At 73.8% G+C, this 56,426-nt stretch carries 53 protein-coding genes and 2 tRNA genes (2 of these 55 only partly in view); 18 read left to right on the plus strand and 37 right to left on the minus strand.

The genetic code is table 11. The features are described from left to right. The 4 genes from FXF50_RS16325 to serS form a co-directional block, all read left to right on the plus strand. Positions 1-654: the 3' portion of an alcohol dehydrogenase catalytic domain-containing protein gene (locus tag FXF50_RS16325; protein WP_148428686.1), read on the plus strand. Its footprint begins 498 nt before the window's first position; only the last 654 of its 1,152 coding nucleotides appear in the window; its start codon lies off the left edge, out of view; its stop codon occupies positions 652-654. A 31-nt stretch (positions 655-685) separates the two neighbouring features. After that, the gene (locus tag FXF50_RS16330; RefSeq protein WP_148428688.1) at positions 686-1,861 is read left to right on the plus strand and encodes a trans-acting enoyl reductase family protein; all 1,176 of its coding nucleotides are present in this window, start codon (positions 686-688) and stop codon (positions 1,859-1,861) included. Between the two features lie 47 nt (positions 1,862-1,908). Beyond that, positions 1,909-2,982: a MerR family transcriptional regulator gene (locus FXF50_RS16335; RefSeq protein WP_148428865.1), complete on the plus strand. Its 1,074-nt coding sequence runs from the start codon at positions 1,909-1,911 to the stop codon at positions 2,980-2,982. 465 nt (positions 2,983-3,447) lie between these two features. Beyond that, positions 3,448-4,734, plus strand: coding sequence for a serine--tRNA ligase (gene serS, locus FXF50_RS16340; RefSeq protein ID WP_148428690.1), 1,287 nt, complete (start codon positions 3,448-3,450; stop codon positions 4,732-4,734). Here the strand turns inward: serS and FXF50_RS16345 are convergent. From FXF50_RS16345 to FXF50_RS16360, 4 genes are read right to left on the minus strand one after another with little or no spacing between them, the layout of a single operon-like run. Beyond that, on the minus strand, positions 4,718-5,596 hold the full coding sequence (locus FXF50_RS16345; protein ID WP_148428692.1) for a cytochrome c biogenesis CcdA family protein: 879 nt from the start codon (positions 5,594-5,596) through the stop codon (positions 4,718-4,720). The genes serS and FXF50_RS16345 overlap by 17 nt on opposite strands. After that, positions 5,593-6,180, minus strand: coding sequence for a redoxin domain-containing protein (locus FXF50_RS16350; RefSeq protein WP_148428694.1), 588 nt, complete (start codon positions 6,178-6,180; stop codon positions 5,593-5,595). Before FXF50_RS16350 ends, FXF50_RS16345 begins: the two co-directional genes overlap by 4 nt. A gap of 21 nt (positions 6,181-6,201) precedes the next feature. Next, positions 6,202-7,668 carry an NADH-quinone oxidoreductase subunit NuoF family protein gene (locus FXF50_RS16355; RefSeq protein ID WP_148428696.1) on the minus strand — a complete coding sequence of 489 codons (1,467 nt, stop codon included), beginning with the start codon at positions 7,666-7,668 and terminating at the stop codon, positions 6,202-6,204. Then, the gene (locus FXF50_RS16360; protein WP_255510058.1) at positions 7,665-9,308 is read right to left on the minus strand and encodes a ferric reductase-like transmembrane domain-containing protein; all 1,644 of its coding nucleotides are present in this window, start codon (positions 9,306-9,308) and stop codon (positions 7,665-7,667) included. Before FXF50_RS16360 ends, FXF50_RS16355 begins: the two co-directional genes overlap by 4 nt. A 247-nt stretch (positions 9,309-9,555) precedes the next feature. Between FXF50_RS16360 and FXF50_RS16365 the strand changes: the two genes are divergently transcribed. Both FXF50_RS16365 and FXF50_RS30130 read left to right on the plus strand, forming a co-directional pair. Beyond that, positions 9,556-11,001, plus strand: coding sequence for an alpha-amylase family protein (locus FXF50_RS16365; protein WP_148428698.1), 1,446 nt, complete (start codon positions 9,556-9,558; stop codon positions 10,999-11,001). A 72-nt stretch (positions 11,002-11,073) separates the two neighbouring features. Then, entirely contained in the window at positions 11,074-11,988 is a 915-nt protein-coding gene (locus FXF50_RS30130) for a L,D-transpeptidase (protein ID WP_148428700.1), read from the plus strand. Positions 11,989-11,994: 6 nt separating this feature from the next. Here the strand turns inward: FXF50_RS30130 and FXF50_RS16375 are convergent, their stop codons facing one another. Genes FXF50_RS16375 through FXF50_RS16390 form a run of 4 tightly spaced genes read right to left on the minus strand, consistent with a single transcriptional unit; the run spans position 11,995 to position 15,518 of the window. Continuing rightward, entirely contained in the window at positions 11,995-12,618 is a 624-nt protein-coding gene (locus tag FXF50_RS16375) for a response regulator transcription factor (protein ID WP_148428702.1), read from the minus strand. After that, entirely contained in the window at positions 12,615-13,760 is a 1,146-nt protein-coding gene (locus FXF50_RS16380; RefSeq protein ID WP_148428704.1) for a sensor histidine kinase, read from the minus strand. Before FXF50_RS16380 ends, FXF50_RS16375 begins: the two co-directional genes overlap by 4 nt. 30 nt (positions 13,761-13,790) lie before the next feature. Beyond that, positions 13,791-14,597, minus strand: a complete 807-nt coding sequence (locus FXF50_RS16385; protein ID WP_148428706.1) for an ABC transporter permease — start codon at positions 14,595-14,597, stop codon at positions 13,791-13,793. Between the two features lie 30 nt (positions 14,598-14,627). Then, complete coding sequence (locus FXF50_RS16390; protein ID WP_148428708.1) at positions 14,628-15,518, minus strand: ABC transporter ATP-binding protein; 891 nt, start codon at positions 15,516-15,518, stop codon at positions 14,628-14,630. Between the two features lie 163 nt (positions 15,519-15,681). On the opposite strand from FXF50_RS16390, the gene FXF50_RS16395 reads away from it, so the two are divergent. Continuing rightward, complete coding sequence (locus FXF50_RS16395; RefSeq protein ID WP_148428710.1) at positions 15,682-16,530, plus strand: alpha/beta hydrolase; 849 nt, start codon at positions 15,682-15,684, stop codon at positions 16,528-16,530. A gap of 88 nt (positions 16,531-16,618) precedes the next feature. Then, a complete protein-coding gene (locus FXF50_RS16400) occupies positions 16,619-17,761 on the plus strand; it encodes a site-2 protease family protein (protein WP_148428712.1) in 1,143 nt (380 codons plus the stop codon). On the opposite strand, the gene FXF50_RS16405 is transcribed toward FXF50_RS16400, so the two are convergent. From FXF50_RS16405 to FXF50_RS16420, 4 genes are all read right to left on the minus strand, one after another. Then, entirely contained in the window at positions 17,758-18,459 is a 702-nt protein-coding gene (locus FXF50_RS16405) for an NUDIX hydrolase (RefSeq protein WP_148428714.1), read from the minus strand. The genes FXF50_RS16400 and FXF50_RS16405 overlap by 4 nt on opposite strands. Further along, positions 18,456-19,973 (minus strand): hypothetical protein, encoded by a 1,518-nt coding sequence (locus FXF50_RS16410; protein WP_148428716.1) that lies wholly within the window; start codon positions 19,971-19,973, stop codon positions 18,456-18,458. Before FXF50_RS16410 ends, FXF50_RS16405 begins: the two co-directional genes overlap by 4 nt. 66 nt (positions 19,974-20,039) lie before the next feature. Next, entirely contained in the window at positions 20,040-21,266 is a 1,227-nt protein-coding gene (locus FXF50_RS16415) for an FAD-binding protein (RefSeq protein WP_148428718.1), read from the minus strand. After that, positions 21,263-21,766 carry a PH domain-containing protein gene (locus tag FXF50_RS16420; RefSeq protein WP_148428720.1) on the minus strand — a complete coding sequence of 168 codons (504 nt, stop codon included), beginning with the start codon at positions 21,764-21,766 and terminating at the stop codon, positions 21,263-21,265. Before FXF50_RS16420 ends, FXF50_RS16415 begins: the two co-directional genes overlap by 4 nt. Before the next feature lie 97 nt (positions 21,767-21,863). Here FXF50_RS16420 and FXF50_RS16425 point away from each other — a divergent pair, with 97 nt between their 5' ends. Continuing rightward, complete coding sequence (locus tag FXF50_RS16425; protein ID WP_255510059.1) at positions 21,864-22,061, plus strand: hypothetical protein; 198 nt, start codon at positions 21,864-21,866, stop codon at positions 22,059-22,061. Between the two features lie 12 nt (positions 22,062-22,073). On the opposite strand, the gene FXF50_RS16430 is transcribed toward FXF50_RS16425, so the two are convergent. Continuing rightward, positions 22,074-23,003 (minus strand): LLM class F420-dependent oxidoreductase, encoded by a 930-nt coding sequence (locus FXF50_RS16430; RefSeq protein WP_148428722.1) that lies wholly within the window; start codon positions 23,001-23,003, stop codon positions 22,074-22,076. Positions 23,004-23,090: 87 nt separating this feature from the next. Between FXF50_RS16430 and FXF50_RS16435 the strand changes: the two genes are divergently transcribed. Further along, positions 23,091-23,399 (plus strand): helix-turn-helix transcriptional regulator, encoded by a 309-nt coding sequence (locus FXF50_RS16435; protein ID WP_148428724.1) that lies wholly within the window; start codon positions 23,091-23,093, stop codon positions 23,397-23,399. A gap of 2 nt (positions 23,400-23,401) precedes the next feature. After that, positions 23,402-23,929: an SRPBCC family protein gene (locus tag FXF50_RS16440; RefSeq protein ID WP_148428726.1), complete on the plus strand. Its 528-nt coding sequence runs from the start codon at positions 23,402-23,404 to the stop codon at positions 23,927-23,929. A 3-nt stretch (positions 23,930-23,932) separates the two neighbouring features. On the opposite strand, the gene FXF50_RS16445 is transcribed toward FXF50_RS16440, so the two are convergent. Next, positions 23,933-25,138, minus strand: coding sequence for an FAD-dependent monooxygenase (locus tag FXF50_RS16445; protein ID WP_148428728.1), 1,206 nt, complete (start codon positions 25,136-25,138; stop codon positions 23,933-23,935). Between the two features lie 71 nt (positions 25,139-25,209). Here FXF50_RS16445 and FXF50_RS16450 point away from each other — a divergent pair, with 71 nt between their 5' ends. After that, positions 25,210-25,791 carry a TetR/AcrR family transcriptional regulator gene (locus FXF50_RS16450; RefSeq protein WP_148428730.1) on the plus strand — a complete coding sequence of 194 codons (582 nt, stop codon included), beginning with the start codon at positions 25,210-25,212 and terminating at the stop codon, positions 25,789-25,791. Here FXF50_RS16450 and FXF50_RS16455 read toward each other — a convergent pair. The 4 genes from FXF50_RS16455 to FXF50_RS16470 form a co-directional block, all read right to left on the minus strand. Further along, entirely contained in the window at positions 25,782-25,895 is a 114-nt protein-coding gene (locus tag FXF50_RS16455) for a LuxR C-terminal-related transcriptional regulator (protein ID WP_222866065.1), read from the minus strand. The two genes, FXF50_RS16450 and FXF50_RS16455, sit on opposite strands and share 10 nt — an antisense overlap. A gap of 126 nt (positions 25,896-26,021) precedes the next feature. Then, positions 26,022-26,639: a biliverdin-producing heme oxygenase gene (locus FXF50_RS16460; protein ID WP_148428732.1), complete on the minus strand. Its 618-nt coding sequence runs from the start codon at positions 26,637-26,639 to the stop codon at positions 26,022-26,024. 32 nt (positions 26,640-26,671) lie between these two features. Beyond that, positions 26,672-27,070 carry a hypothetical protein gene (locus FXF50_RS16465; RefSeq protein WP_148428734.1) on the minus strand — a complete coding sequence of 133 codons (399 nt, stop codon included), beginning with the start codon at positions 27,068-27,070 and terminating at the stop codon, positions 26,672-26,674. Positions 27,071-27,195: 125 nt separating this feature from the next. Further along, entirely contained in the window at positions 27,196-27,639 is a 444-nt protein-coding gene (locus FXF50_RS16470) for a DUF5990 family protein (RefSeq protein WP_148428736.1), read from the minus strand. Between the two features lie 83 nt (positions 27,640-27,722). Between FXF50_RS16470 and FXF50_RS16475 the strand changes: the two genes are divergently transcribed. Beyond that, positions 27,723-28,112, plus strand: coding sequence for a pyridoxamine 5'-phosphate oxidase family protein (locus FXF50_RS16475; protein WP_255510060.1), 390 nt, complete (start codon positions 27,723-27,725; stop codon positions 28,110-28,112). Positions 28,113-28,145: 33 nt separating this feature from the next. Here the strand turns inward: FXF50_RS16475 and FXF50_RS16480 are convergent, their stop codons facing one another. Further along, positions 28,146-29,075, minus strand: a complete 930-nt coding sequence (locus FXF50_RS16480; protein ID WP_255510061.1) for an inositol-3-phosphate synthase — start codon at positions 29,073-29,075, stop codon at positions 28,146-28,148. A gap of 93 nt (positions 29,076-29,168) precedes the next feature. Here FXF50_RS16480 and FXF50_RS16485 point away from each other — a divergent pair, with 93 nt between their 5' ends. Further along, positions 29,169-30,137, plus strand: coding sequence for a Clp protease N-terminal domain-containing protein (locus tag FXF50_RS16485; RefSeq protein ID WP_148428743.1), 969 nt, complete (start codon positions 29,169-29,171; stop codon positions 30,135-30,137). A 16-nt stretch (positions 30,138-30,153) separates the two neighbouring features. Here the strand turns inward: FXF50_RS16485 and FXF50_RS16490 are convergent, their stop codons facing one another. From FXF50_RS16490 to FXF50_RS16530, 7 genes are all read right to left on the minus strand, one after another. Continuing rightward, on the minus strand, positions 30,154-30,834 hold the full coding sequence (locus FXF50_RS16490; RefSeq protein WP_148428745.1) for a uridylate kinase: 681 nt from the start codon (positions 30,832-30,834) through the stop codon (positions 30,154-30,156). 27 nt (positions 30,835-30,861) lie between these two features. Next, a complete protein-coding gene (locus FXF50_RS16495; RefSeq protein ID WP_148428747.1) occupies positions 30,862-31,353 on the minus strand; it encodes a hypothetical protein in 492 nt (163 codons plus the stop codon). 545 nt (positions 31,354-31,898) lie between these two features. Continuing rightward, the gene (locus tag FXF50_RS16505; protein WP_148428749.1) at positions 31,899-32,375 is read right to left on the minus strand and encodes a hypothetical protein; all 477 of its coding nucleotides are present in this window, start codon (positions 32,373-32,375) and stop codon (positions 31,899-31,901) included. 247 nt (positions 32,376-32,622) lie between these two features. After that, positions 32,623-32,699 (minus strand) — tRNA-Ile (locus tag FXF50_RS16515). Positions 32,700-32,831: 132 nt separating this feature from the next. Continuing rightward, the gene (locus tag FXF50_RS16520) at positions 32,832-34,079 is read right to left on the minus strand and encodes an NAD(P)/FAD-dependent oxidoreductase (RefSeq protein ID WP_148428753.1); all 1,248 of its coding nucleotides are present in this window, start codon (positions 34,077-34,079) and stop codon (positions 32,832-32,834) included. Then, complete coding sequence (locus FXF50_RS16525) at positions 34,069-36,189, minus strand: MMPL family transporter (protein WP_148428755.1); 2,121 nt, start codon at positions 36,187-36,189, stop codon at positions 34,069-34,071. The genes FXF50_RS16520 and FXF50_RS16525 overlap by 11 nt, the downstream gene beginning before the upstream one ends. A gap of 177 nt (positions 36,190-36,366) precedes the next feature. Then, positions 36,367-36,439: transfer RNA gene (locus FXF50_RS16530), tRNA-Asn, on the minus strand. Positions 36,440-36,714: 275 nt separating this feature from the next. Between FXF50_RS16530 and FXF50_RS16535 the strand changes: the two genes are divergently transcribed. The 4 genes from FXF50_RS16535 to FXF50_RS16550 all read left to right on the plus strand — a co-directional run bounded on the left by FXF50_RS16535 (position 36,715) and on the right by FXF50_RS16550 (position 43,156). After that, positions 36,715-37,104, plus strand: a complete 390-nt coding sequence (locus FXF50_RS16535) for a hypothetical protein (protein WP_148428757.1) — start codon at positions 36,715-36,717, stop codon at positions 37,102-37,104. Positions 37,105-37,368: 264 nt separating this feature from the next. Then, positions 37,369-40,707 carry a ThuA domain-containing protein gene (locus FXF50_RS16540; protein ID WP_148428759.1) on the plus strand — a complete coding sequence of 1,113 codons (3,339 nt, stop codon included), beginning with the start codon at positions 37,369-37,371 and terminating at the stop codon, positions 40,705-40,707. Between the two features lie 86 nt (positions 40,708-40,793). Beyond that, positions 40,794-41,864 (plus strand): sugar phosphate isomerase/epimerase, encoded by a 1,071-nt coding sequence (locus FXF50_RS16545; protein WP_255510062.1) that lies wholly within the window; start codon positions 40,794-40,796, stop codon positions 41,862-41,864. 107 nt (positions 41,865-41,971) lie between these two features. Then, positions 41,972-43,156: an ROK family transcriptional regulator gene (locus tag FXF50_RS16550; protein WP_148428761.1), complete on the plus strand. Its 1,185-nt coding sequence runs from the start codon at positions 41,972-41,974 to the stop codon at positions 43,154-43,156. A 149-nt stretch (positions 43,157-43,305) separates the two neighbouring features. Here the strand turns inward: FXF50_RS16550 and FXF50_RS16555 are convergent, their stop codons facing one another. The 11 genes from FXF50_RS16555 to FXF50_RS16605 form a co-directional block, all read right to left on the minus strand. Beyond that, positions 43,306-44,316, minus strand: coding sequence for a sugar phosphate isomerase/epimerase (locus tag FXF50_RS16555; RefSeq protein ID WP_148428763.1), 1,011 nt, complete (start codon positions 44,314-44,316; stop codon positions 43,306-43,308). 190 nt (positions 44,317-44,506) lie between these two features. After that, positions 44,507-44,992: a sensor histidine kinase gene (locus tag FXF50_RS16560; protein ID WP_148428765.1), complete on the minus strand. Its 486-nt coding sequence runs from the start codon at positions 44,990-44,992 to the stop codon at positions 44,507-44,509. A 78-nt stretch (positions 44,993-45,070) separates the two neighbouring features. Beyond that, the gene (locus tag FXF50_RS16565) at positions 45,071-47,176 is read right to left on the minus strand and encodes a ThuA domain-containing protein (RefSeq protein ID WP_148428767.1); all 2,106 of its coding nucleotides are present in this window, start codon (positions 47,174-47,176) and stop codon (positions 45,071-45,073) included. A 17-nt stretch (positions 47,177-47,193) separates the two neighbouring features. Next, on the minus strand, positions 47,194-50,028 hold the full coding sequence (locus tag FXF50_RS16570) for an RICIN domain-containing protein (RefSeq protein WP_148428769.1): 2,835 nt from the start codon (positions 50,026-50,028) through the stop codon (positions 47,194-47,196). Positions 50,029-50,313: 285 nt separating this feature from the next. After that, complete coding sequence (locus tag FXF50_RS16575; RefSeq protein WP_148428770.1) at positions 50,314-51,381, minus strand: polyprenyl synthetase family protein; 1,068 nt, start codon at positions 51,379-51,381, stop codon at positions 50,314-50,316. Further along, entirely contained in the window at positions 51,378-52,772 is a 1,395-nt protein-coding gene (locus tag FXF50_RS16580; protein WP_148428772.1) for an alkaline phosphatase family protein, read from the minus strand. Before FXF50_RS16580 ends, FXF50_RS16575 begins: the two co-directional genes overlap by 4 nt. Beyond that, on the minus strand, positions 52,769-53,956 hold the full coding sequence (gene eboE, locus FXF50_RS16585) for a metabolite traffic protein EboE (protein WP_148428774.1): 1,188 nt from the start codon (positions 53,954-53,956) through the stop codon (positions 52,769-52,771). The genes FXF50_RS16580 and eboE overlap by 4 nt, the downstream gene beginning before the upstream one ends. Further along, positions 53,956-54,807: a TatD family hydrolase gene (locus FXF50_RS16590; protein WP_148428776.1), complete on the minus strand. Its 852-nt coding sequence runs from the start codon at positions 54,805-54,807 to the stop codon at positions 53,956-53,958. The genes eboE and FXF50_RS16590 overlap by 1 nt, the downstream gene beginning before the upstream one ends. Further along, on the minus strand, positions 54,807-55,427 hold the full coding sequence (locus tag FXF50_RS16595; RefSeq protein WP_148428778.1) for an EboA domain-containing protein: 621 nt from the start codon (positions 55,425-55,427) through the stop codon (positions 54,807-54,809). Before FXF50_RS16595 ends, FXF50_RS16590 begins: the two co-directional genes overlap by 1 nt. Positions 55,428-55,460: 33 nt before the next feature. Next, positions 55,461-56,336, minus strand: coding sequence for a sugar phosphate isomerase/epimerase (locus tag FXF50_RS16600; protein WP_148428780.1), 876 nt, complete (start codon positions 56,334-56,336; stop codon positions 55,461-55,463). Continuing rightward, positions 56,333-56,426: the final stretch of an SCO3242 family prenyltransferase gene (locus FXF50_RS16605; RefSeq protein ID WP_148428782.1), read on the minus strand. 794 nt of this gene lie beyond the right edge of the window; only the last 94 of its 888 coding nucleotides appear in the window; its start codon lies off the right edge, out of view; the stop codon is at positions 56,333-56,335. The genes FXF50_RS16600 and FXF50_RS16605 overlap by 4 nt, the downstream gene beginning before the upstream one ends.

The following is a 56,426-nucleotide window of genomic DNA, read 5'->3' on the forward strand; positions in this document are numbered from 1 at the left end:
GCCTCGGACGCCGCTCCGACCGGTTGGATGGGCGCCGAGCTGGGCGAGGTGGCCCCCGGCGACGTGGTGGCGATCTGGGGCGCGGGGGCGGTCGGCCAGCTCACCGCGGCGGCGGCCCGGCTGCGCGGGGCGGACCGGGTGATCGTGGTCGACGACCACGACGAGCGGCTGCGCATGGTCGAGCGGCACGTCGGTGCGGAGCCGCTCAACTTCCGTTACCTGGACGTCCCCGCCGAGCTGCGGGAGCGCAGCGGCGGGCGGGGCCCGGACGTGTGCGTGGAGGCGGTCGGCCCGGCGGCGCGGTCGCCGGGGCTGTTCACGGGCCGGCCCGGCCGGCGCGCGGACGGGTCGCCGGCGCTGCGCGAGGCCGTGCACTCCTGCCGCAAGGGCGGCACCGTGGTGCTGCTCGGCACCGGGGCCGGATTCGTGGACACCTTCCCGCTCGGCGCCGTGCTGGACAAGGGGCTGACCGTGCGCGGCGGCCGGCAGCACGGGCAGCGCTGGATCCCGATGCTGCTGGAACGGATGGCCCGGGACGAGCTGCGTACCGAGCACCTGGCCACCCACCGGCTGCCGCTGGAGCGGGGCGCGGACGGTTACGCGCTGTTCCGGGACCGGGCCGACGGCTGCGTCCGGGCGGTGTTCTCCCCGTGATCGCGGCGGCCCGGGGTGGCACACTCGGCGGATGCGTGACGACCGTTCGTACGACCTCGTCCTCTTCGGCGCCACCGGGTTCACCGGCGGCCTGACCGCCGAGTACCTGGCCCGGCACGCCCCGGACGGGCTGCGCTGGGCGCTGGCCGGCCGCAACCCGGGCAAGCTGGCGGGGGTGCGGGACCGGCTGGCCGCCGTCGACCCGGACCTGGCCGGGCTGCCGCTGCTCACCGCCGACGTCACCGACCCGGCGTCGCTGCGCGCCGTGGCGGAGAGCGCGCGGGTGGTCGCCAGCACCGTCGGCCCGTACATCCATCACGGCGAGCCGCTGGTCGCGGCCTGCGCCGCCGCCGGCACGGACTACCTCGACATCACGGGCGAGCCGGAGTTCGTCGACCTCATGTACGTGCGGCACCACGCCGAGGCCGTGCGCACCGGGGCGCGGCTGGTGCACGCCTGCGGCTTCGACTCGATCCCGCACGACCTGGGCGCCTGGTTCACCGTCAAGCAGCTGCCCACCGACGGGCCGGTCACCGTGGACGGTTACGTCCGGGCCGGTGGGCGCTTCTCCGCGGGGACGTACCACTCGGCGCTCACCGCCTTCTCCCGGACGGGCGAGATGAGCCGGGCGGCGAAGGCGCGCAGGGCGGTCGAGCCGCGGCCGGAGGGCCGCCGGGTCCGGGCGGTGCCCGGCCGGGTCGGCCGGGTCAAGGAGTTCGGGCTGTGGGCGGTGCCGCTGCCCACCATCGACCCGCAGGTGGTCCGCCGGTCGGCGGCGGCCCGCCCGGAGTACGGCCCGGACTTCCGCTACCGCCACTTCGCCGCGATGAAGCGGCTGCCCACCGTGCTGGTCGCCGGGGTGGGCCTGGCCGGCGTGGTGGGGCTGGTGAAGCTGCCGCCCACCCGGCGCTGGCTGCTCGGCCGGCTCTCCTCCGGCCAGGGGCCGAGCGCCGCCCAGCGGGCGAAGTCGTGGTTCCGGGTCCGCTTCGTCGGCACGGGCGGCGGCCGGACCGTACGCACCGAGGTGGCCGGCGGCGACCCCGGCTACGACGAGACCGCCAAGATGCTCGCCGAGTCCGCGCTCTGCCTGGCCTTCGACGACCTGCCGGCGACCGCCGGGCAGGTGACCCCGGTGACCGCGATGGGCGACGCCCTGCTGGACCGGCTGGTCCGGGCCGGGATCACGTTCCGGGTGCTGGACGCTTGACCCTCGACCGGGTTGAGGGCCCAGGATCCGGCGTCGTGGAGAGCGAACTGCGCAGCATCGGCGAGCTGGCCCGGGCCAGCGGGCTGACGGTGAGCGCCCTGCGGTTCTACGACCGCTCGGGCGTGCTGGTGCCGGCGCTGGTGGATCCGGCGACCGGCTACCGCTGGTACACCGACGACCAGGTGGCGCCGGCCCGGCTCGTCGCCGGGCTGCGGCGGGTCGGCATGCCGCTGGCCGGGATCGCCGAGGCGCTGCGGTACCGGCACCGGCCGGCGGCGGTGCACCGGCTGCTGGACGCGCACCTGCGCCGCCTGGAGGACGGCCTCGCCGACGCCCGCCGTGAGCTCTCCCGGATCCGCGCCCTCATCGATCCGGAGGAGACCATGATGACCACCACCCGACTCGTGCTGCACCGCGCCGACCTGGCCGCCGCCGTGGACGCCGTCCGGTTCGCCGTCGGCACCGACCCGGAGCTGCCGGTGCTCTCCGCCGTGCTGCTGGAGGTCGAGCCGGACGGCGTCCGGCTGGTCGCCACCGACCGGCACCGGCTGGCCGTGGCCCGGGTCGGTGGGAAGGTCGACGGCCCGCCCGTGCGCGCGCTGCTCCCGGCGGACGCCGTGGACGCGTTGCGCGCCCTGCTCGACACCGGCGCCGGGATCACCCCGGAGGCGCACCTCACCGTGACCCCGGACCGGGTCGAGGTGTCGGTGGCCGGCCGGCCGGTGACCGCCGCCGTGCTGCCGTACGACTTCCCGGACTACCGCCGCCTGCTGCACGGGCAGGTGGGCGACGCGCCCGCTCACCGGATCCCCGTCGACGTGGGGGCGCTGCGGCGCGCGCTCACCGCCGAGGGCGCTCCGGTGCTGCTCCGGGAGCACGCGGGGGTCGACCACGAGGTGGTCGTGCTGGGCCTGGACGACCGGGGCGAGCTGCGTGTGGTCGGGCCCGACGCCCCGGACGGGCTCCGGGTGGGGGTGAACCGGGCGTACCTGCTGGAGGCCCTGGACGCGGGCGGCCGGGGCCAGCTCGTGCTGGAGCTGGACGGGCCGATCGCCCCGCTGGCCGTGCGCCGGCCCGACGACGAGGACGTCTTCTCCATCCTCATGCCGGTCCGCCTCTGACCCGGACCGACCGTGGCGGCCGCCGGACGCGTCTCGCCCGCGGCCGCACGCCCGCTGTCACCCTGCGTCATCCCGGCGCCCACCCCCACCCCACCCGCACCGTGCCTTTGCTCTGCAGCCATCGGCGCAGCAGGCACGCACCGCAACCGATGCGTCCGTGGCTGCAGAGCAAAGGCGGTCGTGGGTGGGGGCGGGGTTGGCGAGGGGTTCGAGCGAACAGGCAGCTCAGCGGCCCGGGGCCGGGCGGGACCACGGCGCCGGCCGCCACTACGCGTCGTCGTCCGTCACCGACCGTCACATCTGGTCGCCGGCGGGGGTGCTGTCACCCACGGTGACCGTCGAGGGCGAGTCGGCGCCGACGCCCGATCGGACGGCGGCCTGCGCGGGCCGGGGCGGGCGGAACGGGACGCGACGGTAGCATCTGGGGGTCCCACCTGACTGCCTGGACGGAGGCGTACGAGCAGCATGCTCGACATGGAGTTGATCCGGAAGGATCGCGAGGCGGTGGCGACCGCGCTGGCGAAGCGTCTGGATCCCGCCGAGGTCAACCGGGCGCTGGACGACATCCAGCGGCTCGACCAGGAACGCCGTGCCCTGATCATGGAGATCGACGCCGAGCGGCAGCGCCGCAAGGCCGAGGCGCGGGCGTACGCGGAGGCGAAGCGGTCCGGCACCACGCCGGAGCCGGTCGCGCCGGAGGCCGAGCGCAAGCAGCTCGCCGAGCTGGAGTCCCAGCTGGACGAGGTGCAGTCCCGGCTGCGCGGCACCATGAGCGAGCTGCCCAACCTCCCCGCCGACGACGTGGTCGCCGGTGGCAAGGAGGCCAACCGGGTGCTGCGCACCTTCGGCGAGCCGCCGGCGGTCGAGAAGGTCCGGGACCACGTGGAGCTGAGCAAGGCGCTCGGCCTGGTCGACCACGAGCGCGGGGTGAAGCTCGGCGGCTCCGGCTTCTGGATGTACACGGGCCTCGGCGCCCGGCTGGAGTGGGCGCTGGTCAACTGGCTGATCGAGCAGAACATCCAGGCCGGCTACGAGTTCCTGCTCCCGCCGCACCTGCTGCTCGACAGCGCCGGCTTCGCGGCCGGCCAGTTCCCGAAGTTCTACGACGACGTCTACCACCTGGACAAGCAGTCCGCCCCGCGCGGCCAGTTCCTGCTGCCCACCGCGGAGACGGCGATCCTCGGCGCGTTCCAGGACGAGATCCTGGAGACCGCCAAGCTGCCGCTGAAGGCGTTCGCCTACACCCCGTGCTACCGGCGCGAGGCGGCCGGCTCGCACTCGGACGAGCGCGGCACGGTGCGCGGCCACCAGTTCAACAAGGTGGAGATCTTCCAGTTCACGCTGCCGGAGCAGGCGGGCGCCGCGCTGGAGGCCATGGTCGCCCACGTGGAGGGCCTGGTCGAGAAGCTGGGCCTGCACTTCCAGACCAGCCTGCTGGCGGCGGGCGACTCCAGCGCCGCCATGAAGAAGACCCTCGACGTCGAGGTCTGGATGCCGAGCACCGGCAAGTACAAGGAGGTGTCGTCGGTCTCCTGGGGCGGCGACTACCAGGCCCGCCGGGCGGCCATCCGCTACCGGGAGCCGGGCGGCAAGCAGACCCGCTTCGTGCACACCCTCAACGGCTCCGCGCTGGCCACCAGCCGGCTCTTCCCGGCCATCCTGGAGCAGTTCCAGCAGCCCGACGGCTCGGTCGTGGTGCCCGAGGTGCTCCGCGACAAGCTCGGCGCCGACCGGCTCACCCCGGTCCGCTGACCGCCTGGCGCGCGGCGGGGGTCGGCTCGTCCGGCCCCCGCCGCCGTCTGCGGAGCAGGCCGGCCGCCACGAGCAGCACCAGGGCGGCCGCGAGCAGCGCCGGGCCGGCCGTGTCGAGCGCGCGGACCAGGGTCTGCTGCACCTGGGCCGCGGCTCGCACGACCGGGTCACCGAAGGCGTCGTGGCGGCCCAGGGCGAGGCGCACCTCGTACCAGCCGTACCAGGCGACGTAGCCGCCCGCCACCAGCAGCACGAGGGCGCTCAGTCGGGGCACCCACGCGCCGGCGCCGCGCAGCCGGGCCACCAGCCGGCCGCGCAGCAGCGCCACGCCGAGCGCGGCCACCCCGACCACCAGGGCCATGCCCATCGCGTACGCGCCGAAGAGCGCCAGCCCGCGCAGCGTCGAGCCGGCCCGCAGGCTGGTCACCACGATCGCCAGGAACGGGGCGATGGCGCAGGTCAGCGAGGTCAGCGCGTACGCCGCCCCGAACAGGACCATCGACGGCCAGGTGCGGGTGAGCCGGGGCGCCCGGGCGAACGGGCGCGCGGTGGGCAGCCGCCGGCCGGCGAGCAGCCAGCAGCCGGCCAGCGCCAGCAGCACGCCGAGGGTCACGGTCAGCCAGGGCAACCGGGGGCGCAGCCAGTCGGCCAGTGGCGCGACGGCCACGCCGAAGGCGCCGAAGACCAGCGCGTACCCCAGGGTCAGCCCGGCCGTGGCGGTGAGCGCGCGCCCGACCGCGCCGCGACCGTCGGCGGGGCCGGCGACCAGCAGCGACAGGTACGCGGGCAGCATGGCGAAGCCGCACGGGTTGACCGCGGCCAGCATGCCCGCGGTCAGCGCGAGCAGCAGCCCGCCGGTCATCCCCGGGCCAGCGCGTCGACCTGGCGGGTCAGCGACTCCCCGTCCAGGAAGCCCTGGTGGACCACCCGACCGTCCCGGTCCACGATGACGAAGGTGCTCTGCTCGACCACCTCGAACCGGCGCCACAGCGCGCCGGACCGGTCGTCGAGCTGCGGGGTGCCGGCCAGGTCGAACTCGGTGACGAACTCCTTCATGGCCTTCTGCTCGCCCAGCCCCGCGACGCCGACGATCGGCACCGTGTCCCGGTACTTCGGGGCGATCTCGGCGACCGTCCACGCCTGGCTGGCGCAGGTGGCGCACCAGGGCGCCCAGAACCACAGCACCACCGGCTTCCCGGCCAGGGCTGCGGCGGTGAACGCCGTACCGTCGAGGGTCTTCGCGGTGAACGACAGCGTCTCCGGCACGCGGGCCGGGACCACCGGAGCGGCCGGCGACGCGGACCCGGCCGGGGCGGCGGGCGACGCGGCGGCCACCACGCCGACCGGGGTGGCCCGCTCGGGGCCGACCGCGCAGGACGCCGCGCCGGGCAGCGTGGCGGCCAGCACGGCGGCGGTGACCAGGCGGCGGGCGGTACGTGGGGGCATCCGCGTCTCCTCGGGGTTCGGCTACTCGGCCTTGACCAGCCGGAGCGCGAGTTCGGGACAGACCTTGACCGCCTTGAGCGCGCCCTGCCGCAGCCAGGTCGGCACCGGCGTGGCGGGGAAGGCGGGGTAACCGTTGCCGTCGAGCCGGATGAAGTCGGGTACCACGTGGGCGCAGAGCCCGTGCCCGTCGCAGCGGGACCAGTCGAGGGTGAGCTTCTGCGGGTTGCCGTCGGGCGCCCCGGGCAGGCCCATGAGGCCCTTGACCCGCTTGCCGCAGCCCTCGCCGGTGGCGTGCAGCCGCAGGTCCTCGGCGAACACCTCCATGGCGGAGAGCGCGAACCGGGCGGTGCCGTCGGGGTGGCTGCACGCGCCGCGCCCCTTCACGTCGCCGGCCGCGGCGCGGACCACCTCGATGGGCGCGCTGCCGGAGACCGCGAGGTCGACGGCGCGGGCCAGGTCGGGCAGGCCCATCTTGCAGGGACCGCACTGCCCGGCGGACTCGCCGGCCAGGTAGCGGACCACCTGGGCGGCCTCGCCGAGCGGGCAGGTGTCCCCGCTCAGCGGCAGGATGATGCCCGCGCCGAGCGTGCCGCCGACCGCGACGAGCCCCTTGCGGGACACCTCGGCCCGGGCCGCCGCCTCCGGGGTGATCCACTTTCCGTGGTAGCCGCCCATCAGGATGCCCGGCCCGTCGGGCACCTCGCAGAGCTCCAGGATCTCGCGCAGCGGGGTGCCGGCCGCGCACTCCACCACCGCCGGCCGCTTGGCCGCCCCGGTGACGGTGAGCAGCACGGTGCCCGGCTCGTCGTCGGTGCCGAGCGCCGCGTACTCGTACGGGCCGATCCGGGCGGCGACCGCGAGCTGGGCGTACGTCTCGGCGTTGGAGAGCAGGGTGGGCAGCCCGTTCACCCCGGAGTCGCTGGACCGCTTCTTGGTGCCCGGCGGGATGTGCGGCAGCCCGTTGATCCCGTTGACCAGGGCGCCGCCCTCGCCGGAGATGAACCGGTGCGGCACCGTGACGATGGTGGTGGGCACGGGCATCCGCCGCTCCTGCAACGCCTCGCTGAGCGAGGGCCGGCCCACGTCGTCGTCGGCCACCCCGATCACGATCTCGTCGGCGTCCAGCGCGTACGCGGCCAGCGCGGCGCCGTCGAGGACGAGGTGCGGGGCCCGGGTGAGCAGCACCTTGTCCTTCCAGCTCGCCGGCTCGCCCTCGGTGGCGTTGACCACCACCACGGCGGACAGGTCCTGCCGCTCGCAGGACTCCAGCACCGCGCGCAGCTTGCGGGCGAACGGGAAGCCGGCCCCGCCCTTGCCCTTGAGGTCGATCGCCTCGGCGAGCCGGAGCAGGGCGGCCGGCTCCACCGGCCCGATGGGGCCGTGCACCTCCTCGTGTGCCAGCAGGTCGAGTCTGCCGAACTCCGCGAAGCCGGCGGTGAGCCGGGGCTCGCCGACGCAGGCCACCGGTGGCACGGTCGTGCGCATCACCTGGCCTCACCCCGCAGCCCGGCCCAGTACGCCCCGTCCACCGCGTCCGCGTTGGCCCGCTTGCGCCGGCTCGACCGGCTCTCGCCGGAGGCCCGCAGGGCCCGCCGGGAGGCGAGGTCGACAAGGGTCGGGGTGTCGTCGACGAAGGCGTCGTCGGCGGCGTAGCGGGCCGGCGGGCGCCAGTAGTCCGGCTCCTCCGGCACGTCCTCCTCGGCGCTGTGCCGGCCGCTGCCGCTGCGCGGCGCCGACGAGATCGGGCCCGCCGAGATGGGGCTGCCCGAGATCGGGCCGGCCGAGATCGGCTCGCCGGACACCGGCCGGCTCTCCCAGCGGCGCGGGCTGTCCCACGGCTCCTCCGGCTCGTCCGTCCGGCGGGGCGGGGCCGAGTAGCGGGCGACCTCCGCCGGGGTGGAGTAGCGGGTGCCGGTGTCCGGCGGGGCCGAGTGGCGGCCGCCGCTCTCCGGCGGGGCCGAGTAGCGGGCGGCCTCCTCGTCGCGGGACCGGCGGGTGCGGCGTTCCTCCTCGTCCCGGCGGCGACGGGCGGGCCGCTCGTCGTCGCGGCGCCGGGCCGTGGCCACGCGCTCCTCGCCGCGGGCGACCCGCTCGCGCTCGGCGCGCCCGGCCACCCGCTCGTCGCGCCGCCGGGCGGCCGCCGCGCGGACCGGCTCGCGCAGCGTCCCGGGTTCCGGCACCACGGGTACGGCGAACCGCTCGGGGTCGCGGCGCCGCGCGGTGCCGGCCGGCGCGGTCCAGGTGGCGGTGGCCTCGGCCCAGCCGCCCTCGCGGCCCCGGCCGGAGCGGCTCTCCTCCTTGGCGGTGGCCTTACGGCGGGTCAGCCCGGCGAGCAGGCCGGTGCGCTCCTCCCCCTTGCCGGCCATCGCCTTGTTCAGGGCGGCGGCCTGGTGCTGCTCCCGGCTGCGCTTGCCGAGGTGGACGGAGAGCCGGACCAGCAGCGCCACCACCACCAGCAGCACGCAGGCCAGGTAGCTCAGCACCACCCAGGTCTTCGCCGTCCGGCCGGCGTTGAGGCCGTGCAGCAGCGCGAACGGCCAGGAGACGTACGCCATGGAGTGCAGCGCCCGCCACATCCACCTCGGACCGACGCCGGCGAACCGGACCCGGACGATGCCGGTCCAGAGCACGCCCACCATCAGCAGCGCGGCCACGGTGCCCAGCCCGACGTAGAGGCCCCGGCCGCCGAGGAACGGCACCACCGCGTCGGTCGGGCCGGCGCGGCCGGTCGAGATCTTGGTGATCACGTGGAAGACCAGCCCGGCCACGCCGAGGACGCCGGTGGCCCGGTGCGCCGACTGGAGCAGCACCCGGTGCCGGATGAGCAGCACCAGCCGGTCGGTGGCGAGCAGCCCCAGCATCACGGTGAGGCTCAGCGAGACGAGGGCGACCACCCCGGCGAAGAACTCGGTGAAGAAGAATCCGTACGAGTACATGACGGTGCCGGCGCCGGCCAGTTCCAGGCCGGCCCAGGCGACGGCGAGCGCGGACGCGGCGAGCGCCACCATCGCGGACCTCGACATCGTCCGGGCACCTCGGCTGGTGCTGGTGGTCCGGACGGTCGTCGCCTTCTCGTTCTGCTCTGCCCGGGCCATCTGCTCCTCGATCGTCTCGCGGCGGCGCCCCACCGGCCGACCCTGCTCCCTCCTCCAGTACGGACGGACGGCACGGGCGGATCACCTCCGGTGGGGAATTTCTCGGCCGGTCCGTCGAACCGTCCGGCCCCGGGGCGCGTGTAGCGCGTTTCGCAACGACGTATGTCCATGCGTTGACAGGTCTTGCAACACGCTTGTAACCTTGCCGAAAATTTCAGGCCGACCTGCAAGAAGTCGGCACTGATCCTTTCCCCCGCGCCGCACCCCCTCAGGAGTCCCGATGCATCGACGTCGATGCCGCTCGGCGGCCCTCGCCCTGGGCCTGCTCGCCAGCCTGCTCGTCCCGACCACCGTGGCGGCTCCCCCGGCCGCCGCCTCCACCCCCGGCAGCAAGAAGGTCATCGTCCAGCTCTTCGAGTGGAACTGGACCTCGGTGGCCAACGAGTGCACCACCGTGCTCGGCCCGAAGGGCTACGGCTACGTCCAGGTGAGCCCGCCGCAGGAGCACGTCAAGGGCAACCAGTGGTGGGTGGCCTACCAGCCGGTCAGCTACCGGATCGAGTCCCGCAAGGGCACCCGCGCCCAGTTCCAGTCGATGGTGAACACGTGCCACAACGCCGGCGTGAAGGTGATCGTCGACGCCGTGGTCAACCACATGTCCGGACAGGACAACGGGGGCACCGGCTGGGCCGGCAGCACCTACGGCCACTACGACTACCCGGGCACCTACGGCTCGCAGGACTTCCACTACTGCGGTCGCAACGGCAACAACGACATCGTCAACTACGGCGACCGGTACGAGGTGCAGAACTGCGAGCTGGTCAACCTCGCCGACCTGAAGACCGAGTCGGACAACGTGCGCACCCGGCTCGCCACATACCTCAACGACCTGCTCTCGCTCGGCGTCGACGGCTTCCGGCTGGACGCCAGCAAGCACATGCCGGCCGCCGACATCGCCGCCGTCAAGGGCAAGCTGTCCCGCTCGGCGTACCTCGTGCAGGAGGTCATCTACGGCGCCGGCGAGCCGATCCAGCCGACCGAGTACACCGGCAACGGCGACGTGCACGAGTTCCGGTACGGCAAGGACCTGGCCCGGATGTTCAACAGCGAGCGGCTGGCGTACCTGCGGAACTTCGGCGAGTCCTGGGGCTACCTGCCGGGCGGCTCGGCGGTGGTCTTCACCGACAACCACGACACCCAGCGCGACGGCGGTGTGCTGACCTACCGCGACCGCGGCGAGTACGCCCTCGCGAACGCCTTCATGCTCGCCTGGCCGTACGGCACCCCGGCGGTGATGTCGAGCTACACGTTCAGCAACAAGGACCAGGGCCCGCCCTCGGACGCCAGCAACAAGACCTCGAACACCACCTGCTACTCCGGCTGGGAGTGCGAGCACCGCTGGCGGGTGATCGCCAACATGGTCGGCTTCGCCAACGCCACCCAGGGTGCCGGCGTCGCCAACTGGTACGACAACGGCTGGCAGCACATCGCGTTCAGCCGGGCCGGCAAGGGCTACCTCACCCTCAACGACGAGGACTTCGCCATCACGGGCCGGTCCTTTTACACCGGACTGCCCGCCGGCCGCTACTGCGACGTCATCCACGGCGACTTCAGCAACGGCTCGTGCAGCGGGCCGGTGATCACCGTGGACGCGAACGGCTGGTTCGCCGCGACCGTCAACGCGCACGACGCGATCGCCATCCACGTCGGCGCGAAGGTGTCCTGACCAGGGACGACACCGGCCCCCGCGCCGCCGATTCGCGGCCCGGGGGCCGCGCGCCCGATTACAGTACCGATCGTGCTGTCTGACCGATTGTTCTCGCGCTGGACGTTCGGCTGGCTGCTCGCCGCCGTCGGCGTACCGGTGCTGCTGGCGGCCGCGCTGCTGGTCGGCCGGGCCCTCACCGCCGGTCCGGCCCCGGCGCCGGTCGGCGCCGCGCCCACCGCGGCGATCCCGCCCGCACCCGACGAGCCGAGCCCGTCCCCCGAGGAGTCCGTGCCGGCCGCCGCGCCCGCCCCGGACGACCTGCCGGTGGTCACCTACGACCCGGCGCCCGGCGGGTTCCCCGCCGACCCGGACCCGGCCGACACCCGGCCGCTGGCCGAGGGGCTCACACCGACCCGGACCGTGGCCGCCTACGACGCGCCCGGCGGCCGGCCGCTGGCCTTCCTCGCCCCCACCATCAGCGGCGTCGACCTGACCGTGCCGATCGTCGACCGGCGGGTCGGCTGGACCGCGGTCCTGCTCCCCTCGGCCAACCGCCGGATCGCCTGGCTGCCGGCCGGCGGCTGGAGCACCGTCGCGCTGCCCGACCAGATCGTGGTGGAACGCCGCCCGCACCGGCTCACCTGGTTCCGGGACGGCCGCGCCGTGCGCTCCTGGGAGGTCAGCCTCGGCATGCCCGGCCAGTCCACCCCGCTGGGCCGCACCTTCGTCCTCGGCCGCACCCCGCCTCCGCAGGACGTCTACGGCGGGGTGGACATCTTCGCCCTCGGCGCGATCCCCGACGACCCGGACGCGGTGCCGACCGGGCTGCGCGGCGCCCACATCGGACTGCACAGCTGGTACACCGACGACACGCTGGGCAGGAACGTCACCAACGGCTGCATCCGGCTCACCCGCAGCGGCCAGCGGCAACTCCTCGCCGAGCTGCGCCCCGGCACCGCCGTCGTGGTGGTGGACCAGCTTCCCGCCCCGCCGGCCACCGCCTGAGCCGGCTCAGTCGCCGAGCAGCCAGCCGTTCTCCTCGGCCACCCGGACCGCGTCGGCCCGGTTGCGGGCGCCGGTCTTGCCGATCGCCGCGGAGAGGTGGTTGCGCACCGTCCCCTCGGAGAGGTGCAGCGTCGCCGCCAGCTCGGCGACCGTGCCGCCACCCCGGGCCGTACGCAGCACCTCGGTCTCCCGTTCGGTGAGCGGGCTCGGCCCGGTGGCCAGGGTCTCCGCGGCGAGCGTCGGGTCGACCACCCGCAGCCCCGCGTGCACCCGGCGGACCGCGTCGGCGAGCTGCCGGGCCGGGGTGTCCTTGACCACGAAGCCGTTCGCGCCCGCCTCCATGGCCCGGCGCAGGTAGCCGGGGCGGCCGAAGGTGGTCACCACGAGCACCCGGCAGCCGGGCAGCGCGGCCCGCAGCGCCGCGGCCGCCGCGACCCCGTCGAGGCCGGGCATCTCCACGTCGAGCAGGGCCACGTCGGGCGTGGTCCGCAGCGCCGCCGGCACCACCTCGTCGCCCCGTCCCACCTCGGCCACCACGGTCAGGTCCGGCTCCATGGACAGCAGCGCGGCGAGCGCGCCCCGGACGAGAGCCTGGTCGTCGGCGAGCAGCAACCTGATCGGCTCGGTCATCCGGTCGCCCCCCGTCCGGTCTCGGGCACGGTCACCCGGAGCAGGAAGCCGCGCCCGCCGCGGGGGCGACCGACGGTGACCGTGGCGTCCAGCCCCTGGGCCCGCTCACGGAGCCCCACGAGCCCGTGGCCGGCCGCCTCCGGCTCGCCGGCCGGTCCCCGGCCGTCGTCGCGGATCTCCACGGCCGTCGGGTCGACCCGGATCTCGCAGCGCCGGGCGCCGCTGTGTCGGACCACGTTGGTCACCCCCTCGCGGACCGTCCAGCCGAACAGCTCGTCCCGCTCCGCCGGCAGCGCCGGCGCCGTCTCCGGCAGGTCGGCGACGATGCCCGCGGCGGCCAGTGCCGAGCGGGCGCCGGCCAGCTCCGTCGCCAGGCTCACCCCGCGGTACGCCCCGACGGTGCCCCGCACGTCGGCGAGGGCCTGCCGGGCCAACCGCTCGATGTCGGCGATCTCGGTGGCCGCCCTGGCCGGATCCAGCTCCAGCAGCCGACCGGCCAGCTCCGCCTTCACGGCCACCACGGTCAGCGAGTGCCCGAGGATGTCGTGCAGGTCGCGTGCGGTGCGGGCCCGCTCCTCGGCCACCGCCAGCCGGCCGATCTCCTGCTGAGCGGCCTGGAGCTCGGCGTTGCGCTGGGCCAGCCGGCTGACCCCGAACATGGCGAACGAGGCGAGCACGACGGCGAAGACCACCGTCCCCTCCGCTTCCCAGCCGGGGACCAGCGCCGCCGTCACCGGCGGGGTGAGCGCGGCCAGCACGACCACCAGCAGCGCCTCCCGCGACGGCAGCAGGAACACCGCCGCCGCCGCGACGAAGACCAGTGTGGTCAGCCAGTCCCCTTCGGTGCCGGGGATGCCGGCGAGGCCGAGACCGAGCAGCGCCGCCAAAGCCGCCCAGGCCCGAGCGTGGGGAATGTTGCGGTGCGCCTGCCGCATGCCGCGCGCCCACTCGAACACCCAGACGTAGAGCAGGCCGAAGGCGACAAGGGTGACCGCGCCCAGCACCCGGCGCCACACCTCGGGCTGGTGCAGGGCGGTGAGCAGCGGGATGTTGAGGAAGAAGAGCCAGACCGCGGCCAGGAGCCAGCCGGTGATCCGCCAGCGGCGGCTCGCCGGCCGGCTCTGATCGCGTGGCAGGCCCACGGTGAACACGCTAACGTCCGCGGTCACGCGTCAGACGCGGCTGGTGTCGCGGCGGAACAGCCGGGCCGCGCCCAGGCCGAAGAAGGCGGTCCAGGCGGCCACGTTGCCGACCGCGACCCAGTCCAGCCCGGCTCCGGTCAGCGGCGCCCGGGCGAGCTGGCCGACGCCGTACACCGGGGTGAACTTGGCGATCTGCTGGAGCGCGTGGGGCAGCACGTCGAGCGGGACGAACAGTCCGCCGAGCATGGCCAGCACGGCCAGGATCGGTCCCATGAACTGCATGACGTTCTCGGCCGGGGCGAGGTAGCCGACGAAGAGGCCGAGGGCGGCGAACACGAGGGAGCCGATCCAGGCGGTCAGGCCGGACTCCACCCAGACGTGCGCCGGCAACCGGACCCCGGAGGCCGCCCCGACGGCGAACTCGACCAGCACGCCGAGCAGGCCGAGCACCATGGCGGTGGCCACCTTCGTGGCCACGTACGCGGCCGGGCGCAGCGGGGTGAGCCGCAGCTGGCGGCTCCAGCCCAGCGCCCGTTCGGTGGCGACGGCCGCGCCGGCGCTGGTGGTGGCGACCATGGCCGCGTAGACGGCCAGGCTGATCATGATCCAGCCGGTGACCGGCAGGCCGTTGTCCAGGTTCTGCCCGCGCTGCGGCAGGCCGAACAGGAGGAAGAACACCGCCGGCATGATCAGGATGAAGACGAGCGTGCGGCGGTTGCGCAGCACCCGGCGGATCTCGATGCCGAGAACGGCGGCCGAGAAGCCGCCCAGGGCGGGGGGCCGGCGGTTCCCGGCCCGGTCGGACGAGGTGGTGGCGGACGGGGCGGTGACGGTCATCGCAGGGCTCCGGTTCGGCGCGGTCGGCGGTCAGGCGGCGGTGGTCAGGGCGAGGAAGGCGTCCTCGAGGTTGCGCGAGGTGATCTCCAGGTCCCGGGCCCGGGTCCGGGTCAGCAGGTGCCGGGCGACGGCGTCGGAGTCCTCGGTGTGGACCAGCACGGCGTCGCCGCGCACCTCGACCGACTGCACGCCGGGCAGCGCCGCCAGGGCGGCCTGGTCGGCGCCGGGCAGGGTGGCCCGGACCACCCGGCCCGCCGCCAGGTTCTTGATCTCGGCGGTGGTGCCGTCTGCGACCACCCGGCCCTGGCGGACCAGCACGATCCGGTCCGCGTACGCGTCGGCCTCGTCGAGGTAGTGGGTGGCGAACAGGACGGTGCGGCCGGAGCGGGCGTCGGCCCGGATGGCCTGCCAGAAGTCCCGGCGCCCCTCGACGTCCATCCCGGTGGTCGGCTCGTCGAGCACCATGAGGTCGGGGTCGGGCAGCAGCGCCAGGGCGAAGCGCAGCCGCTGCTGCTGGCCGCCGGAGCACCTGCCCACCGGCCGGTCGGCGATGTCGGCGATGCCGGCCCGCTCCAGCACCTCGGCGGCCGGCCGGGTGTGGCCGTAGAAGTGCGCGGTCATCCGTACCGTCTCGGCGACCGTGAGGTCCTTGAGCAGGCCGCCGGTCTGCATCACGGCGGCGACCCGGCCGAGCCGGACGGCGTCGGCGGGCGTCCCGCCGAAGAGCCGGACGGTGCCGGCGTCCGGGCGGGCCAGCCCGAGCAGCATGTCCACGGTGGTGGTCTTGCCGGCGCCGTTGGGGCCGAGGAAGGCCACCACCTCGCCCGGGGCGATGCGGAGGTCGAGCCCGTCGACGGCGGTCACCGGGCCGAAGGTCTTGGTGAGTCCGGCGAGCTCGACGGCAGGGTGGGTGTCGGTCATGACAACGATGCTCCGGGGACCGGCGGTCCGGTCCCCGGAGTGGCCGTCATCTTCCGGCCGTGACATTTGTCAGGGGTCGACGAGGAGGGTGACCGGCGTGAGGGCGACCGGGCCGGGTAACCACGGCGCGGCCCATTCGTCACGGCACCAGGGAGGTCAGGGCATGGGCGTACCAACGGGACGGGTCGACACGGTCGTGCTGATCCACGGTCTCTGGATGACCTCACGCAGCTGGGAGCACTGGGTCGACCGGTACGCCGCGCGCGGTTTCAAGGTGCTCACCCCGGCCTGGCCGGGGATGGACGTCGACGTCGAGCGGTTGCGGGAGGACCCGACGCCGATCGCCGCGCAGCGGATCGCCGGGATCGTCGACCACTACACGGCGATCATCCGCGGGCTGCCCCGGCCGCCGATCATCATGGGGCACTCGTTCGGCGGCCTCATCGCGCAACTGCTGCGGGACCGGGGCCTCGGCGCCGCCGTCGTCGGCCTGCACCCCGCCCCGGTGAAGGGCGTGCTGAAGCTACCGCTCAGCACGCTGCGCTCCGGGTTCGCCGTCCTGCGCAACCCGGCGAACCGGCACCGCGCGGTGCCGTTCACCCGCGAGGACTTCCGCTACGCCTTCGGCAACACCATCAGCCCGGAGTACTCGGACGCCTCCTGGGAGCGGTACGCGGTGCCCGCCGCGGGCCACGTCTTCTTCGAGGGTGCGTTCGCCAACCTGGACCCGAACTCGGCGACGGCCGTGGACACCAAGCGGTCCGACCGGGCGCCGCTGCTGGTGACGGCGGGCGGTGAAGACCACGTGGTGCCGCCGTCCCTGGCCTCCTCCGTGGCCAACCTCTACCGCGGCTCGACGGCGGTCATCAGCTACCGGGAGTTCCCGGGGCGGTCGCACTTCGTCGGCGGCGAGCCGGGCTGGGAGGAGGAGGCGGACTTCGCGCTGGAGTGGGCCGTGGAGGCGGCGAACGAGTACTCGCCCACCGTCGTCAGCACGGCCCCCCGCCGGTGAACCGGGCCGGATCGGAGCTCCGGGATACACGAAGCTCCGGGACTTTGCGCCCTGGTGTGGCACCGACCGGGACGGGTATGACGGGGACATGAGGGCGAGCTTCCGGCTTGGCCGGATCGCGGGCGTACCCGTCGGGGTCAACTGGAGCGTCCTGGTCATCTTCCTGCTGATCGCGTGGGCGCTGTCCGCGAGCCAGTTCCCCCGCGCGTACCCGGGCCACTCGGCCGTGGCGTACGTGGCCGCCGGGCTGGCCGCCGCGGTGGTCTTCTTCCTCGGCCTGCTCGCCCACGAGGTGGCTCACGCGGTGGTCGCCAAGCGCAACGGCATCGACGTCGAGGGGATCACGCTCTGGCTCTTCGGCGGCGTCTCCGAGTTGAAGGGCGAGGCCCGCGACCCGGGCGCCGAGCTGCGCATCGCCGGGGTGGGGCCGCTGGTCAGCCTGATCATCGGGCTGTTCTTCGGCGCGATCGCGGTGCTGCTCGCCCTGGCCGGCGTGCACGGCCTGCTGCTCGGCTCGCTGTCCTGGCTGGCCGGCATCAACGTGCTCCTGGCGATCTTCAACGTGCTGCCGGCCGCCCCGCTCGACGGCGGCCGGCTGCTGCGCGCGGCCGTGTGGAAGGCCACCGGCGACCGCACGAAGGCGTCGGTGGTGGCCGCCCGGGCCGGCTGGGTCCTCGGCGCGCTGCTGATCGGGCTGGGGCTCTGGCAGTTCCTGGCCGGCAGCGGAGTCGGCGGGCTCTGGCTGGCGCTCATCGGCTGGTTCCTGATCGGCGCCGCCGGCATGGAGGAACGCCAGGCCCGGATGGGCAGCGCGCTGCGCGGCATCCGGGTCGCCGAGGTGATGACGCCGCAGCCGCAGACCGCCTCCGGGGAGATGACCGTGGCCGACTTCGTCGACCGCTACCTCTTCGCGTACCGGCACTCGGCGTTGCCGCTGACCGAGGAGGGCCGGCCGGTCGGGCTGGTCACCCTCGACCGGGTCCGCGGCATCCCGGCCGACCGGCGCGCCTCGACCACCCTGGCCGAGGTCTCCTGCCGGGCCGACGACCTGGTGCTCGCCAACCCGGACGAGCAGCTCACCGACCTGCTCCCCCGGCTCGGCCAGTGCGCCGACGGCCGGGCGCTCGTGGTGACCGACCAGCGGCTGGTCGGGATCGTCTCGCCCAGCGACATCAGCCGGGCGGTGCAGCGCGGCAGCATGCGCGAACAGATGACCGCCGGCCGCTCCTAGCCCTCGCCCAGCAGGCCGCGCAGGTGCGCCCGGGTCCAGGCAGCGATGGTGAACGAGTCGGTCACCACCCCGTCCCGGATGAGCCGGCCGACCTCGTCCGGCGGGCAGCGCCGTACGGCCCGGATGCCCTCCCGCGCGTCGGGCTCCCCGACCGCCGCCACCTCGGCCAGGAAGAGCCGGACCTCGTCGGTGGAGGTGCCGGTGTCCGGGTGCAGCAGGCCCAGGTCGACCAGGCGGACGGCCTCCACGCCGATCTCCTCGCGCAACTCCCGGGCCGCCTGCTCCTCGGCCGGGACATCCGGTTCGCCGAACCCGCGGGGCGCCTCCAGGTGCCACCGCCGGGTGGCGTGCCGGAAGTGCTCGATGAGCACCACGGCGCCGTCGAGCACCGGCAGGAGCACCACCCCGTACGCGCCGCCCATCGAGACCGCGCGGATGTACGTGCCGAGCCCGCCGCCGGGGAACCGGACCGGGTCCCGCAGCAGCGTCAGCCACTCGTCCTGGTACGCGACCCCGGTCCGGCCCCACGCCTCGGGCAGCCCACGGGCGCGCAGCGCGGCGGCCTTGGCCCGTTCCGCGGCGGCCACCTCGGCGGGGTCGTCGAGGATCTCCACGGCGGCACCCGGCGGGTTGACGAACAGCTCCGGCAGCCGGTCGCGCAGCTCCTGGTAGCGGGGATCGTCGGAGGCTCCGGTCATGTGTCCTCCCGGGGTCGGTCGATGTTCGGCTCGGTGTCCCGCTCGACGTCGCCGTCGACCACGGGGAAGCCGCCCTCCCGGAGCCGAGCGACGAGTTCCCGCCAGTCCTCGCGGGCCCGCTCCAGCCGGACCCGCATGACGTCGATGCCGGTGGCCAGCTCGTTCTCGGCCCGGCGCTGGTCGCGCCCGACCACGGCGAAGCGCAGCACCGCGTCGGTGCCCCGGGAGGCGACCTCGGTGGCCACGTCGCCGATCACCTCCAGCCGGGGATCGCCGTCGTAGATGAGCGAGGCGGAGGCGCCGAGAACCTCGATGGTGATCCGGACGACAGGCTGCCAGATCCGCATCCGGCTGCGCCGCCGCTCGCCGACGATCTCCGCGAGCCGGCCCGCGAGGGCGAGGTAGCGGTCGTACACCACCTGGCCGCGGGCCACGAAGTCGGTCGGGTCGTCGAGCAGTGATTCCAGCGCGCCCAGGTAGCCGCGCCACTCGTCGGTGTCCCGCGCCTGTCGCACGTGCGTCAGTTCCAGCCCGGTCAGGTCGATGCGCAGCGGGGACAGGGCCAGGTCGAACGCCTGGGGCCGCAGCGTCCGGAGCAGCTCGACGAGCTGCTTCAGCTCGGCCCGCGGAGCGCCCTCCCCGGCGGCGCGGGCGGCCCGCACCGGCGGCCGCTCCTGGAGGGCGGTCCGTCGCAGCGAGTCGGTGGGGATCAGCGCGAAGCGCTCCACCGCGTCCGGGACGGTGGTGTTGTACCGGAGGTCGATGAGCTGCTTGAGTTCCGCCACCAGCGGCGCGGAGCGGAAGCGGCCCTGCGCCGGGTCGCTGCCCGGCTCGACGAGGAACTGCCGGTAGAACCCCTCCCGGTCGGCCCGGTCGGTGTCCGCCGCCCACAGGGTCACCTCCCGCAGCCGCTCCCGCAGCGCCGGGATGCTCGCACCGTCCAGACCGAGGTCACGGCGCAGGGCGTCGAGGTTGAAGCCGCGCAGTTGCAGCAGGAACCGGTGGAACTCCTCGAACATGAGCCGCTGCGTGCACTCCTCGTTCTCGGCGTCGTCCCAGCTCAGCCGCAGGCACCGGATGGTGTCGAGGTCGCCGAGCAGGCTCCGCCAGGCGTCCCAGCCGATCGGGTCGACGGTGAACCGCGGCTCGTCCGCCGGTGAGCCCTCGCGGAGCAGGAAGGGCACCAGCACGCTCTCGTCCAGCAGGGCCCGGACCGCCTCGCGTTGCGGACCCCGCGCCGCGAAGTCCTGGTAGACGACCGGGTTGTTGAAGAAGTACGCCCGGTTGACGATGACCTGCTCGGCGTTGAGGATCGACCGGAGGTACTCGGCCCGCGCGTCCTGCCGCCGCCGGCGCTCCACTTCCGCGTAGGAGAGCCGCCGGCTCACCATGTGTTCCAGCAGGTCCCGGGTGACCCACTGGTTGTCCAGGCACTGGGCGACGACGCTGATCCGGGACAGCGCCCGGTTGTCGACGCGGACCAGCCCGCCCGGGCCGGGGGGTTCCTGCACCATCGTCCTCCCTCGCCGATGTCCACCATGGATGATCGGCCCATAGGCTACGGGTGACTCGCTGGTAGGTCAGTATCGCGGGAAGTAACGGTCCAGCAACGCGGTGCGGAACTTGCCGGCCGGGTCGAACTCGCGCAGCAGGGCGCGGAAGTCGTCGTGGCGGGGATAGGCGGTGGCCGGGTCGCGGGCGAAGAGCTTGCCCCAGTGGGGGCGCGGGGCGAAGGGCGCGAGCCGCTCCTCCACCTCGTCGAGCACGGGCGCCACCGCGACGGGGTCGCCCACCCAGGTGAAGTGGACGGCGAGGCTGTCGCGCTCATGGTTCGGGCTCAGCCACAACCCGTCAGCGGCCACCGTACGCAGCTCGCAGACCTGGAGCACGGCGGCGATCCGCTCGGCCGCCGGGTCGAGCGCGGCCAGCGCCGCGGCGCCGTCCGAGCGGGCCAGGTGCCACTCGGACTGGAGTTCGTCACCGCTGCTCGGGGTGAAGCCGAGCCGGAAGTGCGGCAGCCGCTCGTGCCACGGCCCGGGCACGCCGAGCTGGTCCGTGCAGTTCTCCGCCGGCATCCCGGGCACCGGGTGGTGGAGCGTGTCGGCGGCCCGGGTGTCCAGCCAGTCCGCCGGGGGCGGCGGCTGGTCGGCACGCTGCTTGAGCCACACCTGGTCGAACCGGGGTGACCGCCAGCCGGTGAAGACGCTCACGCTGTAGGCCGCGTCGAGCGCGTCGTCCAGGGCCTCGCGGGGCAGGCCGAGCCGGACGTACTGCCGCACCTCGAAGGCCGGCACCACGTCGAGGGTGAGCCGGGTGACCACGCCCAGCGCGCCGAGGTGGACCACCAGCCCGGCGAACCGGGGGTCGGCGCGGTCCACGGTGAGCAGGTCGCCGTCGGCGGTGACCAGTTCCAGCGCGGCCACGGCGGTGGCCAGGTTGCCGTGGGCCGGCCCGGAGCCGTGGGTGGCGGTGGCGACCGCGCCGGCCACCGAGATGTGCGGCAGCGAGGCGAGGTTCGCCACCGCGTACCCCTCGGCGTGCAGCGCGGTGGCCAGGTCGCCGTACCGCATTCCAGCGGCGACGGTGACGGTGCCCCGGTCGCGGTCGAGCGCGACGGTCGGCGGCAGCCCGGCCACCGACACCTGCACGCCGGTGGTGTCGCCGAGCCGGTTGAACGAGTGTCCGGTGCCCACGGCCCGGACCCGGTCCGCGCCGGCCACCAGCCGGCGCAGCTCGTCCAGCGTGGACGGCTCGTGGCGGGCCCTGGCCGACCAGGTGACGTTGCCCGCCCAGTTGCTGCCGGTCATGCGGTGGCCTCCCGATCGGTGCCGGTCTCGTCGTCCGCGCCGGCCGGCCCGGTGCGCGCGTCGGTGAAGCGGTCGCCCGCGTACCGGGTCAGCGCCGCCGTCACCTCGTCGGGGCTCTCGCGCACCTGGCGGAGGTCGAGCAGTTCGACGGCGGGACGGCCGTCGCATGGGTGCCGGGCGGTCACCGGCAGGCCCGGCGGCAGGCCGGACCCCGGCACGCCGACCAGCCGGCCGGCGTCGTCGACGGCGAGCGCCGCGAACTGCTCCCAGCGGTACGTCCCGCGCAGGCCCGGCCGGCGCACCTCCAGCCCCTCGGGGCCGAGGACGCAGCGGAACGGACGCAGCGCGCCGACCAGGACCTTGACGCCGATCACCACGATGCCCAGGGCGACCAGCATCCGCAGCACCGGCCCGTCACCGGCCACGGCGAGCACCATCACCCCGCCCGCCACGCAGACGAGGGCCAGCGGCAGGACCCCTCGGTTGCGGTGCAGCTCCACGTCGTTCCCCCCGTTCCCGTCCCCGGTGTCCGGGTGCATCATCCGCCAATCGCGCAAGCCGGGGTTGCCCCGCCGTCCGGTAGGGCACTCTGTGGACATGAGCAGCTACCGCGACCCGACCCTCCGCGGCGACGTGTATCCGTCGGAGGAGGAGATCGACCCGACCGGCGTGGGCCCCGATCCGGCCGGTGGGCAGTACGCCACGGCCCCGGCGCCGCCGCCGGCCCCGGAGCCGGAGCCGGACCCGATCCCCCACCCGGGGCCGCCGCCCCGGGCCGCCGGGCCGGCCCGCTGAGCCCTCGCGCGCTCACACCTGCCGCATCACCTCGGCGGCGACCAGCTCCAGGTGGTCCAGGTCGGCCAGGTCGAGCACCTGGAGGTAGACCCGCTCGCTGCCGATCTCCGCGTACCGACCGAGCTTGTCGACGACCTCGGCGGGCGTGCCGGCGGCGCCGTTCTCGCGCAGCTCGGCGGGCTCCCGGCCGATCGCCGCGGCGCGCCGGGCCACCTCGGCGTCGTCCCGGCCGCAGCAGAGCACCAGGGCGTTGGACCAGGTCATGGTGGCGGGGTCCCGGTCGATCTCGGCGCAGGCGTCCTTCACCCGCTGGAACTGCGCCGCCGAGTCCTCGACCGAGGCGAACGGCAGGTTGAACTCGTCGGCGTAGCGGGCCGCCAGGCGGGGCGTCCGCTTCGGGCCCATGCCGCCGAGCAGGATCGGCGGGCGCGGCTGCTGGACGGGCTTGGGCAGCGCCGGTGAGTCGCTGACCGGGTAGTACTTGCCGGGGAAGTCGAAGGTCGACCCGGAAGGCGTGTCCCAGAGCCCGGTGATGACGGCGAGCTGCTCCTCCAGCCGGTCGAACCGCTCCCCCAGCGGCGGGAACGGGATGCCGTACGCGGTGTGCTCCTCGGCGAACCAGCCGGCGCCGATGCCCAGCTCGACCCGGCCGCCGCTCATCTGGTCGACCTGGGCGACGGTGATGGCGAGCGGGCCGGGGAGCCGGAAGGTGGCCGCGGTCATCAGGGTGCCGAGCCGGATGCTCCTGGTGTCCCGGGCCAGGCCGGCGAGGGTGGTCCAGGCGTCGGTCGGGCCCGGGTCGCCGCTCACCGAGCCCATCTTCAGGTAGTGGTCGGAGCGGAAGAAGGCGCCGAAGCCCGTCTCCTCCGCCTGGCGCGCCACGGCGAGCAGCTGGTCGTAGCTCGCGCCCTGCTGGGGTTCGGTGAAGATCCGCAGTTCCATGTCCCGAGCATAGGAAGCCGGCCGGCCCGCCGCGGCCGTGCTTTGTATTCCTTGACAGGCATATGAGCACCGAGGCATATTGGGGACGTGTCCGGGGATGCCTTCGCCGTGCTGGCCGAGCCCACCCGGCGCCGCATCCTCGACCGGCTGCGCCGGTCGGAGAGCAGCGTCGGCGACCTCGTGGCCTCGCTCGGCATGAGCCAGCCGGCCGTCTCCAAGCACCTCAAGGTGCTGCGCGAGGCTGGCCTGGTCAGCTGCCGCACCGCCGCCCAGCAGCGGATCTACCGCATCGACGTCCGCCCGCTGCGCGCCGTGGACGACTGGCTCGGGCCGTACCGGCGGATGTGGACCGACCACCTCGACGCCCTGGAACGCCATCTCGACAGTCAGGAGTGACCATGGACCGCGACAGCTTCCGGCCCGGCCCGCTCGCCGACGTCTCCTGGGCGGCGGCCGGCGACCGGTGGGACCTGATCCTCGTCCGCGACCTGCGGCATCCGCCGGAGAAGGTGTGGGCGGCGCTCACCGAGCCGGACCGGCTCGCCCAGTGGGCGCCCTTCCTGGCCGACCGCGACCTGGGCACGCCCGGCGCCGTCACGCTGAGCACCGTCGACGGCGAGCGGAGCTGGCCGGCCCCGGCCACCGTGCGGCGCGCCGAGCCACCCCGCCTCCTCGAATACACCTGGGGCGACGGTCTGCTGCGCTGGGAACTGGCCGGCACGGCGACCGGCACCCGCCTCACCCTGCGGCACCGCTTCGACGACCGCGCCCTGGGCGCGAGCATGGCCGCCGGCTGGCACCTCTGCCTCGACGTGGCCGGCCACCTGCTCGACGGCGACCCGGTCGGCCCGATCCGGGGCGCCGAGGCGAAGGAGTTCGGCTGGGACGACCTGCGCGCCGCGTACGAGGAGCGCCTGACGGACTGACGGTCAGCGCGCGGCCGCCGGGGCGTCCGGCAGGGTGATCGCGGTGGCGGCGCGGCGGATCGGCTCGGTGACCCGGCTGATCATCCGCTCCCGGCCGGGCAGGCGCGGCATGAGGCGCAGCATCAGCGTCTGGAACCGGATCTGCGCGGCCGAGGAGAGCACCATCCCCTTGAGGTTGCGCTCGGCGAGGCGCTGGTTCGCCGCGACGAACGGGCGCATCCGGCGCTCGTACCCGGCGAACCCGGCGACCGGGTCCCCGCCGGCCTCGGCCAGCGAGGCGGCCAGCACGTACGCCCCGACCAGCCCGAGGCTGGTGCCCTGCCCGGAGGCCGGCGACGGGCCGTAGCCGGCGTCGCCGACCAGCCCGACCCGGCCGGCGGACCAGCGGTCCATCCGCACCTGGCTCATCGGTGCGAAGTAGAAGTCCGGCGCGTCGTGGGCGGCGGCGAGCAGCTCGGGCACCCGCCAGCCGGCCCCGCCGAACGCCCGGGCCAGCGCCGCCCGCTGGGCGGGCAGGTCCCGGTGGTCGGGCTCCTCGGCGGGCGAGGGGAAGAGGAACAGCGCGCGGGCGTCGGGCGCGCCGGCGGTGCGGTAGACGCCGACGGTGCGGCCCGGCGCCGGGTGCATCAGCTCGACCCGCTCCTCGCCGAACCCGGCGGGGACGGTGCAGATCGCGATGTGGTGCCCGAGCGGGCGCAGGTGCGCCGCCGCGGGGCCGAACGCCAGCCGGCGTACGGTCGAGTGCAGCCCGTCGGCGCCGACGACCAGGTCGAAGCGGCGGCGCCCACCCCCGGCGAAGGTCACGTCCACCCCGTCGGCGGCCGGGTCCAGGGCGGCGATCGAGTCGCCGAAGAGGTATTCCACGTCGCCGGTGGCCTGGACGAGCAGCCGAGCCAGGTCGCCGCGCATGAGCTCGACGTCGTCGCCCTCCCGGCCACCGAAGAGCGCGGCGTCCATGGTGGCCAGTTGCCTGCCGGACGCGTCCACGAAGCGGGCCAGCCGCATCCCGGTGTCGTGCCGGCGCACCTGCTCACGGAGGCCCATCCGGTCCAGGACGGTCAGCGCCGCGCCCCGGACGTCCACCTTGTAGCCCCCGTCGCGCAGCGCCGGGGCGCGCTCGACGACGGTGGGGCGGAAGCCGTGGCGGCGCAGCCACCAGGCGAGTGTGGGGCCGGCGACACCGGCGCCGGAGATCAGGACGTCAGTCATGCCACCGACGGTACAAGCGTGTTAGACGCTTGTGCAAGACGCTTGTTCAAGGAATCCGCTACGCTGCCGGCATGGGAAATCGGGAGGACCTGCTCGCCGGGGCCAAGCGCTGCCTCATGGAGAAGGGCTACGCGGCCACCACGGCCCGCGACGTGGCCGGCGCGGCCGGCACCAGCCTGGCCGCCATCGGCTACCACTTCCGCACCACGAAGGCGCTGCTCAACGAGGCGCTCGTGGAGGCCCTGGCCGAGTGGGGCGAGGAGCTGGCACGTGCCCTCGCCGAGGACGCCGGGCCGGAGGCCACGCCCGAGCAGCGCTTCGAGGCGGCCTGGGAGCGGATCATCGAGTCGTTCGCCCGGCTCCGGCCGCTCTGGGCCGTCCAGTTCGAGCTGATCGCGCAGCTGGACCGCGCGCCCGAGCTGCGGGAGGCGTTCGCCGGGGTCACCCGTCAGGCCCGGCTCGGGCTGGCCCAGGTCTTCCACCGGCTCGACCCGGCCCTCGACGAGTCGACCGCGCTCGCCCTCGGCGCCTTCCACCAGGCGCTGATCGGCGGCGTCGCGGCCCAGTGGTTGGTCGACCCGGCGGCGGCGCCCTCGGCGCGCGAGCTGACCCGCGCGCTGCGAGCCCTCAGCACCGAGTTCGGTCAGGGCTGACCGAGGCCCGCATCCCGGGCCCGGACGATGGCCTGGGCGCGGTCGGCCACCTGGAGCTTGGCCAGCACGTTCGACAGGTGGTTGCGGACGGTCTTCGGACTCAGCGTCGCCGCGTGTCAGGCGGCGGACATCGAGACGACCGCTTCTCCGCCGGGTTCCCGCGCATGGCCGGCGCCGAGCAGCGGCGCGGCGGTCCGGCGGACGAGGGTGGGGACGGCGCGCGCGGGCGGTCAGGCCGCGCGGAGGAGCGGCGCGGCGGTCCGGCCGACGAAGGTGAAGGTGGCGCGGGCGGCCTCGGCCGCCTCGGCCAGCTCCGCCGGGGACCAGTCGCGGGCGGTCAGCGCCACGCGGAAGTCCCGCCAGTCGCGCCCCGGCGCGCGGCCGCTGCGCCGGAAGAACCCGGTCGCCTCGCCCTCGGCGAGGCCGAGCCGCCGTTCCACCACGGGGGCGATGACACTGCCGCCCAGCGCGCTGCCGAGCAGCACGTACCGGCCGCCGACCGCCCGGGCCAGGGTGTCGAACCGGACACCGCCGTCCCCCCAGCCGGCGCCGGACGGAGGCGCGGCGTCGAGGGCGGCCAGGTCGGCGCGGAGCAGGCCGGTCGCCGCGCCGAGCCGGGGGTCGAGCCGCAGCCCCGACCAGTCCGCGGCGGCCAGGTCGCGTTCCAGCGGAGCCCACGCGGCGAGCAGCGCCGAGAGCACGGCCGCCAGGTCGGCCCGGGTCCGGATCCGGCCGGGCAGGTCGAGGTCGCGTTCCAGCGCAAGATGGTGGTCGCGGGTGCCGGTCCGCAACGCGGCCAGCATCGGCGACAGTACCTCCGGTCGCGCGCGGCGGGCCTGCTCAGACATCCGGCAAGTATGCCCGCCGGGCGGTCGGCTCCTCAGCGGGCGGGGGCGCCACCGCGGCGCCGCAGCCAGGCGGCACCGCCGCTGACCACGGTCGCCCCGATGGCCATGCCGATGGCGACCATCGCCGCCCCCACCGCCCAGAGCCCGCTGGCGTCCGTCGACGCGGCCCGCGCCGCCCAGACCGCGGTGAACGCCACCGTCATCACCGGCGCCACCAGCCACGGGCTCCAGAACCAGCCCCCGACGGCCGCGATCACGATCAGGGTGAGCACGGCGGCAGCCACCTGCCAGACCGCGTACGGGCCGCTGGTCGCGCCGGTCTCCGGGTCGACCGTGTAACCCGACTCCCAGCCCAGCCAGGCCCACCAGGCCCCGACCGTCGCGGCCGCCAGAAGCAGGCCGCCGAGCAGGGTACGCGTCGTCTTCGTCACGGCCCGATCCTGCCGCGTCACGACGCCACAGGAATGAGCATCCGTACTCGGATCGGGACGCACTGGTGGTCGCTACGGCGGCAGAATCCGCACCTCGGGCCGCACGGGAGGGGTTTGCGCACCCGTCACTCCACGGTCCAGCGGATGCCGGGTGGCCGGACCCGGGCACAGACCGGCCCACCTTCGGCGTCCGTCAACGGGAGCCGGCCCACCAGCACACCGCCCCCCTCGTGACCGGCGCGCAGCACCTTCCCCGGGATGTCACCGAACAGGAGCTTCGCCCGACGGAACATCTCGAATCGGTCCTCCGTCACCGACCCCCAGCTGAGGTAGAGGAACCGCGCCCCCGGGCGGCCGTGCACCCACGGCCCACCGACGTCGAGCAGGCCGTCCACCTCGCGGCTGGTGACCTCGAACTGCCAGGCCGCTTCCCGCGCGTCGGCGGGCACCAGGTCGACCACCTCGGCCTTGCGCTGCATCCCCACGTGCACGTTGCGGAGCCGCAGCAGGTCCGCCTCCCCGCCGGTACGCCGGCCCGGCAGGTCGCTGCCCTCGATCCGGATCAGCATTCCCCGACTCTAGGTCTCCCGGTCCGCGGCGGCGGCCCGCACGGTGGCATCCGCGCCTGTCCCGAATGTGGTCCACTTCCCGCGTGACCTCACCTCTCCCGCCCGACGTCGAGACCCGGCTGGCCGACGAGCGGAACGTGTGGCTGTGCACGGTGCGCCCCGACGGGTCTCCCCACGTGACGCCGGTCTGGTTCCTCTACGCCGACGGCATCTGGTGGATCGGCTGCGACGCTCGCAGCGTCAAGGCCCGGAATCTGGAGGGCGACCCGCGCGTGTCCCTGGCCCTGGAGGACGGGACCTCACCCGTGGTGGCCGAGGGCGTCGCCCACCTGCACCGCGGCGACTTCCCCACCACGGTCGTCGAGGCGTTCGCGAGCAAGTACGAGGGATGGGACGTCGGGGCGCCGGAGGGTGAACGGGTGTTGCTGGAGGTTCCGGTCCGACGGTGGCTGCTCGCGGGCACGGCTCAGTGAGCCGTCACCTCGTGCGGCGAACCTCCAGCGTCATCAGATCGCCGTCCCGGGTGGGGACTTCAGGAACGACGCCGCCTCGGCGAGGTAGCCGCCGCGGCCGGACCGCAGAGCGGTGGCGGCCATCCGGATCAGGTCGATGTTGACACCGGCCGCGCCACTCGGGTCATGCACCTTCAGCCGCACGTCCAGGCTCACCGCTGTCCCGCCCCAACCCTGCGCTTCGACGTTGAGGTGGGCGATCTTCTGGGATCCCAGGTGCGGGAGGTATCCGAGGGGCGCCATCTGCACCTTGTCGGATCCGACGGCGTTCAGTTTGGACTGCGCCTTGGTGTTGGAGTTCTCGACCAGGTTGCGGAAGTCCTCCGTACCCCCCAGATTCACCTGGTAGGAGCTGACCAGGGTGAGCCCGCGCTCCTCGAGCAAACGCAGCAGTGCGCGGTGCACCACGGAGGTGCCGAACTGGCTGGCCAGGTCGTCGCCGAGCAGCGGCAGGCCGGCCTCCTCAAATCGCGTGAGCCACAACGGTTCCCTGGCGACCGCGTCCGAGGTGGTGTTCACGAACGCCACGCCCGCCCGCAGGGCTGCCTCGGCGTACGCGTGGGCGGTTTCCGGCCTGCCGCTCGGCGCGGAATAGAGCAGCACCTCGGCGCCCTCCAGCGCGTGTGCCACCCGCTCGATCCCCGTCGAGTCGACGAGACCGGGCTGCACCGTCACGCCCGCGGGCGGCAACCCCACGTCGAGCCGCGGGAAGTTGTTGGGCGGTACGAAGATCGCCTCGTGCAGGTCCTTGCCGACCTTGCCCTCGGAGCGGGCGAAGGCCGCGACGACGTCGATGTCGCCGACCCCCAGCCCCGCTATCTCCGGCTGGTGGATGCCCACAAGGCTGCCGGTGCTGCGGTGGAAGGCGATCCCCTGCACGAGCGCCGAGGTGTTGTTGCCGACGCCGACGACCGCGACCTTCACGTTGTTGATCACGGCACGAAGGGTACGCGCGAGCCGGGAGGAGGCACCATTGCGTCAGCGAGTCAGGCCATTCCGCCCGAACATGGAGGACCAGTGCCGCCGCACGAGGAGCAGCGACCCTTCGTCGCGCTCGGCGCGATGCCGATGCGAGTGGCGGTTCCGTCGCCGGCCGAACTGGCGGCCCGGCGAGCAGGTGACGCGCGTCCACCATGGACGAATGGTGTCCGTGTCACCCTGGCCGGCGCGCTGCACGCCGCACGCGACACCGGCACGCCCTTCGCCAACCTGTCCCATCTCGTGCTCGGCATGCTGCGACTGCGCGGCTACGACGGGACCAACTACCTCTTTCCCCACGAGTACGCGCGGCTGTCGGCCATCGACCGGTTGCGCACCGAACCGGCGATGCGACGGACCGACGAGCCTCATCCGGATCTCGACGACGTGCGGTTGGCCCTCTGGCCCCGGTCCGGTTCGCTGATCGACCGCGTCGCGGGACGGTTCTTCGCGGGTGTGTCCCGGCTCAGCCGCCTCGGCCCGATCCTGGCCGGAGTCGATTCCGAGGCGAAACGCCAGGCGATCCGGCTCGGCCATGACGTGATCGGGCCGCCGCACCTCCTGCTCGCGATGCTCACCCATGACGCCACCCTCGAAGCGGCCCGGATCCCGGTACCCGCCCACCACTCCAGCCGCAACCGGGGCGCGGCCGTCCTGCGTAGCCACGGCGTCGACGCCCACCGCCTCCGCGTGCTGGCGGCACGGCGCGGCGGCCCGGAGGAGCCGCCGGCCGAGGTGCTCACCGAGCAGCTGAGCAACCAGCGCCCGGGCGACCCGTTCACGGGCACCGACGCCGTCACCGCCATGGCGCGGGCCATGGAGATCTCGCTCGCCTACCGGCACCCCGACACGGGCACGAGTCACCTCCTGCTCGCGCTGATCGAAGACGACGCCGGTGACGGCAGCGCCGTGCTGCGCGACCTCGGCGTCGACCCGACGGCGGTACGGGCGCGGGTCGAGCAGGACCTTCGTGCCGCACCCGCGGCGTGGCACCCACCGGCCGGGTAGCGGGCCGACGTGGCGGTCAGTGTGTTCGGGTGTGGTGCTCCCAGATCGGCTGCTGGGGCTCGTCGTTGTGCACGATGATGTCGGCGTGATCGGTCGGGCGGACCGCAGCGAAGTAGAGCTGTTGGGCGGGGATGTAACGCTCGCGCCAGCGCCGTTCGACCTCGGCCCGAGTTGACACCTGGCGCTCCCGGATCACGGCACGATCCACGGTCTTGTCGAGCGCTGTCGACACGAAGATGCGCAGCTCCCACCGGTCAACCAGTTCCGGGCGCATGAGGAAGACGCCGTCGAAGACCAGCACGGCGTCGGCTGGGGCAGTCGTGACCGGCGGGGACAGCACCGCATCCGCCGTGCGGTCGTAGGCCGCGTGCTGGAACCGTCGGTCCCCGCCCGGGCCGAGCGGAGCCAGCAGAACCCGGTTCAGCCTGCCGTAGTCGTGGGTGTCGAAGTAGCAGCCTTCGGCCGAGTACTCGCCGCGCGGATAGCGCTGCGCCCGGGGGAAGAGGAAGTCGTCGATCGTGCCGCGGATGACTTCGCGGCCCTGTCCGCGCAGGACGACGGCCAGCTCGTCGGCGAGGGTGGTCTTGCCGGCCGCCGGCGGTCCGTCGACAGCGACCCGCGTCGGGTGTGCGACGGTGACGGAGGCAACTGCCTCAGCCAGGCGGCCGAGCATCTCGTCGCGGGTGCCTTGGTCCATGTCCTGCCGCCTTCCACAGGTCCCGTGTCAGATCAGGCAGCGGGCGAGTTCCGAGTGGTCGTAGGTCCAGTACCCGAAGAGCCCGGACCACACCCAGCGCTTCACGTGCCAGTAGTGGTACTCGTACTCCAGGTAGAACCCTGGCCAGCCCGGGTTCGGCTCGAGGCCGGTCCGCGCGCCGACGTACTGGTACTGGGTGGTTGAGGTGCTGCCGCAGCGGTCGCCGCCGGTGGCGGTCACGGCCAGATCCGTGGCGGTGACGATCGTTTCGCCGCTGCACCGCACCACGTAGCTGCGCTGGTAGGTGTCGGAGGTGGCCTCGACGACGTGCCAGTACCGATAGGTGCTGACGGAGCCGACCAGCCAGAAGGTCGTCGGCGTGCCGTTGACGACGCGGCTGTAACTGCCCGCGGCGGCGCAGGCCAGGCTGTCCGGTGCGGCCTGGGCGGCGGCGGCCGGGAGGACGATGACGGACGCCAGCGCCGCGGTCACGACGGCAAGGGCGAGTCTGAGTCTCATACCCACGCAACCTACGGTCGACCATCGAATCGACCCACGTCAGTGGCGGTTTTCCGACACGGCTTCCGGCGAGCAGCGATCCGGAGTCAGCCTGCCATCCCCGGCCCCGTCCGTCGTCACGGCAGCTCCAGCTCCCAATCCTCGAACGGCGGCTCGACGGTGTACTCCGGTCGCAGTCGCGGCGGATGTACTGCGCGGCGCGCCACTCGGCATCGTCCGCGTTCGTCACCCGGCCGTGCTCGTCGACGTCAAGCACGTTGGAGAAGATCGCCATGACCTGTTCGAGCGTCGAGCCGAACTGCGTCAAGGCAGGCCGGTAGTCGATCCCGCTCGTCCGGGTCGCCGCTAGCATGGCTCAGCAGGGCGTTTCGCGTGGTGGGGCGGGCGGGACTCGAACTCGCGACCGAGGGATTATGAAATCAAGTCGACCACCCCGACGGCTGAGCACATGGGGGCCTAGCAGCGGAAACGCCTCTCTCGACGTCTCACAACGCTCCCCCTGCTGTCCGTCGAGCTCTTGCGGACTAGATGCCGACCGAGGGCACTCAGAGATTGCCGTAGTAACCAGGCTCGGCAACCACAACCGACTCGAAGAACCCCGACCGGACCTCATCGCCGTACACGGACACCGACTTACCGAACGCCAGGAATGCCTCTGGTGCGACGACGGTCAACCCATCGTCGATAGTGTCGAGGCGCAAGTGACGCGCTAGCCGTTCTTCGATCACCGGAGCCGCCTCGCCAAAGATCGAGATTCCTTGGTACAAGACCTGCACCGTTGGATCATCCGGACGGTATATCTCGACCGCTTCAACCCTGCCAGCGCCGTCATCGTGGGCCTGGATTGACATGCCGCTCGCATAGTGCGCGAACCCACGGCTGCCCTTGCTGCGCCCGGGCCCAACATAGTCGGCAAGTGCCGCCAACACTTGCTCGGCATCCGGTACAGCCATGCCAACGGACACGCCAGCGGCTCCACGCGGCGGGTCCAGAACGATTTGCATCATCTGATCCTTGGTCATCTTTAGCGTCTGGCGCAGATCAAGTGCCTACCTCATCACCAGGTAGCTTGCCTTGCCGCGCTGGCGGATCTCCTCGTCGGGCAGTCTCCGACCGTCCAGCCTCCCCGGACCCGGACCAGGTGGCGGACCGCCTCGACCGGGCGGCGGCTCGTGCTGCTGCGGACTCAGCGCGGACTGAGGGCGTGGGTCCGGATCTTGACGCGGTGCGCCCGGGTCGTCTGCACCATGCCTGACCAGGGCGTTTCGCTGGTGGGGCGGGCGGGACTCGAACCCGCGACCGAGGGATTATGAGTCCCCTGCTCTAACCCGCTGAGCTACCGCCCCGCTACCGCGCCGGATCGTAACCCGCTCGACGGATCACCGGCCATCACCCGTCGGGCCGGGTTGATGATCTGCCCGGCACGATGGGCAACGCGAGGATAACAGCGCGCAGCGGATCGGTCGGGCCCGCCGGTGTCACATCGGGCCTTCGCCGCGCAGCTCCGCGAGCACGGCGCCGGCGGTCCGCCAGCCGCTGGCCAGGGCGCCCTGGATGGACGGGCTGTCCCGGTGGTCGCCGGCCACGAAGAGCCCTTCGCCCAGCGCGACCGGCTTGCGGAGCCGGCCCTGTGGCGGCGGCGCGGCGGGCAGCGCTTCGGGCACCGACACGGTGGTGAGGTGGGTCCAGTCGGCGGTGGAGCGGCCGTAGAGGCGGTCCAGCTCGCGGCGGATCAGCGGCTCGGGCGGGGCCTGCGGGCCGACCACCGAGGTGGCCACGAGGTGCGTGCCGGCGGGCGCGTACGTGGGTGCCGCGTTGCTGACCACCACCGTGTTGGCGACGAGTTCCCGCCGTTCCCCGTCGAGGAGCAGGATCGGCTCGGCCAGGGGTGGGGTGTCGGTGCTGTGGTAGTAGGTCGTGTAGCTGTGCATGCGTACCCGCTGGAGCCGGGGCAGCAGGGTGGCCGCGGCCGGCGGGTCCACGGCGACCACGACGGCGCGGCAGGTGATGTCGCCGGCCGGGGTGCGGACCCGGCCCGGCGCGACCTCGGCGACCGGGGTGTCGAGGTCGATCAGCTCGGCGGGCAGCGGGCCGGCGACGGCGGCGGGCAGCGCGGCCATGCCGCGGGCGGGCAGGCCGATCCGGCCGCGGGCGAACGCGCGCAGGAGGACGGCCAGCACGTGGCTGGAGGTGGCCAGCTCGCGGTCGAGCAGGACGCCGGAGAGGAACGGCCGGAGCAGTTCCTCGATGAACGCGGCGGAGAGCCCGGCCCGGCGTAGCGCCGCCTCGGTGGTGGTCTCGGGGGCGTTGAGCAGCCGGCCCACGGGCAGGGTGGCGCAGCCGGTGGCGAGCCCGGCGAAGCGGAGCCGGTCGACCAGCGACCCGACGTCCGCGGTCAGGGTGCCGGGCGCGCCGGCGGGGTCGCGCAGCGGGTTGACGAGGCGGTCCAGCCGGTCGCCGCGGCGGACCAGCACGCCGGACGTGAACCAGCCGAGGTCGAGGGCGCCGAGGTCGACCAGGCCGCCGAGCCGTGGGTAGGCCGTGTTGAGCACCTGGAAGCCGCGGTCGAGCAGGTAGCCGTCGACCTCGTCGGTGGCGATCCGGCCGCCGAGCCGGTCGGCGGCCTCGACGAGCCGCCAGGGCACGCCGGCCCGGTGGAGCCGGCGGGCGGCGGCGAGGCCGGCCAGGCCGCCGCCGACGATGACCACGTCGGTGTCAGTGGGCATCGGCCACCTCCGTCCGGGCCCGGTCGCCGTCCCGGTTGGTCCGGGACAGCCGGCCGGGCCACCACACTGTCGGCCCGATGTCGTACGCGAGCGCGGGCACCAGCAGCGAGCGGACCACGATGGTGTCGAGCAGCACGCCGGCGGCGACCGCCACGCCGAGTTCGACCAGCACGACCAGGGGCAGCACGGCGAGCGCGGAGAAGGTGGCGGCGAGCACGATGCCGGCGGAGGTGATCACGCCGCCGGTGACCGCGAGGCCGGTGAGCACGCCGGCCCGCGTGCCGCGCCGGACCGACTCCTCGCGGACCCGGCTCATCAGGAAGATGTTGTAGTCGATGCCGAGGGCGACCAGGAAGACGAACGCGAACAGCGGGAACGACTGGTCGACCCCGGGGAAGTCGAGAAGGTACTTGAAGATCAGCGCGCAGAGGCCGAGCGTCGCCAGGAACGACAGGACCACGGTGGCGATCAGCAGCACGGGGGCGAGCAGGGCTCGCAGCAGCACGGCCAGGATGACCGCGATGACCAGCAGCACCACCGGGATGATGACGTTGCGGTCCCGGGTGGAGGCGTCGGCGGTGTCCACGTTGATGGCGGTGAAGCCGCCGACCACCGCGTCCGCGCCGGGCACCCGGTGGACCGCGACGCGCAGCTCGCGGATGGTGCGTTCGGCGCCGTTGCTGTCCGGCGGGTCGGCGAGGGTGGCCTGCAACTGCACCCGCCCGTCGACCACCTCGGGCGGCCCGGCCGGTCCCTGACGGCTGAACGGGCGGACCGAGGACACCCCGCGTACGCCCTGCGCCACCTGGGCGACCTGCTGGGCGGTGGCCTGGTTGGTGAAGATGGTGGCCGGGCTGCCGGTGCCGGCCGGGTAGTGGCGGGCGATCACCTCCTGGCCGGCCACCGAGTCGGTGCGCTGGGTGAACAGGTCGGACTGGCCGAGGGTGGTGGCGCCGAGCTGGGTCACCCCGAGGGCGAGCGCGGCCAGGACCACCGCCGTGACGATCCAGACGGTACGGGCGCGGCGGGCCACGAAGCCGGCGATCCGCCCCCAGATGCCGTGTTCGGTCCGCGGGTCGGCGTGGTCGTAGCGGGGCCGCCGGGGCCAGAACGCCCACCGCCCGCCGAGCAGCAGCAGGGCGGGGAGGAAGGTGAGCATCACGAGCAGCGTGGCGGCGATGCCGACGGCGCTCACCGGGCCGAGCGCCCGGTTGGAGTTGAGGCTGGACAGCAGCAGGCAGAGCAGGCTGACGATGACCGTGGCGCCGGAGGCGATGATCGCCGGGGCGGCGCCCTTCCAGGCGACCCGCATGGCGTCCCAGGGCCGCTCGTGCCGGTGCAGTTCCTCCCGGTAGCGGGCGATGAGCAGCAGCGCGTAGTCGGTGCCGGCGCCGAAGACGAGCACGGTGAGGATGCCCTGGGCCTGCCCGTTGAGCTTGATGACGTCGTTCTTCGCGAGGACGTAGACGAAGAGCGCGGCCAGCGAGTACGACATGCCGGCGGCGAGCAGCGGGAAGACCCAGAGGACCGGGCTGCGGTAGACGATCAGCAGGATGACCAGCACCACGACGAGGGTGACCAGCAGCAGCGGCCCGTCGATGGCGGTGAACACCTCGATGAGGTCGGCGAGCAGGCCGGCCGGGCCGGCCACGTCCACGGTGAGCCCGTCCCGGTCGGCGCCGGCGATCTCCCGCAGCCGGTCGACGACCGCGCCGATCTGTTCGCCCTCGGCCGCGTCGATCGGGACGACCACCTGCACGGCCTGCCGGTCCTGGCTGACGATCGGCGGCGGCAGCGGACCGACCACGCCCGGCAGCTCCGCGAAGCGGGCCGCGTCGGTCTGGACCCGCTGCTGGTCGGCGGGGGTGATGCCGGAGGTGCGCTCGTACACGACGAGTGCGGGGGTGGTCTCCCGGTCCACGAAGCCGGCGGCGAGGTCCTGCGCACGGGTGGCCTCGGCGTCGGCGGGCAGGAAGGAGGCGTTGTCGTTGGTGGCGACGTCGCCGAGCTTGCCCGAGTACGGCCCGGCGAGGCCGCCGACGACCAGCCAGCCCAGCGCCACGACCACCGCGATCACCGTCGCGGTCCAGCGGCCCCGCCCTCCGGCCATGTGTCCGTTCCACCCTTGAATCGACGCAGTAATCGACGCAGCGGGAGTCTAAGTCGACATCGACCATCCTGCCGGGCGAAACGGCGTCGCGGGCGGAAACCGGCGGCGGGCGGGCGCGTAAGCCGGCAACGCGAAACGCCCGCCGGCCAGGGCCGACGGGCGTCGTGTGGAGCGAAGCTCCCCCGTTTGGACTCGAACCAAAAACCTGCCGGTTAACAGCCGGCTGCTCTGCCAATTGAGCTACGGGGGACCGTAGATCACCCGGCTGCGGATCTCTCCGCGCCGTGCGACGGGGACAAGAGTACAGGACATCAGGGGGTGGTGCGCCAGGGGGTTACGACGACTTCCCCCGGCCGACGACCGCATCAGAATACCGGACAAATCGCCATCTCGGCACAGGGAGGTATGAGCGGAGAGCAGGATGGGTAGTTAGCCGACGACAGAGGACGCAGGCGCGAGAAGGTCGATCCCGCCCGGGGCCACCGGGCCGGGACCGGCGGCGCGTCAGGTACGGAAGGAGCCGCCATGCGCGGAAAGATCATGTTTCTTGGCGGGCTGGCTGCGGGATTCGTCCTGGGCGCCCGTGCCGGCCGGGAGAAGTACGAGGAGTTGGTGGTCCGGGGCCGCAAGGTGCTCGACCACCCGACCGTCCAGGAGGCGGCGGGAGTCGCGCAGGCCCAGGCGACCCGGCTCTACTCGGAGGGCAAGGACAAGCTGGGGCAGACCAAGCTCGGCGAGAAGCTGGGCACCGCTACCGGCAACGGCAGCAAGCAGGGGCTGACCGACGCCGACAAGCCGTTCGCCGGCACGCCGGCCGCCGTCGGCGCCAAGTCCGGCTCGACCGGCACGAGCTCGACCAGCACGTCGACCACCGGCACGAGCACCAAGTCGTCCGGCACGAGCACCAACCTCTGACGCCAACCGGGCAGCGGGCCGGTCGCCATCGGGCGACCGGCCCGCTCTCGTCTGTCCGAACGAGACCCCGCCCTCCCACTTTTGCTTATCCTGAACAAAAGTCAGAGAGGTTCATCGAAAACTTTTGGCTTCAACCTCTTCTCTTTGGTCCCGAGCGCAAATATCGTCTCGCGTAGAACCTGGCCAGGCTCTCGTCACCTCCCAGCGACCTCCTCAGCCTCGTCCCGGCGCTGAGGCGGACCCGCCCGACCAGAGCGAGGTTCGATGCGCAGAAGACCGTTCGGCCGCAGGGCCGCCACCCATCTCAGCCTGCTCACTCTCGTCGCCGCGTCGCTCGTCGCGACGGCGGAGCGTGCCCCGACCCCGGCGCAGGCTGCGCCGGTGCTCACCGCCCCGGCACCCGTCAGCAACGGCATCCAGTACAAGGTGCTCGTCTTCACCAGGTCGGCCAGCGGCAACAACGCCGCCACCGCGGCCGGCGTGCAGGCCGTCCAGAAACTCGGCCAGGAGCGCCGCTTCACCGTCGAGGTCACCAACGACCCGCGCAAGTTCGACCAGCCCCACCTGAAGCAGTTCCGCGCCGTGGTGTTCCTGAACACCGCCGGCGACGTGCTCGACGACGCGCAGCAGGCCGCCTTCGAGGCGTACTACCGCGACGGCGGGGGCTTCGTGGGCGTCCACTCCGCCATCGAGGCCGAGCCGGACTGGTCGTTCCTCACCAACGTGCTCGGCACCCGGGCCACCGGCGCGCCGACGGCCGCGAGCCGGGCGACCGTCACCGTCGCCGACCGGGTCCACCCGGCGTCGGAGACGCTGCCGCAGCGCTGGTCCACCACCGACCGGTGGTACAACTTCGCGGCGAACGTCCGGGGCGTCTCGCACGTGCTGGCCACGGTGGACGAGAAGACGTACGCCGGCGGCAGCATGGGCTTCGACCACCCGGTCACCTGGTGCAAGGACTACCAGGGCGGCCGCTCGTTCTACACCGGACTCGGGGCCACCCCGGAGAGCTACGACAGCGCCGACCTGCGGGCCCACCTCGGCGGGGCGATCCAGTGGGCGGCCGGCGTCACCGACGGCGACTGCGGCGCGACCGTGCTGGCCAACTACCAGATGACGGTGGTCGGGGCGCAGCCCAACGTCAACGAGCCGATCGGCTTCGACGTGCTCCCCGACGGCCGGGTGCTCCAGACCGACCGGCGCGGCGGCGTACGGCTGCACAACCCGGAGACCAACCAGACCACGGTGCTGGCCCAGATCCCCGTCTACACCAACAGCGAGGACGGGATGTACGGCCCGGCGGTGGACCGGGACTTCGCCACCAACAAGTGGGTCTACCTGTACTACGCGCCCCCGCTCAACACCCCGACGGGCAGCGCGCCCACGACCAGCACCGACCCGAACGCCTGGGACGTGTGGAAGGGCTACTTCCAGCTCTCCCGGTTCAAGTTCGTCGACGGGGAGACCCCGTCGCTGGACCTGAGCACCGAGCAGAAGATCCTCCAGGTGCCGGTGGACCGGGGCGCCTGCTGCCACGTGGCCGGTGACATCGCGTTCGACTCGAAGAACAACCTCTGGCTGGTCACCGGGGACGACACCCCGGCCGGCGGCGGCGGTTCCGGCGGCTTCTCGCCGCACAACGACTCGGTGAGCGCGACCGGCGTCTACCAGGCCCCGTTCGTCGACGCCCGGCGCAGCTCCGCCAACACCAACGACCTGCGGGGCAAGATCCTGCGCATCACCGTGGGCGCGGACGGGTCGTACACCGTTCCGGCGGGGAACCTGTTCCCGGCCGGAACCGACAAGACCCGGCCGGAGATCTACGCCATGGGCTTCCGGAACCCGTTCCGGATCACCCTCGACAAGAACGACGTCGCCTACATCACCGACTACTCGCCGGACTCCTCGGTCGCCCAGGTGGGCCGCGGTCCCGCCGGCACCGGCCGGATGATGGTCGTCGACAAGCCGGCGAACTACGGCTGGCCGATGTGCGTGCAGCCGAACCTGCCGTACATCGAGATGAACTGGACCACCACCCCGATCTCCCCGGTGGCCCCGTTCGACTGCGCGGCCCCGAAGAACACCTCGCGGCACAACACCGGCCTGACCGACCTGCCGCGGGTGGAGAAGTCGGAGCTGTGGTACTCGTTCCAGGCCCCGACGCCCTGCCCGGAGTCCTACCTGTCGACTCCCACGCAGACCTGCCCGGTGCTCTTCCCGGAGCTGGGCACGGGCGGCGTCGGCCCGCACGGAGCGGCGAAGTACGACTTCGACCCGGAGCTGAGGTCGGAGACGAAGTTCCCCGAGTACTACGACGGCGCGATCTTCTTCGGTGAGTTCACCCGGGACACCCTCAAGGAGATCCGGCTGGACGACCAGGGCGACATCCTGAAGATCAACAATGTGCTGAACTGCGGGCAGGCACCCACCACGCCCGCGAAGCCGTTCCTCTGCGACAACCCCATGGACATGCGCTGGGGCGCGGACGGCAACTTCTACCTGCTGACGTACGGCGATGGGTTCTTCAACATCAACCCGGACGCGGCGATGCTCAAGTTCAGCTACGTCAAGGGCCTGCGCGCGCCGACCGCCGTGCTGAACGCGACCCCGACCAACGGCCTGGCGCCGCTGACCGTCGCCTTCTCCAGCGACGGCTCGAAGGACCCGGACCCGGCGGACTCCATCTCGTTCGCCTGGGACTTCGACGGCAACGGCACCACCGACTCGATCGACCCGAACCCGTCGTTCACCTACACCACCAACGGCGTCTACACCGCCCGGCTCACGGTGACCGACTCCAGCGGCAAGACCGCGTCGGCGAACACCACCATCACGGTCGGCAACACCGCGCCGACGGTCACGGTCACCACCCCGCTCGAAGGCGGCTTCTTCAGCTGGGGCGACGACATCCCGTGGACGGTCACCGTCACCGACCCGGAGGACGGGCCGGTCGACTGCGCCAAGGTCGAGGTGACCTTCGTGCTGGGCCACGACAGCCACGGGCATGGTGAGGCCAACCAGTTCGGCTGCTCGGGGGTGCTGCCCACGGACGCCGACGACGCCTCGCACGGCGGCTACATCTACGGCGTGGTCAGCGCGTCGTACACCGACAAGGGCGCCAACGGCCAGCCGGCGCTGACCACGGTGGACCAGCAGATCGTCCAGGCCAAGCGCCAGGAGGTCGAGTTCGCCACCGAGGAGTCCGGCACCACGGTGGGCATCAGCGCGGACACCGGGGGCGGGCAGCAGCGCGGCAGCCTCGACCCCGGCGACTGGATCGCGATCAACAACACCGTGAACCTGAAGAACATGCAGTCGGTGACGCTGCGCACCTCCGGGGGCAGCGCCGCCACCGCCGGGCAGCCCCGGTTCGGCGTCCAGTTCCGGCTGGACTCCCCCACCGGCCCGCTGCTGGCCACGGCCACGGTCAACGCGACCTCCGGCAACAACGCCTTCACGAGCACCACCGTGCCGGTCACCGACCCCGGCGGGACGCACAAGCTCTACCTGGTCCTGACCACCGTTCCCGGCGGCCCGGCCGGCGGCTTCGGCAACCTCAACTGGGTCGAGTTCACCGGCCAGGGCATCGGCGTCACCCCGTGACGCCCGGGTGGGGCCGCCACCGGGCGGCCCCACCCGGCCTTCCGTCCTCCCACACCATCCAGCACCGTCAGAAAGGCAGTCAGGACATGAACGACACATCGCACGGCATGAGCCGTCGCCGGGTGCTCGGCACCATCGCCGGGGCGGCGGGCGCCGCCGCCGTCGGCGCCGCCGGACTCCCGTCGGCCGCCTTCGCCGGCAACGGGCTGCTCGTCCCGACCGGCAAGCGGGGCATCATCCTCTACAGCGTCCGGGACCGGATCGGCGCCGCCGACGACGGCAGCGGGGTGCCCTTCGGGTTCGAGCGGGTCCTCGGCCGGCTCGCCGAGATCGGCTACAAGGAGGTCGAGTTCGCCGGGTACACCCAGCACACCTCGATCCTCGGCCGGCAGATCACCCCGGCGGAGATCCGCAAGATCCTCGACGACAACGGTCTGCGCGCCAACGGCTCGCACGCGTCGATCCCGGGCACGGTCACCCCGGCCACCATCGCCGCGTTCGAGCAGACGCTGGACACCGCCGAGATCCTCGGCATGACCCACATCGGCACCGGCAGCGACCCGACCGGCAGCAACTACAAGGCCGACTGGGACGCCGCCGTGGACCGGTGGAACACCTTCGGCGAGATGGCCGCGGCCCGGGGCCTGAAGCTGTACACGCACAACCACGACGCCGCGTACAACTTCCTGCTGGACAGCGGGCCGCTGGACGCGCTGGGCCGGCCGACCCGGTCCTCCGGCGTCCGCAAGCTGGAGTACTTCATCGCGCGGACCAACCCGGAGTGGGTCTGGTTCGAGATGGACATCTACTGGGCGCACGTGGCCCAGCACCGGTTCCGCAGCTACACCGACCCGGACGGGGTGACCCAGACCAACGTCTTCGACCCGCTGGCCGTGGTCGCGGCCCAGCCCATCCGGTTCCCGCTGTTCCACGCCAAGGACGGCACCTACGACCCGGCCACCGCGGCCGGCTACGCCATGGTGCCGCTCGGCCAGGGCGACATCGACTACGGGAACTTCTTCGCCAACATGGGCGCGAAGGGTTACCACAACCCGATGTGGGAGCAGGACAACGCGCCGGGCGGGGCCGCCGACCCGGGCCGGTCGCTGCGCTACGCGGAGATCAGCTACCAGCACATGTCGGGTCTGCGGGGCTGACCGACCCGACCGTTCGATCGCAGGGGCCGCGCCGGGAAACCGGCGCGGCCCCCTCGCGTCACACCGCCGTGACGCCGGTGTGGCACATTCGGGGGGAGGTGATCGTGATGACGATGGTCGGACCGGAGAACGCGGACCAGGCGCGGCTGCTGCGCCTGCTGCGCGACGACGGCCCGCGCTCGCGGGTCGAACTGGCCGACGTCCTGGGCCTGCCCCGGGCCCGGTTCACCGCCGAGGCGGACCGGCTGACCGCGCAGGGCCTGGTGGAGACCGCCGGGCCGGCCGCGTCCCGGGGCGGGCGGCGCTCCTCGCTGCTGCGGGTCGGCCGGCAGGTGCGCTTCGGCGCGGTGCGGGTCGGCGACGGGCGGCTGGAGGTCGCGCTCACCGACGGCGAGCTGACCCTGCTCGCCCGGCACGGCGAGCCGGTCGACGTCCGGCTCGGTCCCGAGGCGGTGGTCGGGCGGACGGTCGAACTGCTCGGCAAGCTGCGGGCCGAGGCCGGGCTGGCCCGGCTGGCCGGCGTCGGGGTGGCGCTCCCCGCGCCCGTCGCGGTCCGCGACGGCGCCCCGGTCTCGCCGCCCGCGCTGCCCGGCTGGCACCAGTTCCCGGTACGCGACATCATCGCCGCCGAGCTGGGCTGCCCGGTGCAGGTGGACAACGACGCCAACGTGATGGCCCTGGGCGAGCGGCACGCCGGCACCGGCCGGCCGTTCGACGACTTCCTCTACGTGAAGCTGGGCGACGCGGTGGGCTGCGGGCTGGTGCTCGGCGGCGCGCTCTACCGGGGCGCGGCCAGCGGCGCCGGGGACATCGGGCACCTCCAGCTCACCGAGGACGGGCCGCTGTGCACCTGCGGCAACACCGGCTGCGTCGAGGCGTACTGCGGGGATGCCGCCCTGGTGCGGGAGGCGGTGACCGCCGCGCGGGCCGGGCGCTCGACGGCGCTCGCCGACCGGCTGGCCGCCGCCGGCGCGCTCACCGTGGCCGACGTGGCCGCGGCGGCGACCGCCGGCGACCCGGCCGCGCAGACCCTGGTCCGCGACGCCGCCCGCCGGCTCGGGCAGGTGCTGGTGGGCCTGGTCAGCTTCGTCAACCCGGCCATCGTGATCATCGGCGGCGCGGCACCCGGCATCGGCCCGGTCCTGCTCGCCGAGATCCGGGGCGTCGTCTACCGGCGGTCCACCCCGCTGGCCACCGGCAGCATGCCGATCGTCCTGTCCGACCTCGACGACCGGGCTGGTCTCGTCGGCGCCGCCCGCCTGGTCAGCGACCAGGTCTTCGCCGCCTGCTGACCGCCCCCACCGCCCGCACCGGCGGCGGACCGTGTGTCCCGGCGCTACGAACTTGATGACGTAGGTGACTCACCCGCCGAGCGTCCGGGTCGCCGCCCGGCGGAGCGGATGAGTCGTTCACGCCATCAAGTTCGTAGCGGCCGACGAATCTAGTCCCGGCTGGTGGAGAAGGCCGCGTCGAAGGCGGCGGACGGGGCGTCGAAGGCGAGCCGGCGGACGAACTGGAGCGCCTCCGGGGCGCCGACGAGGCGGTCCATGCCGGCGTCCTCCCACTCGATCGAGATCGGGCCGGTGTAGCCGATCGCGTTCAACGCGCGGAAGCAGTCCTCCCACGGCACGTCCCCGTGGCCGGTGGAGACGAAGTCCCAGCCCCGCCGCAGATCCGCCCAGGGCAGGTGGGAGGAGAGCCGGCCGCGCCGGCCGTCCCCGGTGCGCACCTTCGCGTCCTTGCAGTCGACGTGGTAGATCCGGTCGGCGAAGTCGAAGATGAAGTTGACCGGGTCCAACTCCTGCCAGACGAAGTGCGACGGGTCCCAGTTCAGCCCGAACGCGGGCCGGTGGCCGATCGCCTCCAGAGCCCGCTTGGTGGTCCAGTAGTCGTAGGCGATCTCGCTGGGGTGCACCTCGTGGGCGAAGCGCACACCCACCTCGTCGAAGACGTCGAGGATCGGGTTCCACCGGTCGGCGAAGTCCTGGTAGCCGCGTTCGATCATCGCGGGCGGGACCGGCGGGAACATCGCCAGGGTGTGCCAGATCGACGAGCCGGTGAAGCCGACCACCGTCTTCACCCCGAGCTTCGCCGCCGCCCGGGCGGTGTCCTTCATCTCCTCGGCGGCACGCCGGCGGACGCCCTCCGGCTCGCCGTCGCCCCAGATCCGGGCGGGGAGGATGTCCTGGTGCCGCTCGTCGATCGGGTGGTCGCAGACCGCTTGACCGACCAGGTGGTTGGAGATGGCGAAGACCTGGAGGTTGTGCTTGGCGAGGGTGGCCCGTTTGCGGTCCACGTACGCCTCGTCGGCGAGCGCCTTGTCGACCTCGAAGTGGTCGCCCCAGCAGGCGATCTCCAGGCCGTCGTAGCCCCACTCGGCGGCGAGCCGGCAGACCTCGTCGAACGGAAGGTCGGCCCACTGGCCGGTGAAGAGCGTGATGGGTCGCGCCATGTGTCCTTCTCCCCTGTCGTGATGGGGGATTCCGTAGCGACCGGGGCGAGGCGACCGGGTGTGGGCGGCCACGACGGCACCGGTGGACGCGTTCGCGTCGGGGCCCGCCGGGTTGCGCCTCCCGCCGGGTCACCGGCCACCTCGCGGTCGCCGCCCTCACTCTAGGTCGGACCGGACCGCCGCGGAAGGGTCAGGACAGGTCCGGCTCGTCCTCGGGGGCGGGCAGTTCGGCGCGGAGCAGCCAGCCGCCCTCCGGGCCCGGGCCGGCGTGGAAGCGGCCGCCGACCGACTCGGCACGCGCCCGCAGGCCGGCGGCCGGGACGGGGGGCCCGTCGCCGCGTACCTCGACGGTGAGGCCGGCGGGGTCGTAGCGCAGCCGGACCGCGACGGCCGCGCCCGGCGCGTGCCGGCACGCGCCGGTCAGCGCCTCCTGGATGAACCGGTACGCGGCCACGTCGACCGCGCCGGGCAGCGGGCGGGGCTGGCCGCCCACCCGCCAGCGCACGGGCTGGCCGGCGGCGAACTCGTCGATGAGCGCGTCCAGCCGGGTGAGGCTGGGCGCGGGCCCGGCCGGCTGCCCGTCGCGGCGCAGCACGCGGAGCAGGGCGGACCGCAGCGCGCCACCGACCCTCGGGCCCGCCCGGGCGACCCGACGCCACCGCTCCAGGCGTCCCACACGGTCAAGGTACGGCAGCACCCCGGCGGCGGACCGGGCGGATCCCGCAGGTCGCCCGGTCCGCCGCCGGCCCGCCGGTCAGGGCAGGGTCCACCGCTGGTTCGCGGCGCCGGTGCAGGACCAGAGCTGCACCGGGGTGCTGTCGGCGGAGTTGTTGCCCGCCACGTCGAGGCACTTGCCGGACTGCGGGTTGCGCAGCGTGCCGTCGGCCTGCGCCGACCAGTTCTGCGCCCCGGTGCCGTTGCACGTCCAGAGCTGGATCTTCGTGCCGTCGGCCGACCCGCCGCCGGACACGTCGAGGCACTTGCCCAGGGCCGTGACGGTGGAGTTCGGGGTCACCGTCCAGGTCTGCGCGGCGCTGCCGTTGCAGGTGTAGAGCTGCACCTGGGTGCCGTCGGCGGTGGCGCCGCTCCGTACGTCGAGGCACTTGCCGGCCAGGCCCCGGACCGGGCCGGTCCCGCCGCTGCCGCCGCCCCGGACCAGGGTGAAGTCGTCCACGTCGAACAGCCCGGAGCCGGTGCCGGTGAAGGTGAGCCAGACGGTCTGGCTGCCGCTGGGCACGCCGGTCAGCGCGGTGCTGACGTCGGCGAACGTGGTCCAGCTGCCGGTGTTCGGCACCGCCACCTGGCCGAGCACGGTGCCCGTCGGGGAGCCGGTACGGACCTGGAGGGTGCCGCCGGGTCCGCCGGAGACCACCCGGGCCCGCACGGAGGTCACCCCGGTCAGGTCGAGCCCCTGGTACGCCGCCCAGTCGCCCGGGTCGATGTAGCCCAGGGTCTGCCCGCCGTTGGCGCCGGCCTTCGTGAACGGCGTGACGCCGCTGGCCGAGCTGAACGCCTCGGCCTGCACGGTCGTGTTCCCGGTCGGCGGCGTGCCGCCCACTTCCTTGATCCGGATGTTGCGGAACGAGACGTCGTCGCCGGTGCCGTGGTTCTGGATGCCGACGTGGCCGGCGAGCGACCGGGCCGGGTCCGTGTTGGTGAAGTCGTTGATCTTCACGCCGTTCAGGAAGACCTGGAGGCGCTCCCCCTCGACCAGCAGCTCGTAGGTGTTCCACTCCCCCGCCGGGTTGAGCGCCGCGTCCCGGGCCGGGAGGTCGGCGGACTTGAAGGTGTAGACCGCGCCGGTGGTCCGGTCGGGGCTGTCGGTCGGGTCGATCTGGATCTCGTAGCCGTTGTTCACCGCCGACCAGGGGTCGCTCGACGGCGGGAAGCCGATGAACACCCCCGAGTTGTCGTCGCCGGCCAGCCGCCAGTCCAGCTTCAGCGAGTAGTTGGTGAACTGCTTGGCGCTGTACCAGTACAGGCCCATCCCGCCGACCGACGTGAGGGTGGCGTCGGCGTTGGTGAAGCTGCCCGGCCCGGCCTGGGACCAGCCGGTGGTGGCGCCGTTGTAGAGGGCCGTGTAGCCGGTCTCGGGGCGGCAGTCGGCCTTGCTGCGGCCGGCCGCGTACCGGATGCCGCCGAGCAGGTGGGCGCGGAACGCGGGCTCGGCGTAGGACGCCTGGGTGTGGCCGCCGCCGGTGTAGAAGGACCGGCCGCCCGCGTACGCCTTGCACCAGGCGTGCGGGTGGTCGCCGCCCATCGAGCCGCCGGAGTACGACGACTCGTCGAGCCTGGCCAGGACGTGCGCGGTGGACCGGGCGTTGGTGCGGTAGTTGTACCACTCGTCGGTGCGGTTCCAGGTCTGCGGCAGGTGGGCGGTGGCGGCGTGCGCCCGGTCCTCCACCTTCACGTTCGCCGCTTGGATGGCCGGGTGGGAGGCGAACCAGGCGCCGACCAGGTTGCCGTAGAACGGCCAGTCGTACTCGGTGTCGGCGGCGGCGTGGACGCCCACGTAGCCGCCGCCCGCGCCGACGTACGCCTCGAAGGCGGTCTGCTGGGTGGCGTTGAGCACGTCGCCGGTGGTGTTGAGGAAGACCACCGCCTCGAACCGGGCCAGGTTGGCGGTGGTGAACTGGGTGGCGTCCTCGGTGGCGGTGACGGTGAAGTTGTTCGCCGCGCCGAGGTCGCGGATGGCCTGGATGCCGGCCGGGATGGCGTCGTGCCGGAAGCCGGCGGTCTTGGAGAAGACCAGCACGTCGTAGGGGGCGTCGGCGGCGGCCGCCGGGGTGGCCGGGGTGGTGCAGGCGAGGGTGGCGAGGACGGCGGTGGCCGCGCCGAGGGCGGTGCGGAGAAGTCTCATGTCGCTCTCCCAGGTCTTCACGGCAGGGTCCACTTCTGGTTCGCCGCGCCGGTGCAGGTCCAGAGGTGCACGGGGGTGCTGTCGGCGGAGTTGTTGCCGGAGACGTCGAGGCACTTGCCGGACTGCGGGTTGCGCAGTGTGCCGTCGGCCTGGGCCGACCAGTTCTGCGCCCCGGTGCCGTTGCACGTCCAGAGCTGGATCTTGGTGCCGTCGGCGGTCGCGCCGCCGGAGACGTCCAGGCACTTGCCGAGCGCCTTGACCGTCGAGTTCGGGGTCACCGTCCAGCTCTGCGCGGCGGTGCCGTTGCAGGTGTAGAGCTGGACCTGGGTGCCGTCGGCGGTCGCGGCGTTGCGGACGTCGAGGCACTTGCCGGCCAGCCCCCGGATCGGCCCGGTGCGGACGGCGGAGGTGGTGAGGGTGAACGAGTCGACGTCGTAGAGCGCGCCGGTGCCGCCCGCGAACGTGAGGTAGAGGGTGGTGGTGCCCGCGGGCGGGTTGGCGATCGCGCCGGTCACCGTGGTGAACGTGTCCCACGCCCCGGTCACCGGCACGGTGGCCGAGCCGAGGACGGTGCCGGTCGCCGAGCCGGCGCGGACCTGGAGGGTGCCGCCCGTCCCGGCCGAGGAGACCCGGGCGCTGAAGCCCGTGACGTTGCCGAGCTGGTACGGCTCGAACGCGATCCAGTCCCCGTTGTGGATGTCACCGACCGTCCTGCCCCCCTCGGCGGTCGCCTTGTCGAAGGTGTTGATCCCGGCGGAGGTCTTGAAGTGCTCGGCCTGCCGGTGGCGGGGCTGGAGGGTGTGCTGGGTGTGCGTGGTCAGTCCACCCGAGTCGGTGTACTCGGCGTCGAAGATCGCGAAGATGTTCGCCGCGTCGTCGTGCTCGCCGTCGACCGGAATGCTGATCGACCCGGTGCAGCCGGTCGCCGAGGTGATCTGGTGGCCGTGCTGGTCGTGGCCGAGCACGTAGGTCATCTTGACCCTGGTGCAGTCGATCGTGCCGTCCTCCGGGTCGGCGACGGTGATCCGGAACGGCACGGTGTCGCCGAAGGAGAAGAGCTGCCCGTTGCCCGGGCTGTTCACGGTGACCGTCGGTGCGGTGTTGCCCACCGTGATGATCACGCTGGCGGTGCCGGTCGCGCCCTGGGTGTCCCGGACGGTCAACGTGGCGGTGTACCGGCCGTTGGCCGTGTAGGTGTGCGACGGGTTCGCCGCCGTCGAGGTGCCGCCGTCGCCGAACGCCCAGGCGTACGTGAGCGCCCCGCCCTCCGGGTCGGACGAGCCGGCCGAGGAGAAGGCGACGGCCAGCGGGGCCGCGCCGGAGGTCCGGTCGGCGGCGGCCCGGGCCACCGGCGCGCGGTTGCCGCCGCCCAGGTAGTCGAAGCGGTACAGCGCCGAGTTGGCGTCGCCGTTGAAGTAGCCGGTGCCGTAGTCGAGCACGTAGTAGGCGCCGTCCGGCCCGAACGCCGAGTCCATGACCTGCTTGCCGGTCCACGGGAAGGAATCGATGGTGCCGGGCGTGCCGTCGGCGTTGAGGTGGATCGGCTTGATCCAGCCCCGGCCGAACTCGGTGGCGAAGAACTGCCCGTCGAAGGACTGCGGGAACTTCGTGGTGGAGGGGTTGGCGGCGTCGTACCGGTAGAGCGGGCCGGCCATCGGCGACTCGGAGCCGCCGCCGAACTCGGGCGGGCTGCCGGCGTCGCCCGCGTACCGGATCCAGGCCGGCTTGGCGGCCGCAAGGGTGCTCTGGCCGGTGTTGCGGAACGAGTTGTTCGTGGGACCGGCCGCGCAGGTGTACTTCGCGCCCGCCGTGCCGGTGGCGAAGTCCCACTCGGCGTACGTCTCGGCCGCCGTGTTGGTGCCGGTGCAGTACGGCCAGCCGTAGTTGCCCGGCGCGGTGACCCGGTCGAACTCGACCTGCCCGGATGGGCCGCGGGCCGAGCTGGTGCCGGCGTCCGGGCCGTAGTCGCCGACGTAGACGACGCCGGTGGCCCGGTCGACGCTCATCCGGAACGGGTTGCGGAAGCCCATGGCGTAGATCTCCGGCCGGGTCTTCGCGGTGCCGGGCGGGAAGAGGTTGCCGGCGGGGATCGAGTACGTCCCGTCGGCGTTCACCTTGATCCGCAGGATCTTCCCGCGCAGGTCGTTGGTGTTGCCGGCGCTGCGCTGCGCGTCGTACGCGGGGTTGCGGTCGGTCCGCTCGTCGATCGGCGCGTAGCCGCCGGAGTCGAACGGGTTGGTGTCGTCGCCGGTGGAGAGGTAGAGGTTGCCGGCGGCGTCGAAGTCGATGTCGCCGCCGACGTGGCAGCACATGCCCCGGTCGGCCGGCACGTCCAGCACGTCGACCCTGCTCGCCTGGTTGAGCGTGAAGTCGGCGTTGAGGGTGAAGCGGGAGAGCCGGTTGACGCCGCGCCAGGCGGAGAAGTCGCTGCCGGTGGCGGGTGCGTCGCCGGCCGGGGTCGACAGCGGCGGCGCGTAGTAGAGGTAGATCTGCCGGTTGCTCCCGAAGCCGGGGTCGACGCCGACGCCCTGGAGCCCCTCCTCGTCGTGGGTGTAGACGGGCAGGGCGCCGATCACGGTGGTGACGCCGGCGGCGTCGGTGCGCCGCAGCGTGCCGTTGCGGGCGGTGTGCAGGACCGAACGGTCGGGCAGCACCGCGAGGGACATCGGTTCACCGGTCTCGGCGACGCCGCGGGCGAGTTCCACCTGCTGGAAGTCGGTCGCGGAGATGGGGTGCGCGGACGCCGGGACGGGGGTCGCGGCCAGGCCGACCGCGCCGGCGGCCGCCGCGAGCAGCAGCGCCGATCCGGCGGGGAGCCATCGTCGGGTGGGGGTGTGGTGGGGGCTGGACATGCCTCTGCTGTCCCTTCCTGACGCGCGCAGCCAGGATCGGGCGCGCGTCGCGCCGGATGCCGTGCGGGGATGCTGCGCCGGGCCCGCCGGATGAGGCTCGGTGGGCCGTGACCACCGGTGGTTGCGGCCGGTCGGCGGTCACCTCGTCGAGGGTGTCGGTTGCGGCGGTTCACCTCGACGAAACAGCTTCGTGCTTGCGCACGACATTAAGACCTTTCGATTCGACTGTCCATAGCTTCCGTTGGTTCCGGAACGACTTTCGTCAATCTGCAACAAAAGTCGGCGTCAGCGACGGCGGTCCACGGCCCGGGCCGCCAGGTCGGCCAGCGCCGCCCGGGCCGGGCCGGCCAGCGGCAGCCGGTCCAGGGCGGCCAGGGCGGCGTCGGCCCGCGACCGGATCATGCGCTCGACCGCCGCCCGGGCACCGGACGCCTCGACGATGCCGCGCACCTCGGCGGCGGCCGCCGGGCCCAGCGCCGGGTCGCCGACCAGCGCCCGCAGCCGCGCCAGCCCGGCCGGCCCGGCGTGCGACCGGGCCAGCGCCAGCAGCACGGTCGGCTTCCCCTCCCGCAGGTCGTCCAGGTTGGACTTGCCGGTCAGCGCCGGGTCGCCGAAGACGCCGAGCAGGTCGTCACGGAGCTGAAAGGCGTCGCCAAGCGGGTCGCCGAACCCGGCCAGCGCCGCCACCACCTCCGGGTCCGCCCCGGCCAGGGCGGCGCCCACCTGCACCGGGCGGGTCACCGTGTAGCGGGCCGTCTTCAGCCGGACCACCGCGAGGGCGCTGGCCACCGAGCCGTCGCCGGCCGCGGCCACCACGTCGAGGTACTCCCCCGCGATCACCTCGGCCCGCATCCGGGCCAGCAGGGCGTGGCCCCGGCGCAGCCGCTCGGTGTCCAGCCCGCAGCCGTGGAACATCTGCCCGGACCAGGCGGCGCAGAGGTCGCCGCAGAGCAGGGCCGCCTGCCGCCCGTACGTCTCCGGGTCGCCGCGCCAGCCGGCCCGGGCGTGCCGGTCGGCGAAGACCCGGTGCACGGTCGGCTCGCCACGCCGGCGGTCGCTGCGGTCCAGGATGTCGTCGTGGATCAGCGCGAAGGCGTGGAACAGCTCCAGCGCCGCCGCGGCCACCACGATGGGGGTCCCGTCGGGGCCGCCGAAGCCCCGCCAGCCCCAGTAGCAGAACAGGGGCCGCAGCCGCTTGCCGCCGGCCAGGACGAACCGGCGGAGCACGGCGTGCACGGCCCCCGTACCGTCGTCCGGCCGACCCGGCCCGCGCTCGCTGAGGAACGCGGCGAGCGCCGCGTCGAAGCGGTCCCGCAGCAGGGCCGGGTCGGTCGGTGCGACGGTCACGGTCACGGGGCCCCCCGGGCCAGTCCGGCCAGGTGGAGCAGCAGCGCCTTCACGTCGGTCGCGGCCACCCGGTCCCGGGCCGCGGCCGGGTCGGAGCAGAGCAGCAGCGGCCCGTCGGCCGGGTCGGCGGGGAGCCGGCCGTGGGAGCCGCGGACCGCCCGGGCCCCGGCGTCCAGCCCCACCACGCTCATGAGGTAGCGCATCCCGAGCTTCTTGCGGGCCAACGCGACCGCGGCCCGGCGCTTCGCGGCACCCGGCGCGGCCGGGTCGAAGAAGAGTTCGGCCGGGTCGTAGCCGGGCTTGCGGTGGATCTCGACGAGCCGGGCGAAGTCGGGCGCGTGGGCGTCGTCCAGCCAGTAGTAGTAGGTGAACCAGGCGTCCGGCTCGGCCACCAGCACCAGCTCGCCGGAGCGCGGATGGTCCAGCCCGTACCCGGCCTGGCCGGCGGCGTCCAGCACCTCGGCCACCCCGGGCAGCGCCGCGCAGAGCTTCGCCACCGCGGGCACGTCGGCCGGGTCCCGCACGTAGACGTGCGCCACCTGGTGGTCGGCGACCGCGAAGGCCCGCGAGGTCCACGGGTCCAGGTACTCCATGCCGGCCTGCGTGTAGACCCGCAGCAGCCCCTCGGCACGCAGCATCCGGTTGACGTCCACCGGACGGGAGACGTCGGTGATGCCGTACTCGGAGAGCGCCACCACCGTGGCGTCCCGCTCCCGGGCGGCGTCGAGCAGCGGCGCGAGCACCGCGTCCAGCTCGGCCGCCGCCGCGGCGGCCCGGGGCGAGGACGGGCCGAAGCGTTGCAGGTCGTAGTCGAGGTGCGGGACGTAGACCAGGGTGAGGTCCGGCGCGTGGTCGGCCAGGATCTTCTCGGCGGCCCGGCAGATCCAGGCCGACGACGGCAGCCCGGCGCCCGGCCCCCAGTAGGTGAACAGCGGGAAGGTGCCGAGCGCCTCGGTCAGGGTGTCGTGCAGCTCGGGCGGGTCGGTCCAGCAGTCCGGCTCCTTGCGCCCGTCGGCGTGGTAGACCGGGCGCGGGGTGACCGTCCAGTCCACGTCGGCGCCCATGGCGTACCACCAGCAGACGTTGGCGACCCGGTAGCCGGGCTCGACCCGGCGCGCGGCCTGCCACAGCTTCTCCCCGCCCACCAGGGCGTTGTGCTGCCGCCAGAGCAGCACCTCGCCGAGGTCGCGGAAGTACCAGCCGTTGCCGACGATCCCGTGCCCGGACGGAGGCTCGCCGGTGAGGAAGGTGGACTGCACCGAGCAGGTCACCGCCGGCAGCACGGTGCCCAGCTCGGCGGCGAAGCCGGCCTCGGCGACCGCGCGCAGCCGGGGCATGTGCGCCAGCAGCCGCGGGGTCAGCCCCACCACGTCGAGCACCACCAGCCGCCGGCTCACGAGCGCACCCCAGCCGTGGTGGCCAGGCCCAGGCCGACCAGCTCGGCGCGGGCGAAGGCCAGTTCGGCGGCGATGCCGGCGGCCAGCTCCGCGTCGGTGCGCGGCCGCCGCGCCGCCGGCAGCACCCCCCAGGTGTACGTCTCGACGTCGAGGTGGTCGCAGCCGGCGACCGGGCCGGCGTAGAGCGCGGCGAGGGCGGCCCGCAGCACGGGCACGGTGGACCGCAGCGGCGGTTCGGGCGGGGCGTGCAGCGGCACGTGGTAGTGCACCCGCCACGCCCCGGGCAGCCGCGCGTCGAGGGCGGCGTCCAGGTCGTCGGCCGCGTACGCCGGGTCGGCCGGGTCGGCGGCGCCGGCGCAGCCCGCGGCACGGGTCTGGTGCAGGAAGCGCGGCTCGACCCAGCGGCGCAGCGCCTCGGCCGAGCCGGCCGGGTCGGGCGCCTCGACGGCGGCGGAGACCTGCACCTTGACCACCGGCAGCCCGGCCTCGCGCAGCCGCGCGAGGGCCTCGACCGGCTCCTCCCAGGCGCAGGCGAGGTGCGCGAGATCCAGGCAGATCCCGAGCCGGTCGGTATCCATGGCTGACAATACCTCGCGTGCTTGTCCCGTGGACTCCACCAGACAGCCCGGTTCCGGTTCGAAGCCGACCCGGACGCCGCGGCCGGTCTCCCGCTCCACCGCGGCCAGCCCGGCGGCGAGGGCGTCGAGGCGGCGGCGGGCGGCCTCGGCCCGGCCGGTGTCCCACGGTGTGCGCCAGGCCAGCGGCAGGGTGGAGATCGAGCCGCGGGCCGCGTCGTCGGGGAGCAGCTCGGCCAGCACCCGGGCCAGGTCCAGGGTGTACGCGAGCCGGTCCGGCGTGGTCCAGTCCGGGTGGTAGACGGCGCCCTTGACCACCGGCGCCTGGAACGCCGCGTACGGGAAGCCGTTGAGGGTGACCACCTCCAACCCGCGTACGGTCAGCTCGTGCCGGAGCCGGCGGCGGGCCGCCGGGTCGGCGGCGAGCACGGCGGCCACCGGGGCGGCCAGCCAGAGCCCCAGCCCCAGCCGGTCGGTGTCGAGCGCCCGGCGGACGGCGACGGCGTAGGTGTCGAGCTGGGCGAGGATCCCGGGCAGGTCCTCGGCGGGGTGGACATTGGTGCAGTAGCCGAGGTGGACGGTTGTCCCGTCGGCGTGCCGCAGCCGCATCACTCGCCTCCGCGCAGGATCGAGTTGCCGGCGAAGGTGGCGGCGTCCCCCTCCAGGTCGGTGAGGTCCAGCCGGCCGGACTGGCCGTAGAACTCCACCGGGTTGCGCCACAGCACGCGGTCCACGTCGTCCTCGCTGAAGCCGGCGAGCAGCATGGCCTCCCCGGTGGCCCGGGTGAGCAGCGGGTCGGAGCGCCCCCAGTCGGCGGCCGAGTTGACCAGCATCCGCTCGGTCCCGTACGTCCGCAGCAGCTCGACCATCCGCGGCGGCGACATCTTCGTCTCGGGATAGATCGAGAAGCCGAGCCAGCAGCCGGTGTCCCGGACCAGCTTCACGGTGACCTCGTTGAGGTGGTCGACCAGCACCCGTCCGGGTTCGATGCCGGATTCGCCTACCACGGCGAGGGTGCGCTCGACGCCGCGCGCCTTGTCCCGGTGCGGGGTGTGCACCAGGGCGGGCAGGTCGTGCGCCACGGCCAGGGCGAGCTGGCCGGCGAAGGCGGCGTCCTCGGCCGGGGTCATCGAGTCGTAGCCGATCTCCCCGACCGCCACCACGCCGTCCTTGTCCAGGTAGCGCGGGAGCAGGTCGAGCACCGGGCGGCAGCGCGGGTCGTTGGCCTCCTTCGGGTTGAGCGCCACGGTGGCGTGGTGCCGGACGCCGAACTGGCCGGCCCGGAACGGCTCCCAGCCGATCAGCGAGTCGAAGTAGTCGACGAACGTGTCCACGCTGGTGCGCGGCTGGCCCAGCCAGAACGCCGGCTCCACCACGGCGCGGACCCCGGCCGCGGCCATCCGCTCGTAGTCGTCGGTGGTCCGGGACGTCATGTGGACGTGCGGGTCGAAGATGCGCATCACGCCTCCCTGGCGGTGGTGGGGTGCGAGCCGGCGCTGAGCCGGTCGAGCAGGGCGGTGGCGTCGGCGGGCATGGCACGGCCGGCGGCGGTCCGTTCCGCGGCGAGCGCGGCCAGCATCGCGGCCAGCTCGCCGTCCGCCCGCCCGTCGAGGTCGTCGACGACGGCCAGCGGCACGCCGGTGAAGACGCACTTGAGGACCGCGTGCCGCCAGGCCGGCTGCTCCAGGTGCCGGGCGTACGGGCCGAGAGCGGCGGCCACCAGCCGGGTGTCGTTGGTGCGGATCGCGTCGTGCAACAGGGGCACGCATTCCGCCCCGATCGGCAGCAGCGGCAGGGCGCGCAGCACCGCGCGTTTCTCGGCGGCGTCGCCGTGCCGGTAGAGGGCCTCGGCCGTCGCGGCGTGGTCGGCGGGGAGCGCGGTGAGCAGCAGCGTCCGGGCGGCCTCGTCGACGGTCCAGCCGGGCGGGTCGGGCAGCGGCCCCCGCCCGCACCGCCGGGCGGCGAGGGCGAACAGCCGCGGGATCGCCGCGGGCTCGGTCGCGACGCGGCGCAGGGCCGCGTCCAGCCACCGCGGATCGGGTACGCCCCGCAACGCGGCGCGCAGTCGGTCGGGTGTCATGCCGTCTCCCCTTTCGAGCCGGGTGGCAGGTGCTCAACCACCGCCTTTGCCGGCGGCGGTGTGGAGGAAGTGGAGCGAGCGGGCGGCGACGGCCGGGGCGGCGTGGGAGTGCCGGGGCAGTTCCACGGCCACCAGGCCGCGGTAGCCGGCGGCGGCGAGGGCGCCCAGCACCGGCGGGAAGTCGATCTCGCCCGCGCCGAATTCCAGGTGCTCGTGCACGCCCCGGCGCATGTCGTCGATCTGCACGTTGACCAGGTGCTCGGCGACCGCCGTCACGCAGTCGGGCACCGGCCGCGGCTCCAGGCAGCGGCAGTGTCCGATGTCGAGGGTGATCCCGAAGCCGGGCGGCGCGCCCAGCGCCTCCCGCAGCCGGAACCAGCCGGCGATGTCCTCGACCAGCATGCCCGGCTCGGGCTCGAAGCCGAGCGGCACGCCGGCCGCCTCGGCCTCGACGCAGACGGCGGCGCAGCCGGCCACCAGGCGCTGCCAGGCGAGCGGCGTCGGCACCTCGGGCGGGCGGACGCCGGCCCAGAACGAGACCGCCTCGGCGCCCAGGTCCGCGCCGATCCGGGCGGCCCGGCGGAGGAAGTCGATCCGCAGGGCGGGGTCGTCGTGCAGCAGCGTGGGCGCGTGCTTGTGCCAGGGGTCGAGCAGGTAGCGGGCCCCGGTCTCGATCACCACGGCCAGGCCGAGCGCGTCCAGCCGGCGGCGCACGGCGGCCACCCGCCGGGCCAGCCCCGGCGTGAACGGGTCCAGGTGGTCGTGGTCCAACGTCAGCGCCACGCCCTGGTAGCCGAGGTCGGCCAGGACGGCGAGCGCGTCGCCGAGCCGGTGGTTCGAGAACCCGTTGGTGCCGTACCCGAATCGCAGCCCGGCCGGGTCGAGCGTCGCCCGCCGCAGGGTGGTCATGTCGGTGAGATCAGTCGGGCCAGGCGGCGGCCGAGCGGGGCGGCCGCGGCGACGGCGAGGCCGAGCAGCCGGGCGCCGGCCCGGGCGGTC

The organism is Micromonospora sp. AP08, assembly GCF_008085935.1.
Lineage (GTDB): Bacteria > Actinomycetota > Actinomycetes > Mycobacteriales > Micromonosporaceae > Micromonospora > Micromonospora chersina.

Bases quoted from the DNA above. Each gene is read 5' to 3' on its own strand.
- FXF50_RS16330 (WP_148428688.1), top strand. From the start codon at position 686: ATGCGTGACGACCGTTCGTACGACCTCGTCCTCTTCGGCGCCACCGGG.
- serS (WP_148428690.1), top strand. From the start codon at position 3,448: ATGCTCGACATGGAGTTGATCCGGAAGGATCGCGAGGCGGTGGCGACC.
- FXF50_RS16345 (WP_148428692.1), bottom strand. From the start codon at position 5,596: ATGACCGGCGGGCTGCTGCTCGCGCTGACCGCGGGCATGCTGGCCGCG.
- FXF50_RS16350 (WP_148428694.1), bottom strand. From the start codon at position 6,180: ATGCCCCCACGTACCGCCCGCCGCCTGGTCACCGCCGCCGTGCTGGCC.
- FXF50_RS16365 (WP_148428698.1), top strand. From the start codon at position 9,556: ATGCATCGACGTCGATGCCGCTCGGCGGCCCTCGCCCTGGGCCTGCTC.
- FXF50_RS16375 (WP_148428702.1), bottom strand. From the start codon at position 12,618: ATGACCGAGCCGATCAGGTTGCTGCTCGCCGACGACCAGGCTCTCGTC.
- FXF50_RS16385 (WP_148428706.1), bottom strand. From the start codon at position 14,597: ATGACCGTCACCGCCCCGTCCGCCACCACCTCGTCCGACCGGGCCGGG.
- FXF50_RS16390 (WP_148428708.1), bottom strand. From the start codon at position 15,518: ATGACCGACACCCACCCTGCCGTCGAGCTCGCCGGACTCACCAAGACC.
- FXF50_RS16395 (WP_148428710.1), top strand. From the start codon at position 15,682: ATGGGCGTACCAACGGGACGGGTCGACACGGTCGTGCTGATCCACGGT.
- FXF50_RS16400 (WP_148428712.1), top strand. From the start codon at position 16,619: ATGAGGGCGAGCTTCCGGCTTGGCCGGATCGCGGGCGTACCCGTCGGG.
- FXF50_RS16405 (WP_148428714.1), bottom strand. From the start codon at position 18,459: ATGACCGGAGCCTCCGACGATCCCCGCTACCAGGAGCTGCGCGACCGG.
- FXF50_RS16410 (WP_148428716.1), bottom strand. From the start codon at position 19,973: ATGGTGCAGGAACCCCCCGGCCCGGGCGGGCTGGTCCGCGTCGACAAC.
- FXF50_RS16415 (WP_148428718.1), bottom strand. From the start codon at position 21,266: ATGACCGGCAGCAACTGGGCGGGCAACGTCACCTGGTCGGCCAGGGCC.
- FXF50_RS16425 (WP_255510059.1), top strand. From the start codon at position 21,864: ATGAGCAGCTACCGCGACCCGACCCTCCGCGGCGACGTGTATCCGTCG.
- FXF50_RS16430 (WP_148428722.1), bottom strand. From the start codon at position 23,003: ATGGAACTGCGGATCTTCACCGAACCCCAGCAGGGCGCGAGCTACGAC.
- FXF50_RS16440 (WP_148428726.1), top strand. From the start codon at position 23,402: ATGGACCGCGACAGCTTCCGGCCCGGCCCGCTCGCCGACGTCTCCTGG.
- FXF50_RS16445 (WP_148428728.1), bottom strand. From the start codon at position 25,138: ATGACTGACGTCCTGATCTCCGGCGCCGGTGTCGCCGGCCCCACACTC.
- FXF50_RS16450 (WP_148428730.1), top strand. From the start codon at position 25,210: ATGGGAAATCGGGAGGACCTGCTCGCCGGGGCCAAGCGCTGCCTCATG.
- FXF50_RS16460 (WP_148428732.1), bottom strand. From the start codon at position 26,639: ATGTCTGAGCAGGCCCGCCGCGCGCGACCGGAGGTACTGTCGCCGATG.
- FXF50_RS16470 (WP_148428736.1), bottom strand. From the start codon at position 27,639: ATGCTGATCCGGATCGAGGGCAGCGACCTGCCGGGCCGGCGTACCGGC.
- FXF50_RS16490 (WP_148428745.1), bottom strand. From the start codon at position 30,834: ATGGACCAAGGCACCCGCGACGAGATGCTCGGCCGCCTGGCTGAGGCA.
- FXF50_RS16495 (WP_148428747.1), bottom strand. From the start codon at position 31,353: ATGAGACTCAGACTCGCCCTTGCCGTCGTGACCGCGGCGCTGGCGTCC.
- FXF50_RS16505 (WP_148428749.1), bottom strand. From the start codon at position 32,375: ATGACCAAGGATCAGATGATGCAAATCGTTCTGGACCCGCCGCGTGGA.
- FXF50_RS16520 (WP_148428753.1), bottom strand. From the start codon at position 34,079: ATGCCCACTGACACCGACGTGGTCATCGTCGGCGGCGGCCTGGCCGGC.
- FXF50_RS16525 (WP_148428755.1), bottom strand. From the start codon at position 36,189: ATGGCCGGAGGGCGGGGCCGCTGGACCGCGACGGTGATCGCGGTGGTC.
- FXF50_RS16535 (WP_148428757.1), top strand. From the start codon at position 36,715: ATGCGCGGAAAGATCATGTTTCTTGGCGGGCTGGCTGCGGGATTCGTC.
- FXF50_RS16540 (WP_148428759.1), top strand. From the start codon at position 37,369: ATGCGCAGAAGACCGTTCGGCCGCAGGGCCGCCACCCATCTCAGCCTG.
- FXF50_RS16545 (WP_255510062.1), top strand. From the start codon at position 40,794: ATGAACGACACATCGCACGGCATGAGCCGTCGCCGGGTGCTCGGCACC.
- FXF50_RS16550 (WP_148428761.1), top strand. From the start codon at position 41,972: ATGACGATGGTCGGACCGGAGAACGCGGACCAGGCGCGGCTGCTGCGC.
- FXF50_RS16555 (WP_148428763.1), bottom strand. From the start codon at position 44,316: ATGGCGCGACCCATCACGCTCTTCACCGGCCAGTGGGCCGACCTTCCG.
- FXF50_RS16565 (WP_148428767.1), bottom strand. From the start codon at position 47,176: ATGAGACTTCTCCGCACCGCCCTCGGCGCGGCCACCGCCGTCCTCGCC.
- FXF50_RS16570 (WP_148428769.1), bottom strand. From the start codon at position 50,028: ATGTCCAGCCCCCACCACACCCCCACCCGACGATGGCTCCCCGCCGGA.
- eboE (WP_148428774.1), bottom strand. From the start codon at position 53,956: ATGCGGCTGCGGCACGCCGACGGGACAACCGTCCACCTCGGCTACTGC.
- FXF50_RS16590 (WP_148428776.1), bottom strand. From the start codon at position 54,807: ATGCGCATCTTCGACCCGCACGTCCACATGACGTCCCGGACCACCGAC.
- FXF50_RS16595 (WP_148428778.1), bottom strand. From the start codon at position 55,427: ATGACACCCGACCGACTGCGCGCCGCGTTGCGGGGCGTACCCGATCCG.
- FXF50_RS16600 (WP_148428780.1), bottom strand. From the start codon at position 56,336: ATGACCACCCTGCGGCGGGCGACGCTCGACCCGGCCGGGCTGCGATTC.